We start from the raw sequence: 55,949 nt of genomic DNA on the forward strand, positions 1-55,949 counted from the left end.
GGCCACTTGTGCGGCCAATTCGCGTGTCGGGCACAAAACCAAGCTGCGCGGCATACGCGCACGTGCGCGACCACGGGCCAGTTGTGTGATGAGGGGCAGGGTGAAGCTGGCGGTTTTGCCGGTTCCCGTCTGGGCGATCCCCAGAACATCGCGCCCTTCAAGTGCGGGTGGAATCGCACCTTCCTGAATAGGCGTGGGGGTTTCGTAACCGGCCTCTTCTACAGCTTTGAGGACCTTGGGGCTAAGGTTGAGATCAGAAAATTTGGTCATGTATGTCCGTAAGTTGCGGACACTGACTTGGCCCGCTGCGTATCATGATGTCGACCCGAATGGCCCAGAGTGGAGGCACCTTGCCCCGACATGCTGAGCGTCCATAGCAAAGGCGGTCGCGCAGGTCAAACGGCATTGCTTTCAGAACGTTACGTCCGGGAAGTGCCGCACCATCGGACTTTCATAGTCCAAAGGCACAATGCGCAGCAGGTCATGCGCCGACAGGCGGGCGCGCAAATCGGGGCTGTCACCGATCACTTCATCGTAAAAGGCGCGCAAACCTGCCTCGCCCTCGTCAGTCTCGATCTCGCGGAACAGATCATGCAAGGACAGACCACCCCGTTCCGGTGGGGTCGCAGGCTTTAGGTCGGCTCTGTATGATCCTCGTTCATGGCGATACCGAAAGGACGCTTGCCAGTCTTCCCACGACTTTGCATGGCAATGGGCCAGATCGACTTGGCTGATCTCGGTTGCGTTTGGGAGCATCGCATCACCCTGAAAGGCGTTGTGAATTTTGAACGTAATGTCATCCAAGCCGCTGCGAACAAATAGTTTTCCGGCAACATGGCTTAGGAAGCCGCCTGTAAGATGGGCGCCAAATCGGGGATAGATTTGGGTGACCACGCTGCGGCGCTGTCCATTGGCTGGCACGAAGGCTTTGTACGCATTCACACTGCCACCCAGCACTTCCATCGGGCGCACCCGGGCCGAGGTGACATTGGAAGGCACGGTGTCCAAAACCTGCGCCACCGGTTGTTGTGCAACAAGGAATTCATCAACGTCGATATGGATCAGCCAATCGACCTCAGTCCGCCGCTGATAGGCGTGGGTTGCATTGAGGGTTTGGCGCACTTGATGCTTGTGTGGGCGCTTGCCCGCCAAACGCTTCCAATGGCCTTCATCACAGGTCTGCACCCGGATTTTCGAATGTGCTTTTAATGCCTCAAAAGCCGTTGGATTTTCGTCATCAAGATAGATGAACAGACGATGGGCACCCTGATCGAGATGATAGGCCGCAAAGCGCAGAATGTCGGCAGCAGGCGCTCGGATCGTGGCGGCAAGGCCCCAGGTGGTCACGGGCTAGCCCTCCAGCTTGCCAAAATAGCGCGCAACCTTGGTGTCCAGATCAAGTGTGCGCGTGATCAGCATGTCATGGGCGGCCAAGACGTCAAGCCGTTCGGGGGCCGCGCTGCACAGTTCCGTGTGAAACGCGCGCAGCGCATCCGGGTCCGGATCGTCCATCAGAACGCGGATCAGATTGCCCAACTTGTTCAGCTTTCCTTTGCGGTCGTGATAGCTTCCCTTTTCGAGGCGATAGGCCATATGTTTCTGAAATGTCTCGAAATCCGGTGCATGTGCATGGCCCAGATCAAGCCCATCGATCTGTGCGCCGCCGCCTACGATCTGCCCCTTGTAACGCAAGGCATGGATGCCGAGGCGGACGTCACTAAACCCGCAACGCGCGATCACTTTGGGGCTTTGTGTGCCGATGAAACCTCCGGACACATGTGCCCCATAAGTCGGATAAATCTGACGCTTGATTGTTTTGTGAGCAGGGCGTTTGAAATGATGGGGGTCGCCTGCGCTGTTTAGCATCTCGACGGGTTGCATCGCCACAAAGGGCCCATTGGGATCAACTTGCGCCAACAGGTCGCTCATGCGGGCAGGGGCCAGCACGAACTCATCCAAATCGATATGTGCAAGCCAGTCGAGTTGAGTGATGCGGTAGATGCGGGTGGCGTTATAGGTCTGCCGCATCTGATGCGTGCTGCGCGCGCGGCTTGGTTTGCCGTCCCAATAGGCGTCATCGCACTGTGTGAACCGCACTTTTGGATGTGAGAGACGTGTCGCAAGTTCCTGATCCGGGACGTCCAGATGGAGATGGACCCGGTTGGCTCCCAGATCGAGGTGAAAGGCGATGAAACGCGCGATCTGGCGCATGGATCCCTTGACCGTCGACACAATCCCCCAACGCAACTTGTCCGGATCGGTCTGGACAGGTTGCGGTACGGGAAGGGTCACATGGGCCAATGGTTCAGACCATCATTTCCTTGGTCGCTGTCAACGTCACGTCCGGGTAGTCGCGCGCCACGCGGTCGATGTCCCATTGCAAACGGGTGAGATAAACGATGTCTCCGTCGTGATCATAGCTGATGTGTTGTTTGTTGCTTTCCACAAATTTATCAATGGCTTGCTGTGCGCCATTCACCCAGCGGGCCGATGTGAATTGCGAGGCTTCAAACCGCACAGGCAGTCCGTATTCCAGTTCGATCCGGCTGGCCAATACCTCGAATTGCAAGGCCCCTACGACACCGACGATAAAGCCTGACCCGATGGATGGCTTGAACACCTTGGCGGCTCCTTCTTCTGCAAACTGCATGAGAGCTTTTTCGAGGTGTTTCGATTTCAGCGGATCGCCTGCGCGCACGCCCTGCAGCAGTTCAGGGGCGAAGGAAGGGATGCCCGTGACCCGCAACGCTTCGCCTTCGGTCAGCGTGTCACCAATGCGCAATTGTCCGTGGTTCGGAATGCCCATGATGTCGCCGGCCCACGCCTCTTCGGCCAGTTCGCGGTCAGAGGCCAGAAACATCACCGGGTTGCTGATGGCCATCGGCTTTTTGGTACGTACATGGGTCAGCTTCATGCCGCGTTTGAAATGCCCGGAGGCCATCCGCACAAAGGCGACGCGGTCGCGGTGCTTGGGGTCCATATTGGCCTGCACTTTGAAGACAAACCCAGAAACCTTTGTTTCTTCGGGTAAAATGTGGCGGGGTTCAGCCGATTGAATCTGTGGCTGTGGGCCATAGGTGGCGATGCCGTCCATCAGTTCCTTGACGCCAAAAGAGTTAATGGCGGAACCGAACCAGATCGGAGTGAGCGACCCTTCAAGCATGGCAGCCGGATCAAGCGGTGGTAGCAATTCACGCGCCATTTCAAGCTCTTCCCGCAGAGTATTCAACTGATCCTCGGGCACGTACTCAGCCAGCTTGGGATCGTCGAGCCCGTTGATCTCAACGCTTTCGGCAACCTTGTTCCGATCGGCCCGGTCCATCAATTCGAGGCGGTCGCGCAGGATGTCGTAACAGCCGATAAAGTCGCGTCCGACCCCGATGGGCCAGCTGGCAGGCGTCACGTCAATCGCCAGATTTTCTTGAATTTCGTCAATGATCTCAAAGGTGTCACGGCTTTCCCGATCCATCTTGTTACAGAAGGTCAGGATCGGCAGGTCGCGCATGCGGCAGACCTCGAACAGCTTTTGCGTCTGTGACTCGACCCCTTTGGCACCGTCAATCACCATGATGGCCGCATCTACTGCAGTGAGGGTTCGATAGGTGTCCTCGGAAAAGTCGGAGTGGCCGGGTGTGTCCACCAGATTGAAGCGGAAGGTATTGTGCTTGTTGGTGAAATCAAAAGACATGGCGGAGGCTGAGACCGAGATCCCCCGGTCCTTTTCCATCGCCATAAAGTCAGATCGCGTGCGCCGCGCCTCGCCCTTGGCGCGCACCTGTCCAGCCATCTGGATGGCACCCCCAAAGAGCAGGAATTTTTCCGTCAGCGTCGTCTTACCCGCATCCGGGTGCGAGATGATCGCGAAGGTCCGGCGACGGGCAATTTCGGGGGGGAGGTCTGGGCGATTATCGAGCATGCGCGGTCTATATCGGCGGTGTGATGGGGGGGCAAGCGGGCGTTGAAACCGCAGTGCACCAAACGTGCGCCGAGAGTGCACAACTTTGGTGCACGTTCGCGGAGACTGCTGCCAGAAACTGACAGGACTGCCTGACACAACTGCGCCATCAACCCGAAAGGAAAACGATCATGACACTGAATGAAATTGCAAACGCACTTGTCGCTGGTTGCCGCAGCGGAGACACCAAACCGAACCTTGACCGTTTGTATTCTGCGGATGCGGTTTCGGTCGAGCCCGTGGATTATGGCGATGGCCGTGCCGCACAAGGTCTGGACGCGATCAAGGGCAAGCACGATTGGTGGGATAGTACATTTGAGGTGCTGGGTGGTTCGATTTCAGGTCCGATGCCACACGGCGACGACCGTTTTGCTGTGATCTTTGAGTTGCAGACCAAGAACAAGGAAACGGGTGCCGTCGAAGACATGAAAGAGGTTGGGGTGTACCACGTCGCCGATGGCAAGATCACGCGGGAAGAGTTTTTCTATGCATCCTGAGCGCGAAAGCGGGTCGGGGGCTTGACTAACGTAGAGAGGCCCGGCGCAGCAATTCTGCTGCGTCGGGTCGATCAAGCAGCGCCTCTGTTACATCCAGCCCCGAAAGCCCGGCGCTTGAATGAGTGCTTAATTGCGCGCTCACGTCATCGGGAACGGATGATTTGGTGCGCGTATTGATCAGCATGGATTCGGCGGCGATCCCCTCGGCATAGATGATCTGATGGCTGTCAAAGAGCAGTTCGAAATAGTCGACAAAGCCGCCATCCTGCACAATCACCGACTCGCCGTTCACCAAATGTCGTGCTTTGACCAGCAGTTCTGAGCGGCCCGCGCCCAAGCGATCCTTGCGCTGGTAGATGAACAGGCGGTGGTCAGGGGAGACGATCAGATCGCGTTCATTGTTCAGCGCGCCTGCCCGAATACAGACCGGGGCAAAATCACCGACTGCCCGCACTGTGCTTTGCCCCACCCATCGCACGGGTTGCGCCCCGTCATTGCGGGTCAGGACGCGGTCGCCGACAACAAGCGCTTCGATCGGTTTCTGAGCGCCAGATGCCAGCGTGATATGCGTGCCACGGGTAAAGCGTGCGCATGTCATTTGGGCAAATTTGGTCACCGCGTCGCTACGATCCATACCCACGAGGGCGTAAGGTGCGCGCGGGCTGAGCCGTGCCAGTGGCAAAAGGTAGACTTGGGCGATGTCACCCTCTGGGTCTGTTTCCACCAATACGATGGCGTCCGTGATTTGTCCGTCCGGTGACATCAGCGTTATCGTGCAGTCCAGATGCACTTCGGCGCCCGTCTGGCCTAGGTCACTATGGGCTGCCACGTTCAGGTGGGCAGCGGTTGTGGCTTGCAGCGTCAATCGCTGGGGAATAGCGTCAGCGCCCAGCACATATACGTCGTCGAGCATCAGGTCGTCCGCATGGGACAGGGGATCGCCCAGATTGGCACCCTGGCGGACGCGAAAACCCTCGGCCTGAAAGACGGGCAGGTTTTGCGTTGGGCCGATCGCTGGTCCACTTTTCGGGGCGGTCATCATGCTTGGGTCTTGTTGGTTGTTTTGGACAGCGTACACTAGAATTGTGGCGTGCCTTGGTCAACGCAGCGGTGTTTTACTGGCGCATCTGTGAGCGCCGCGTTACCAGTTGGCCGGACACATATGGGGAGACGACTTGTGGATTTAGGAATTTCGGGCAAACGGGCGGTGGTATGCGCATCGTCAAAAGGTCTTGGTTTGGGTTGTGCAGAAGCGTTGGCGCAGGCGGGTGTGAACCTTGTTATGAACGCGCGCGGTGTCGATGCGCTGGAGGCATCGGCAGAGGCGATTTCGGCGGCCTATGGCGTTAAGGTGACCACGGTGGCCGCAGACGTGACCACGGCAAACGGGCAGGCGGCCCTGATTGAGGCCGCGGGCGATGCCGACATCTTGGTCAACAATGCAGGTGGTCCGCCCCCGGGCATGTGGACCGACTGGGACCGCGACGATTTTATTGCGGCACTGGATGCCAATATGCTGGCCCCCATCGCGCTCATCAAAGCGCTGGTGCCGGGCATGATGGATCGTGGTTGGGGCCGGGTGGTCAACATCACCTCGCAATCGGTAAAAGCGCCGATCCCAGTGCTGGGCCTGTCGAATGCAGCGCGCACCGGGTTGACCGGTTATGTGGCTGGCACCTCTCGTCAGGTGGCCGGGTCTGGTGTGACCATCAACAACCTGCTGCCGGGCATTCACGCCACGGCGCGTGCAGATGCTTTGGATGGCGGAGTGGTCGCCGCACAAGGTATCACGCTGGAAGAGGCGCGCGCAAACCGTGCAGCCACCATCCCGGCGGGTCGCTATGGCACACGCGAAGAATTCGGGGCAGCCTGTGCTTTCCTGTGTTCAAAACACGCTGGCTTCATTGTTGGTCAGAACCTGTTGCTGGACGGTGGGGCGACGGTGGCAACCATCTGATGGCCAAGGCGCCACCTACGTTTTCATTGAAGGATCAGTTGTTTAACGCGGGGTCTTTAGGTGATCTGGCGGATGAGTTCGCCACCGGAGTGCCGGGGTTTGATCGCGATGCCTTTCTTGCGGCCGCCCTGTCTGGGATCGCTGAACGGTCTTTGCTGGAGTGTCTGGACTGGTTTGCGGATTGTGCGGAGCCATATCTGGCTACGGATTTTCCGGCCATGGCAGAGCAACTGGAGGCGGCGATGCCGCCCCCACTTGATCCATCCCTGCGCGATGACGACTTTGGTCGTTTCATTCACGCGGTGCCGGGCATTCTTGCGGTCCGCCATGGGCTGGAGGCGCATCGTGACCGTGCCCTTGATCTCCTGTGGGCGGCCACGCAGCGGTTTTCGATGGAATTCTATATCCGCGCGTTCCTTAACCGCCGGCCTGACGAGACCCTCGCGCGCCTGAAGCAATGGGCCGAGGACGACAATTACCATGTGCGCCGTCTGGTCAGTGAGGGCACACGCCCCAAACTGCCCTGGGCGCGCAAGGTAGATGTGACACCGGCACAGGCCTTGCCCTTGCTGGATCGGTTGCAGAGAGATCCGACACGGTTTGTTACCCGTTCCGTCGCCAATCACCTCAACGATCTGGCCAAGAGTGATCCTGACGCTGTTCTGGCCCGTCTTGAGGCGTGGGAGGTGGAGGCGACGCAAGCCCCCGATGAACGCGCGTGGATGCGTCGCCATGCCTTGCGCACCTTGATCAAGGATGGCCATCCGGGCGCGATGGCGATGCTGGGCTATGCGCAGGATGCACCGGTTGAGGTGTCTTTGGATATGCGCACCCCTCAGGTCACGTTGGGGGAGGCGTTGGCGTTCGACGTGACCTTGCACGCGGATCAGGACGTGCCAGCGCTTGTGGATTATCGCATCCGCTTTGCTCGGCCCGGTGGGAAGAGCGCGGAAAAGGTGTTTAAGCTGAAGGTCGGGCAGGTGCGCAGGGGCAAGCCGTTGGTTTTGAAGAAGCTGCATAAGCTGAAGGCCAATGCGACCACATTTGAACTGCATCGCGGCGTGCATGGGGTGGTTGTGCAGGTGAACGGGGTGGACCGGGCAGAAGGCACTTTTGAGATTGTGTGAAGTCACCGTGCTGGTCTGTTTGCCATTGGCAAATGCGCCCACCCGCCGACCCATCCAAATCCATCTTGGGCTCACTCAGACAAAGGGCAACCTGAGATCAGGTGCTTGCGGCAGGTGCGGCACCCTGATACCTCCCGACTGTTTTTATCGGGAATGGACATCCACACGTGACTGACACTGCCCCTCCACGGCTTGAAATCCGCGACATGGTGCGCAGTTTTAGTGGCCGCCGCGTGGTGGACGGGGTCAGCCTGTCCATTCAGCCGGGGCAGGTGACGTGCCTGTTGGGGCCGTCAGGCTGCGGCAAGTCGACGACGTTGCGCATGATTGCCGGTGTCGAGATGCAGGATTCGGGCGAGATCTATGTAGATGGAGCCCTGATTTGCGACACGAAGTTTCGTGTTCCGCCAGAACGGCGGGCCATTGGCCTGATGTTTCAGGATTTTGCCTTGTTTCCGCATCTGAGCGTCGCGGGCAACGTGGCTTATGGATTGAGTGGGTCCAAGGCCGAAAAGCGTGTCCGTGTTGAAGAGATGCTCAAACGGGTCCGCATGGAGCGCTTTATTGATATGTATCCCCACCAGTTGTCAGGGGGGGAGCAGCAGCGCATTGCGCTGGCCCGTGCACTGGCACCGCGCCCGCGTATCATGCTGATGGATGAACCGTTTTCAGGTCTCGACAACCGGTTGCGCGATGGCATTCGCGATGAGACGCTCGCGATCCTCAAGGAAGAGGACACGGCCGTCTTGCTGGTCACGCACGAGCCGGATGAAGCGATGCGCATGGCGGATGAGATCGCGTTGATGCGCGACGGACGCATCGTTCAGCAGGGTGCACCTTACAACGTTTACACTCGACCTGTGGATCGCGCATCCGTTGCATTCTTCAGTGATGCCAATCGGTTGCGCGCCACAGTTGAAGGCGCGTTGGCAATGACCCCCTTTGGCCGATTTCTCGCCCCCGGTGTGCCGGATGGAACGGATGTGGATATCGTGTTTCGCCCGCAGCACGTGAAAATCGACTTTGATCGTGCCGGCGTCGGCCCCGGGCCAACGGCCACCGATGGAACGGCGGCGCGTGCCACAGTACAGCGCGCGCGGTTTATGGGCAACGAGAGCCTTGTGGAGTTTCGGCTGGATCACGACGGTGCGATCATCAAGGTCACCGTACCCGGCGTGTTCCTGCCACAGGCAGACACCGTGATGTGGCTGCGCATTCGGCGCGACAAGTGTTTTGTCTTTCAATCCGAGGAGGGGGGCTGATGGGACCCATGATCGTGGAATTTGGCCTTGGCACATCCCTGCGCCGTGGCGACTACACGCAGGCGGCGGAACGCGCGGTGCGCGCTGCCCTGTGGCGCAACTCGATCAATCTGGCCGAGTATATTGGCGTCGCCAAAGAGGACATGGTGATTGAGGTGCGTATTGGCTGCGCGCAGCCTGATGCGGTGGATGTCGATGTTCTGGCTTCTGCGTTTCCCTATGGGCAGACCTCGTTCGTCGTGGAAAAGGGCGGCTTGGATGTGGTGCGACCAGAAGGCACCGGGAACCCTACGGTTATGGCGCAGGCAGCGCTGATCGTGTCGGTGGATGCCTCTGAGCGCCCCTTGGGGGCGACATGAGCGAGCAGCGTTTAATTATCGAAATGGCCCAAGGGGTCGACCTGCACGGACGCGATGACACCAAGGCGGCGCGGCGCGCGGTCGAGCAGGCCTTGCAGGGCGCATCCTTGCCGATTTTCGGCACTTTGGCTGTGGATCGCGAGACAATGCGCGTTGTGGTGCATATCGGGGTGCCGCGACCTGAGAGTGTCGATGTGGATGTGATCGCGGGCTTGTTGCCTTACGGGACGGTCGAGGTGGTCGTTGAGGCCGGTGGTCTGGATGTGCCCGTTGCGGGTGAGGTGCATGTGATGGCGGTGGCTGCGCTTGAGGTGTTCTTACCGGTTTCTTGAACGGCCGCTCTTAGCTCAGTGTCGGGTGCCACTGGGCAGGTCACAAGTGCAAAGCAAAACGTGGAATGCTGGGTTTTGCTAAATCAACCAAGGTTATTTAAAGGCCCCGCGACACGCGGGGCCTTTTCATCATTTTGGTTCGGCCAGTTAACCAGAAGCGAAGCTGGAGCCGCGTTCGACGCTCGTCATCTTCATTGGAAGCTCTTCTGAGGCTTGATCACGGATCTCATCGATGCGTGATTGAGCGGCCTGTCCAGCAGCCGCGTCCGCGTATTTCGTTACAACAACAAAACTCAAATCACCTGTTCTAATCATATCTACACTTTGTGCGCCCAGTGCCTTTACCATCGGTACATATTTGTCGCGGGCCAAAGCTTCCATTTCGTCGGTCCATTCGGTCGCAGCCCAGTGCGAGACGGAGTAGTAAGACATTTGTAGATCCTCCCAGTTTAGAAGCCTCACTTTGAAACTTCAGGGCCTATTTGTCGCACAGTTTCAATATTCGCCCTAGAATAATGACTCTTTGGGAAAGTCAGCCTGTTCCGCGTCGCCGGTATTGGAGCCAGTTTACCGCAGGTCTATGTCTTCTCCGTTTGGTGTGTTGCTCGTGACCAGTCACGTCCTTGAAACTTTGGTATCGAAAGCCCTATGCATTGATTTGAGATACCTCACAGGTTCGGATCATAGTCACTCAGCCGCTTGCCGGGCTCGTCAACGAACATTTCTGGCAATGCCTCGGCCGACTGGATCAGGTCCACGCGGAACACACGGAAATCATTGCGTAATTCGCACCACGCCGTCAGCGTCCAGACCCGTCCCCAATACTCCATATGCAGCGGGCGGATGGTGCGTGTACTGATCCGGTCGCCTTTGGAATGGTAGGTCAGTCGCAGTTTTTGCCGGGCCCGGATGGCAGCGCGCAGGGTCGGCATTTGGGAGAACCCACGCACCGCGTCCGCAAACGGATAGACTGCGAATTTCCACTTGTCTGCATCTGTGATCGTGCGTTCCGGCAGCACGGCGTCGATCTTGTCTGCGAGGCTTTGGGCGGCAGACTTTAGCGTCTCATCGGCGGCTTCGGCCACAATGGCCATGCCGAGATTGAGCGCCTCCAGTTCTTCGGTTGTGAGGGTGAGGGGGGGCAGGCTGATCGCTTCGGTGATCATGTAGCCCACACCCCGTTCCCCCTGCACAGGCACGCCGGAGGCCACCAGCGTGTCCATGTCGCGGTAGATGGTGCGCACCGACACCTCACAGACCTCAGCGATACCCTGCGCGGTGTGCAATTTGCCGTCGCGCAGGATCTGGATGATGTCAAAGAGGCGGTCGGTGCGGCGCATGTTACTCCTGTTTCAGTTGGATGGGCGCGTGGCGCATGTCCATGCCGTCGGGCGAGATCATGGACATGAAAGGCTGCGCCTCCGGTTGTTCAAACTTCTGGGCGGCAGCGGTCTTGGCAGCCCCGAACGACGCCCAGGTGATGTGGTCCGTCCACAGACCTGTCTCATCGACGGACAGGGTGCGTTTGATCATGGCGCCGGTGCTGCGCAGGAACGGGCCCATATCATCTGCGGCAGCGATAAAAGCGGCGGGGTCTGTGCCTTCGACCAGGCGGAATGTCACGACTTCTGCGACAGGGTTTATAGTACCTGATCCTTCGCCTGCTGCGGCTTGGGCAATGGTGGCGGCGAAGAGGGTGGTCATTATGGTGCGCATCGATGTCTCCTGTCGTTCGAGCGGTGATACGCTGGGGTTAGACCTGTCCAACTGACATTAACCTGTCAGTTGAGTTCAGGCCAGACGGATTTTTTGCGATTTTGCCGCGCACATCACCGCCAAAGCCGCTGTGATGACTGGTCGTTGTCGCGCGTCGCCCATATCAAGCTGGGCAACAGGCGACGTGTGTCGCGCGAACAGGGAGACTTTGAAATGCTGAACAATATTGGTTTGCCGGGCATCCTGCTGATTGCAGTTGTGGTTCTGGTTCTTTTTGGCCGGGGCAAGATTTCGAGCCTGATGGGCGAAGTGGGCAAAGGCATCACCAGCTTCAAGAAGGGCATCAATGATGGCCAGAAAGAACTGGAAGAGGAAGCTGCGGCAGAGGCCAAGGACATCACACCTGAGGCGGAAGACGTCGCGGTGAAGTCCGAAAAAGACAAGGCCTAAGCCATGTTCGACCTCGGCTGGACCGAGATGCTGGTGGTCGGGATCGTCGCGTTGATCGTGATCGGCCCCAAGGATCTGCCCGTGCTGTTTCGCAATGTCGGCCGTTGGGTTGGCAAGGCCAAGGGTATGGCGCGTGAGTTTTCCTCTGCCATGAATCAGGCAGCGGACGAGGCGGGCGTGAAAGACATCCAAAAGTCGATCAAGACGGCGAGTAACCCAATGGGTGCTGCGATGGACGGGGTGAAAGATGCGGCCAAGGACGTGACCTCGGCCCTGAACAACCTCGATCCAGAGAGCGAGACCGGCAAGATGGCTGCCGACAAGGCAGAGCGCGCTGAAAACGCACGAAAAATTCAAGCGGCAACCGCGCGTGCCCAAGCCGAGCGCAAGGCAAAAGAAGCTGCCGACGCCCTACAGAAGGCGGAAGAGTTGGAGGCTGCGGCACCCAGCGAGGCGAAAGAAGAGAGCAAAGATGGCTGACACGTCCGACGTTGATGACAGCACCGCGCCGCTGATCGAGCATCTGGCCGAACTGCGCACGCGCCTGATCCGTTCGGTCATCGCGTTTTTGATCGGTATCATTCTGGCCTTTGCTGTGGCCGAACCGATCCTGCAATTCCTGCTTGGGCCAATTGAAGAGACCTTGCGCGACCTCGGCGATCCGTCTCCGACGATGCAGTATACCTCGCCTCAAGAGTACCTGTTCACGCTGTTCCGCATCTCGATGGTGTTCGGATTTGCACTCGCGTTTCCTGTGATTGGCTTTCAGATGTGGCGCTTTGTGGCGCCGGGCCTGTATCGGCAGGAAAAGAACGCGTTTCTACCGTTTCTGATTGCCTCGCCACTGATGTTTTTCCTTGGCGCATCGTTCGCACATTTCGTTGTGACTCCACTGGCTATGGCCTTTTTCCTTGGCTTTGCTGATGTGCCGTCGATCATTGCCGGGCTCATGAACGGATTTGTCAGCCCCGACGTTGTGCCGGATGTGGCCGTGCCGGTGGCCCCAGAGACGAGCGAAGGCATTCGTATCACTTTCTTTGGGAAGGTGAACGAAAGCCTTGATATCACGTTGAAATTCATCATGGCCTTTGGCCTGTGCTTTCAGCTGCCCGTCCTTTTGACCCTGATGGGCAAGGCGGGTCTTGTCAGTGCCGAAGGCCTTGGGAATGTGCGCAAGTACGCAATGGTCGGCATTCTGGTGTTGGCCGCGCTTGTGACGCCCCCAGACGTGATCACCCAAGGCATTTTGTTCACGGTGGTCTACGGCCTTTATGAAATCTCCATCTTCCTCGTTGCCCGCGTTGAGAAAAAGCGCGAGGCCAAGCTGCGCGCCGAGGGTTACTATGACGACGAGGATGACGAGGACGATGTGACTGAGGACGACGCGAAGCCATGATTGACGATCCTATGGACCGCATCGCGGCGGCGCTTGAGAGGATGTCTCCTGCGCCGATGGCAGCACCCGACTTTGAGGCCAGCAGTGCATTTGTCTGGGGTACGGAGCCGGACCGCCTGGAGCCTGTGGCACAGGTGTCCCGGATCCCGCTGGAGCTGCTGCTGGGGGTTGAGAGGTCACGAGATACGCTGCTGGCCAACACCCGCCAGTTTGCCAAAGGTCTGCCAGCGAACAATGCTCTTTTGTGGGGTGCGCGCGGTATGGGAAAATCCAGCCTTGTCAAAGCGATACATGGCGCCCTTGAAGCAGAATTTCCGCAATTGAAGATTGTAGAACTGCACCGCGAAGACCTGCCGTCCGTGGGCCGTTTGCTGGCCGTGATGCGGCAGGCAGAGCAGGCGCGCTTTGTGCTTTATTGCGACGACCTCAGCTTTTCCCACGACGATCAGCACTATAAATCCCTCAAGGCGGTGCTGGACGGCGGGATCGAAGGCCGTCCGGATAACGTGATCCTTTATGCCACGTCAAACCGCCGCCACCTGATGCCACGCGACATGATCGAGAACGAGCGCGGAAGTGCGATCAACCCGTCCGAGGCCGTTGAAGAAAAGGTGTCTCTGTCGGACCGCTTTGGGCTTTGGTTGGGCTTCCATGCCTGTGATCAGGACCAGTACCTTGCAATGATCCGTGGGTACTGCGCGGCCTATGGCGTCGAGATTGACGACGACACCCTGTGGGCCGAAGCGATCGAGTGGCAGGCCACACGCGGGTCGCGGTCGGGCAGGGTCGCATGGCAGTTTTTCTGTGATCTGGCTGGGCGACGAGGTGTAAGCCTTTTGGCCTGATCAACGGTCAACGCGGTGTCGCGATGCCGTGTTTTACAGTCCAGGCGGCTTTCAGCTTGAAATCTACCCAGAAAAGAAAGATCCCCGCAAAATTGCGGGGTTCAACTCTGTGGCTCCAAACGAATTGCAAAGCCCTTCGCTTATACAGCTGATCCAGCCTTAGGCACGTGCAACATCCGTGCACGAGAACGGCAGATCAGTGCTGCCCGCCACTTTAGGTTTAGCCTGAAATGCCGTCATTGCACTTGCGTGCTTCTTCAACAGCTGCGCTAACACCTGACAAATCGACCTTGATGGGTTGCTTTGACTTTTTCGGGAATGCAGTCAGTGTGCCTTCCTGCATGATGGCGTTGACCATGTTGTCGTCTTTGATTTTGAAGTAAGCGCCCTTGTAGTCGCCACGCAGTTCTTTGCTCTTCATACCGCGCGCGCGGCCGTCGAAAACAAAACCGTTCACGTCGATTTCGACTTTTTGGCGGTTTTTGATATCAACATCAGCCAATGTGAACACACCGATGTAGGCATGCTTCTTGTTTTTTGTCAGGCCGATCTGGATCGCATGTCCAAAGTCGTCAGTACGCTCAATCAGGCATGCTTCACGCTCGGCGTCGACAAAGATGTTCCATCCTTCAACGGGTGATCCGTAGACTGCGAATCCATCTGCCGCGCCCGGAATTGGATCTGCGGCTTGTGCTGGTACTGCAAAGCTCAGAGCTGCAATACATGCGCTGGCGGTGATTTTCATAAAGTTCATTTTGGTCTCTCTTTCAATTTTTAGTTAGAGAACGGCGCAGGCTGGCTCTCAAGGCTTTGACTCTTGACCGCCTAGCGAAGCCCCACGGCGCCATAAATAGTAAGGTTGCGGCAGGATCACCTGCCGATTGAAAGCGTGTTCGCCGTCGTGCATCCGGTTCAAAACATACGTTATAATGTCAAAACGTATCGAATTCCGGTGATTTTGGTTTGCGGCCATTTGCTTATGGCGTCGCTGTTCTGAGTCTTGCATGGTAGCGCGGCGGAGTTTTTCGCTGTCCGTGCATGTGACAATTTGTTCGCAAAGCAGACATGAAAAGTGCTTATGATTAAGGGCTGAAATGAACCGATTGCGCGCGACGCGTGGGCAGGTTTCACAAATTGCGGCACACCAGAAGACCTGAGGGTGGCCTAGACGCGGGGTCACAGGTGGGCGCTGTTTCACAACTGAAGACCAGCCCGTTTTTGGGGCTGCCCTGATCGGTTCGAGCGTTCCGTGATGGGCACGATCAGTTGAATCATGCGCGAAATAGCGCTCAACATCTGCGACGGAGGGCCCTATCAGGGCAAGTAATTCGACGGATCGACGCTATCAAACCCGTCGCGCACCTCAAAATGCACAAAGGCCTGATCGGCGCTGTCGCGCAGTTGGGCTATTGCCTCTCCACGTTTGACCGCATCCCCCTTGGTCACTTTAACCCCGGCCACATTGGCATAGACCGTCAACAGGTTGTCTGGGTGGCGCACGACGATGATCGGAACACCCTCAGCGCTTTTGGTGATGGCGGCCACGGTGCCACTGGCAGCGGCGTTCACGGGTGTGCCGGGTGCGGCCTTGATGTCGATCCCGTCATTGCGACCTTTGGAATATCCACGGATGATGCTGCCCTGCACAGGGACCTGCATCGCAGCGTTGCTCTTTGACGGACTGGTCTCTCCTACGTCGGCGACGGATTCGGTCGTGGCGGCGGCGGCCGCTGCAGCGGCACTTGCGGTGTCGTCTGCGGGCAGGGGTTTCGTCGCGCTTGGAGGGGTTGGTGTGTCCGAGCCTGTGCCAGGCAGCGGTGTTGTGTTTGACGGCGGGGCGACGCGGGCCACGGGGATGAGCAGGTACTGACCTTCGCGCACAGCGAAATCTGTGTTCAGACCATTCCATTCGGCAAGCGATTTGACGGGCACACCATAGAGGCGCGCAATGGTAAAGGCGGTCTCACCGCGTTCGACCTGATGGCGGATCGGTTCCTGACCGGTCTCAGGCAGCGCGGTGGTCGCCACTCGCGGAGCGGCGGGTGTGGGTTCTGCGCGATCAATGGCCGAACTTGCCAATGTGCTCACATCCACGCTGCTTGGCGCGCCGATCGCACCTGTTGGTTCAGACACCCGGCGGGGCAGGGCGATGATTTCGTCCTGTCGCAGGGGGACGTCTACTGCGATCCCGTTGAACCGTGCCAACTCATCCGCGGGCAGGCCGACACGCAGAGCCACCTCTGCGACCGTATCACCGCGCCGTGCGACGGCCACCTGATAGTTAGGGTAAGAGATCACCCCGCGTGCATCCGGTTCGGGCCGGTCAACGGTGGCATTTCGTGCCGCCTCGCGGGTGTTGAACCCGCCTTCGGGCCCGCGCAGGTCAAAGTCGAGCGGTTCGTCGCATGCCACAAGCACACCCAAGCTGAGCGTGGCAATCATGATGCGCCCAAAACGCGCTGGGGGATTGGTCGGTGTCATCTGCATCGTCCTCTGCCGGACCCCTCTGTTTGGGGGTATTGCCGGATCATGGCACCACGTTTGGTACCGCCTCGCCGATGTTTTACACCAGTTTTACTCTTTGCCCAAGCCCTCGAGCAGTGGCACGAAACGCACGTCGCGTAATTCGTGATACTCAAGGCCAGTCTCCGTCTTGTTGACCCGGATCAGACTTTGCACGGCATCGGATTGGCCGACGGGCAACACCATGATCCCACCGACTTTCAGTTGAGCCAGCAAGGGGCCGGGCGGATCTTCGGCGGCCGCTGTCAGGATGATCCGGTCAAAGGGGGCCTGATCGGCCAGCCCGTGGCTGCCGTCACCTGTGATGGCTGTGATCGTATGCAAATCAAGCTGGGCAAAGATTTCGCGGGCCTCGTGCACGAGGCGGCGGTGTCGGTCGATGGTGTAGACCCGGCGTGCCAGTTTCGCGAGAATGGCGGCCTGATAGCCAGACCCGGTGCCGATTTCGAGCACCTTGTCGCGTGGACTGACATTGAGCGCCTGCGTCATCAACCCCACGACCGACGGCTGGCTGATCGTCTGCCCACATGGGATGGGCAGGGGCATATCCTCGTATGCCCGCTCGGCAAATAGCCCACGCACAAAGGGGCCGCGGTCAATCGCTTCCATTGCCTCAAGCACCCGCTTGTCCGTCACGCCGCGCGACCGCAGGGCGTAAAGGAACTGCATTTTGCGGGTTGCGAGGTCGTCTTCACTCATGTGGCGATGGCCCCCAAAGTGTCGAACATGTCGTGGGCGGTAAAGTCAGCGCGCATTGGCGTGACCGAGATGTAGCCATCCAGATTGACTGCAGCATCCGTGCCAGGTGCGCTTTGCACCTGTTGGTTGCCGCCCTTGATCCAAAGGAACTGCCGACCCGAAGGAGATGTGGTCGCCTCGGTGTGAAAACCAACCCCAGGGCGCAGCCCTTGTGGGACCAGCGCAATCCCTTTGACATCTTTGGCCGCAACGGGTGGCACATTGACGTTGTAAAAGAGTTGATAATCCGGTTGGTTCTTCGGAGTGTTGGCGACAATCCGCTCAATCACGTCTTTGCCATGGGCCAGTGACGCCTCGAACGGGTCATCGAGGTCGCGATTTCCGGGTCCGAAATACTGAGAAAACGCGATGGACAGCACGCCTTGCAAGGCCCCTTCGATCGCCCCGCCGAGCGTGCCAGAGTAAAGCGCGTTTTCAGCCGAGTTGTTGCCGCGGTTCACGCCAGACAGGATCAGGTCGGGGCGTTCGTTCATGACTTCAAATAGCCCTGCCAGCACGCAATCTGCGGGGCTGCCTTCGACTGCGACGCGGGTGGGTCCGATTTTTTGGATCATGAAGGGGCGCGCATAGCTGATGCAGTGCCCGACGCCTGATTGTTCAAAGGCAGGCGCAACGGTCCAGACTTCTCCGCCCGGTCCGGCCAAGTCATGCGCGATGGTTTCGAGAACGGCGAGGCCGGGTGCCGAAATGCCGTCGTCATTGGTGATGAGAATGCGCATGGGTTGCCCTTTTCTTTCTTTACTATGGGGCGGGTGCGTGTGGGGCAACTGCGGGAGCCTCCGGCGGGGATTTTTTTAAGTCAGAGAATGAGGACCGTTGCCCGTGGGTTACGGACGGCGCGCGATGTACCCATGAGAGACGCGCGAGGGTGGGCCTTTGGCGAAAGGATAGGCGCCAATATCGCAAAAGCCTGCGCGCGCGAGCATGCTTTGAACCTTTTGGGGCGGGTAGGCGGCGTTGCCCCAGCGCCAGCGGACGAACGCCGTACACCAGTGCGGTTTCGAGAGCGCCATCACAAGGTGCCCGCCCGGGGTCAAGCGGTCAAAGAGCCAACTCAGCGCCGCGATCGGATCATCAAGGTGTTCGATCACATGGGCGCAAAGGACCACGTTCTGGGGCGGTACATCCGGCATCGCGGTGCCGAGGCCCGCGTGGATTGCCCGTGCCCCCGGCAGGCGGGACGCGGCCGATGCCAGCATAGCCGAGGAAATATCAGTAAGCGTCAGTGCCGCCGGCGCGCCATGTGCGTTGATCCACGCGCTTGCAAAGGCCCCGGTGCCAGTGCCCACATCCATAACCTTTGGATGCTGTACAGATGTGTTGGGGCACTGCCCCATCAGATCGCTGTAAGCTTCCACAAAGCCGAGTTTGGAAATGCCGTCCTGCCAGCCTGTTTCAGCAGCATCATAGATGCGGGCAAGCGTGTTGCGACCAGAGGCGGGGCGGGGCCGGTCAAAGCGAGGTGAAATGCGCAGCATGGCCTTAGTCAGCCATGGCTGGTCTTTGACTTCAAGGGGCGAGTGCGGTCACGATCCGTTCGGCTTCGGCCATCGGGTCGGCAAGGGGGCTGCGGTCTTCGCCCGGGTGAAAGCGGGCGCGGGTGGCCGTTGGCATTGGGGCGGGTGTTGCGATGTGCACGCGCGGGCCGGTGCGCCCGGTTTCGGCCTGCCAAGAGCGTGCCAGTGCGATTTGTGCCGCCTTGGTTGCGCCGTAGCTGCCATAGAACGGCATGCCTGCCTGTGGGTCGTCAAAGAACAGGGCTGTTCCTTCTGTCCCAAGAAGAGGCGCGATGTAGGTGATCAGCGTCGCAGTGGCGGTGACATTGCCTGCTACTGATTTGCTCATGTCCTTGGCATCGATCATGGCAACTGGCGCCAGAGGTGCCGCATGGATTGCCGTGTGCGCCCATATGTCCAAGCCACTCCAACGATCATGGATGCCCCGGCACAGCGTTTGCATTGCCGCTTCAACCGTAATGTCCATGGGTGCAAGGGTTGCTGATCCGCCAAGCGCCTTGATTTGGTCATCCAGCTCTTCGAGCGCGCCGGTGGTCTTACCCACAGCAATAATGTGGTGCGTTGGCGCAAGGGTGAGGGCCAAGGCGTGGCCAAGGCCGCGCGAGGCACCGGTGATGAGTGCTGTTTTTGTCATGTCGGCGTCTTGCCCCGCGCGGTGCGGGGCGTCAAGCGGCAGCGCGCGGTTGCGGTGCGGTCGGAATGCGCAAAGTGTGTGTGCCGTTGGTGGTGTTCAGGATCACAATGCCTTCGTCGATGGCGACGACCGTGCCCTGGCGCAGCTTGTCCCCGACAGACACAGTCTTGATTTTGCGATCCGCCTGACGCAGCAGTGCCCGCCGGGTGTTTTCACTGGTAACCGTCCCGATCAGTTGCAAGCTGCGCAATGGCAGGACACCCGATTGGGTCGCCAGTTTGGCGGTGGTGGAGTTTGTCTTTTCGGACATGATGCCTCTTGTTGGTAAACTGCAAGAGGCGGGCGCTAACACGGTCTTTGACACTGCAAAATGGGTCAAATGTCGCATGGGCCAAGACTTGCCCATTGACGCAGCGGCATGGGTCAGCGGGACAATTTCTGCCGGTGATAGGTAAAGGTCAGGTGCGCCAGTTGCGCAATTGCGTCCTGAGGCAACGGTACGTCGAGATCGAAAGCAAGGCTGCGCCGTCCGTCATTTCCGAACTGTTGGGGAAAGCGGGTAGACATCTGGCTGGCGAGGTCGGTTTTGCAATCCACATAGGCCAGCAGTTGGCCGGGCCAGTCAGGCGACCAGTTAAGGCGCAGGGTGGACCCGGTGCGCGGGCGGCTTGGGCGCCATGCAGGTTGGCCCCATTTGAGGGACTCGCTCAGTGGACCGTTAGATGCGGTTTCCGCAGTTTCAAAAGCGATGGCGCGTGCACTTAGCAGATGCTGTTGTGCCGATGGTGGCCATGCGGCAATTGTATTGAGGATATCGGGGCCAATGGGGTGCATACCCAAGGATTGCACATCCTGTTGACGGTTTGTGTCAACAGATGGTGATCACTCTGCCGCCTTCATTTCGAACCCTTTTTCGATCATGTCGGCTGGCTTCACTGGGTATTCGCCAGAGAAACACGCATCGCAGTATTGCGGGCTGCTTGCATCCCGTCCATTAGCTTCGCCCACGGCGCGGTATAGCCCGTCCAGCGAGATGAATTTGAGGCTGTCCACACCCAGATGTTCGGTCATCTCGGCTTCGCTCATTGTAGCGGCAAGCAGTTTTTCCCGTTGCGGTGTGTCCACGCCATAAAAACAAGGCCAAGCGGTGGGGGGCGATGCGATGCGGAAGTGTACCTCTTTCGCACCAGCATCGAGGATCATTTCCTTGATCTTGCGCGAGGTCGTGCCGCGCACCACCGAGTCGTCCACGAGGATCACACGCTTGCCCTTGATCAGGGCGCGGTTGACGTTGAGTTTGAGACGCACACCCATGTTGCGGATCTGCTCTGTCGGTTCAATGAAGGTGCGGCCCATGTACTGGTTGCGAATGATGCCCATCGCATAGGGGATGCCGGATTCCAGCGAATACCCGATGGCCGCGGGCGTACCACTGTCAGGGACCGGGCAGACAAGATCCGCATCAACAGGGGCTTCTTTGGCCAGTTCACGCCCGATGTTTTCGCGGGTTTCATAGACGCTGCGCCCACCCAGAATGCTGTCGGGGCGCGAGAAATAGACGTGTTCAAAAATGCAAAAGCGCGATTTTTGACGGCGGAACGGATGATGGCTTTCGACACCGGCATCGGTGATGACAACCATCTCGCCCGGCTCAATCTCGCGCACGAACTCGGCGCCGATGATGTCGAGCGCGCAGGTTTCGGAACTGAGCACCCAGCCTGTCGGCAGTTGACCCAGCACGAGAGGGCGGACGCCCAAGGGGTCGCGCACGCCGATCAGCTTGGTGCGTGTCATCGCCACAACGGAAAAAGCGCCTTCGACCCGGCGCAAGGCGTCTTCCATGCGTTCGGGGATGTTGCGTTGCAAAGAGCGTGCCATCAGATGGATGATGCATTCGCTGTCTGAGGAAGATTGAAAGATCGATCCGCGCTCGATCAACTCACGTCTTAGCGCGTCGGCATTGGTGATATTGCCGTTGTGAGCAATTGCAGCCCCACCCATTGCAAATTCGCCAAAGAAAGGCTGGACGTCACGGATGGCGGTTTGACCCTTGGACCCTGCGGTGGAGTAGCGCACGTGACCGATAGACAGCGCACCGGGCAGTGTTTCCATAACTTTTTGCGATGTGAAGTTGTCACGTACATAACCAAAGCGGCGTGCAGAGTTAAAGCCGTGGTCGGGGTGGTAAGAAACTATACCGCCCGCTTCTTGTCCGCGATGTTGCAAGGCATGCAGGCCAAGCGCGACAAAGTTGGCGGCATCTACTGTGCCGAGAACTCCAAATATGCCGCACTCCTCCTTTAACTTGTCATCATCAAACGGATGGGCAGGGGGCATTAGCGCGTCGGCGTCTTGGTCGGACAAGGGGCAGCTCCGAATCCGTGAAAAGGGTTAGCCGGGGTGTAGCAAGCCCGGCCAGCCCTGTCACGAAAGGATCACACTTCAAACGACCTTTAAGCCGCTGCAGCGTCGGGTGCGGGCATTTTGCCATCCAACAGGGCCAAAAGGGCACGTGTGTCACCGTAATTGAGGGCCGGGTAAAAGCTGACGGCGCTTCCGTCAAACGCGTGGATCAAAAGGCCGGTCTGGGCATAGATCATTTCTTCTTCCTCGAAATGCAGGGTGGCTAGGTCGGGGCCCGCGAACAGGGTGGGCCGAATGCCGTTCCACCCGCTGAGCGCCTTGATCGGAACAGACACCACGGGGGCCTGCGACCATCGCGCCGGAGGTGTCAAAGCGATGTGGCCATCTGCCGGCAGTGCAACGTCAGAACACGTCGACAGCACGCCGCCCGGCACATGCACCAAAGGGGCGCGTTGTTTGGGATGGGCGATGGCTGTGATGGTGGCAAAACCGCCATCCATCGTCGCCACGCGGTCCCCCGCAATCAGGTCATCAACGCTGGCCCAGCCACGTGTTGTTTCCAGTCTGGTCTGGTCTGGGCGCTTAGCGTAGCGGTGTACTGGGGAAAGTTTGGGTGAACGGTTGGTGCAAACGTTGTGAAGGCGGCGTCATGATTGAGGAACATTTTGGCTCTCCGGTGTGGTTTGTGTGACTGTCTTCTGCCACCAAAAACGCATCACAAATCTGCCGCTTTTTCGTCACAAAGAGGGCGATAGGCGGGCTCTGTTTCACCTCAGATGCCAGAGGGGTTTACAGGGGGCTCACTTTGCACGTTTGGGCCACGCGATTAACCGGGTGTTTACTATGATCGCCTGAAGCCCAAGTCGCGACGGTTCTGGCTGCACGCGCAAATCGTGATTAAGCCGGATGATTCTGAGGTTAACTTCAGGCCACATTGGCCGACTGGCACCAAAGCGATGCCTTGCGCTTCAAGTGTTCGTCGCCGGTCTGCTCATTTTCGTAGTGACCGGAACGCGAGACGTGGTTTTTAAGGGCACCTTCTGGGCAAAACCGCATTGACCGCAGTGGCATCGCCAAGAAAATTGCAGATCAGCACAAGTGAGTTGACTGTCAGAGCATCACTCAGCTGTGCAATTTCCCACGAGGGCCTCGTATTGGGCCGTAATCCAGCCCAAAGCCTCTTCGGGATTTTGCTCTTCGATCTGGCCGGTGAAACGTCCGAACACGGCGGCTGACCGGCTTTCGTCGACGATGGTGTATTCCTGACCTGTTATCACGGTGTCGTAGACAAAAAAGGCGATTGCCACCAGCAAGACGCCACGCGCCACCCCAAAGAGAAAGCCCATGCCCTGATCGATCCCGCCAACTGCCGAACGTTGCACAAGGGATGAAAACAGCGGGGTAAAGAGAGAGACTACAATCAGCGCCACCGCAAAGACGAGCGCAAAAGCACCGATCATGCTCAATTCGCAACTGTCAGCGAGGAACTCGCCAACCACTGGAATTTCGCGCACCAAAGGTTCGACGCGCGGGGCAAACAAGAACGCCAGGACAGCCGCCGCGATCCACGCCGCAATAGCCATGACTTCACGCACGATACCGCGCCCATAGGCTAGCAGCGCCGACAGGATGATGACCACGGCCACAATGCCGTCAATGATGGTGAACCCTTCCATGGTCCTTTTCCTTCTTCTGCTCGACTTGGGCCATACGGCCGACGTCCCGTTCATCCGTTGGCATTATCCGGCGCCAAAGACCTCGCCCACAAACCCGGTCAAATCGCTCATCAGGTTGAGCGTCATTCCTTGCGATCCATATGCTTTGCCCCCTTTAGGGGCGATGGCAGATGCAAAACCAAGTTTTTGGGCTTCTTTCAACCTGTTTTCGGTCTGAGGGGCGGGTCTGAGCGCCCCAGATAGGCTGATTTCGCCAAAAACAACCGTATCAGCGGGTAGGGCGCTGTCTTCTCGAGCGGATAATAATGCAGCCGCCACAGCGAGGTCCGCAGCCGGTTCTGAGATTTTCATTCCCCCCGCCACGTTAAGATAGACGTCAAGTCCGGCAAAAGGGATGCCACAGCGCGCTTCGAGAACGGCGAGGATCATAGCAAGGCGACCGCCATCCCAACCCACCACCGTCCGTCGCGGTTGGCTGTGCGGCGTCGGGGCGACAAGCGCCTGTAATTCGCACAGGACAGGGCGTGTCCCTTCGATGCCCGCAAAGACAACCGAACCCGGTGAGGGCGTGCCACGTTCGGACAGGAATAACGCGGAAGGGTTGGTGACTTCGGCCAGCCCCGCGCCGGTCATTTCGAACACGCCGATTTCTTCGGCAGGACCAAAGCGGTTTTTGACGGCCCGCAAGATACGGAACTGGTGGCCGCGTTCCCCCTCAAAATAGAGTACGGTGTCGACCATGTGTTCGACGACGCGGGGGCCAGCGATCTGACCCTCCTTGGTCACGTGGCCGACAAGGACGACGCTGACCCCTTTGCGTTTGGCGAAGGTTGTGAGCTCATGAGCGGCGGCGCGCACCTGACTGACCGAGCCGGGGGCGCTATCGACGGTGTCGAGCCACATGGTCTGGATCGAATCTATGATAGCGAGGCCCGGAGCTTCGGCTTCCAGCGTTGTGAGGATGTTGCGCAGGTTGGTGTCTGCAGCCAATTGCACCGGCGCATCCCCAAGACCAAGGCGCTGGGCGCGCATACGCACTTGGGCGCTGGCTTCTTCTCCGCTCACGTAAATGGTTTTTAGGCCACCGCGCGCGAATTGCGCTGCGGCTTGGAGCAAGAGCGTGGATTTACCTATGCCGGGGTCCCCACCCACGAGGATCGCTGAGGCGGGAACAAGGCCACCGCCCAACACGCGGTCGAGTTCGGCCATCTTTGATGCCGTGCGGGGTGGCGGTGCCTCTTCGGTGCGCAGATCGCTCAGGGCGATGCCGGTGCCCCGTTTGGCCCCGAGAGATTTGGCGCCCGGACCAACGGACAGGCCGGTATCCTCTGAAATGGTGTTCCATTCCCCACAACTGTCACAGCGTCCGGACCATTTGGTGAAAGACGCGCCGCACGCTGAGCAGGAAAAGGAGGGTGATTTGGCCATGGGGCAAGGAGTGCCAGCGCGCTGCTGTGGGGTAAAGCCCTATTCCGCGCGCTCGGCCTTTGCGCCGCGTTCTGTCCGCCAGCTGACCCAGAGCGAAGCGAGGATGCAGGCCGTGAACAGGTAAAGGCCCCACGCGGTTTCGAGCCGTCCGACGCCAATCCCTTTGGCCAGAGTGATATAGAGGGCTATGAGGAAGATGTCGGCCATAGCGAGTTTGCCAAGGATCCCGAGCAGGGGGGTGATCCGTGGCGTCAGGACATCCCAATGGACCAATGCCAGAGCGAAAGTTTTCAAAATCGGGGCTATGAGCGCAAAGACCGCGACAACGATCGCAAGGAAGATGTCTGACCCCCACAGAGACTGCAGCCCGGTAATGACCGAGATTTCGCTAAGCCCAAAGAGGGGCAGGAGCCCCGCACGCATTAGTGGGGCAAACCACGCGATGGGAAATAAGATCAGCAGGGACAGATTAACGAATTTCGGCGCGGTCATGTTGGAGAAGTAGACGCTGCGCATCTCCGCCACAAGGGCGACGCACCCGAGAGGGCGACGGTTGGGTTGCCCTCACGAACCACGAACGAAGGGAGTTTGATGCCGCGTGCTTGCATGTTGGGTTTGCCGCTTGCGTAGGCGTGGAGTTGGCGTTGGATCAACGGTTAGACGCTGAGAACATCCTGTACGCAAGGGTATGGATATCCAGACTGCCTCATTGACGAAAAATCGCGCACGGTGGTTTCATCTAATTATTTTAATTAGAAAATTTTGAAGGAATATCCTCCATGAAAACCTATTTTCTCGCCGGTGCGGTCGCAGCGCTGCTTTCGGGGTGCGAAGTATTGATACTGGCGCCAATTGCGCTTGTCGCGGCACCCATCATCCTGCCGATAGACGCGGCGCAAACCAGCGCCTCAATCACACAACCGGTGGAGGTTTTGAACCGTTCTGGCAAGATACTCGCCGGTCCGGCGCAGGCTGGCGCGCCCGTCAAAGCGCGCTTTCAAACCGCAAGCCGGACAGTACGTTGTAGCGGCAAAAAAAGTGGCGCACTCAAAGGGGCCAACCAGGCGGTCGTTAAATTGACCTGTACCAACGGGATGCGTGGTGAAGGTGTCGTTAGGAGTAATTTGACAGTGGGCTATGGGTTCAAAACGGAGCTGACGGGTCGGCGCCCCGGGAACATTGCTTGCTCCGGAAATTTCCGTGCAAATGGTGAAACTCTTGGGCCGTTTCTCGCGTCTTGTCAGCTTTTTGAAGAGAGGTTCACGGATTTTACCAATACAAAGAAGGAATTGGTTGCCGTAGCAGACTTGCAAGCGGCTGTGTCAGCGGGGTCAACAGCGTCGGGTGACTATGCCATTACACTCTGGGTGCAAGTTCAGTGAGACGTGTGTTTCAAGGAACTGGCATCAAAGCATTTATGGTCGTTTCGCTTCTGAGCGTCATGTTGGCTGGATGTGTTGATCCACCCGGTCCGGTGGCGTCGGACCAAAGCTTTCGAGTGACCAGTGTGTCTGCGCAAGTTTTCAAAAAAGGCGATCGGCGAGTACCACTGTTGCAAACTGAATTTGAGCACATTCGTCTGTCCACCATCAGCGCCTACGGTCTAAACCAAAACCGTGTTCTGGCAGACCTCAAGGAGGTGATGGCAAACAGTCTCATCCCGGCGTCGCGCCAAGGTAAGCAAGAGGTTCGAGCGGAATTCGTGCTTTACACGATGCGACTGCGCACCGTGTCCGAGACGTTTACCACTCTTGTCGGGTGGTTGGATTTTTATGACGCCAAAAGCGGGGCGCGGTTGGCGAGTGCAGAGGTTTCGATATCGCCAATGACCGGTATGAAACACAGTGAAGTCAGACGGCTGTGGCGGACGACAGGCAATGTGGTTCAGGAATATGAGTCTCTGATGGATTTGGCGAAGGACACGATGCCCAAATATCTGCCGCGACCTTGAACCGCGCTAGCGCACAGCTTCGATCGGTCCTTCGGCACGGCCATGGATGAACTGATCTACGTAAGGATCGCCGGCGCTGTCCATCTCGGCGACAGGCCCGGTCCAGCGGATTTTACCAGCGTGCAGCATGGCCACGTGATCTGCGATGGTGCGCACTGAACTCATGTCGTGCGTGATCGTCATCGTCGTCGCCCCCATTTCGGTGACGATTTCCCGGATCAGGTCGTTGATGACCCCGGCCATGATCGGGTCAAGCCCGGTTGTGGGTTCGTCAAAGAAGATGATTTCGGGATCGGCCGCGATGGCGCGGGCCAATCCCACACGCTTTTGCATACCGCCAGATAGTTCTGCGGGAAGCCGGTCGGCCACATCCGCGGTCAGTCCGACCCGGCGTAGTTTTTCGACAGCGATGGCGCGGGCTTCTTCCTTTGGTTTGGCAAGTGATCCACGCAGCAGGCGGAAGGAGACGTTTTGCCAGACGGGCAAGCTGTCAAAGAGGGCGCCGCCTTGGAACAGCATCCCGAAGCGGGCCAGAAACGCATCTCGGTCGGCCTTGGTCACGTCTGTGCCGTCGACGGTTATGGTCCCGCTGTCCGGGGTGACAAGGCCGAGGATCGATTTGATCGCCACTGATTTTCCGGTTCCGGAGCCTCCGATGATGACCATCGATGTGCCTTTGGCGACGTGGAGATTGACGCCGCGCAAAACATCGTTTGACCCAAAGGATTTGTGAACGTCGTCAAGTGTGATCATAGCGCCGTGCCTATGACGTCTGGGCGGGTTGGATTGGGCAAGATGAAGATGTGCAAGTTTGTCATAACGAGAAAAACACCCCCGTAAGAACGAAGTTGGCGGCAAGGATCAGGACCGCTGCGGCCTCGACAGACCCCTTGGTGGCGCGCCCCACACCTTGGGCGCCGCGTCCGGTGTTCATTCCGAAATAACAGCCCATAAGAGCAGCGATGCAGCCAAAGACTGCTCCTTTGGCAAGGCTGGAGGTGATGTCACGCAGTTGCAGGAAATCGACCGTGTTCTGGATGTAGGCCGCCGCGTTGAAGCCAAGCGTACCTGTCGCAACGGCATATCCGCCAAAGATCCCGATAACGTCGCCGACAGCCACCAAAAGCGGGACAACAAGCGTTGCGGCCAATACGCGCGGCGCTGTGAGGTATTTCATCGGATGCGTTGACAGGGTGACTAGGGCGTCGATCTGCTCGGTCACTTTCATTGTCGCGATTTCAGCAGCAATTGAGGAGGTGACCCGCGCTGCGATCATCAACCCAACCAGAACGGGCCCCAATTCGCGCACCATACCGATCGCCACGATCTGAGGCACCACAGCTTCGGCGTTGAAACGTGCGCCGCCAGCGTAGATTTGCAAGGCCAGCGCGCCGCCCGTAAAGATGGCCGTCAGCCCCACTACAGGCAGCGACAGCCAGCCGATGTTCAACAGGGCCAACGCAAACTCGCGCGGGTAAAAGGGCGGACGCAACATGTGGGACAGGGTTTGGGCACCAAAGATGCTGACCCGTCCGATGGCGGCAAACAGGCCGAGGATCACCCGCCCGAGGGCTGCAAGAACGCTCATGCGAGTATGGTCCGCGCGTAACGTGCGCCCAGTTGCGTCAGGATTTCGTAACCGATGGTGCCCGCGGCATCCGCCACGGTGTCAACGGATTGATGTCGTCCCATCAGTTGTAGATGTGTGGGGTCGTTCCTTAGGGCGCTTACGTCTGCTGTGATCAGGTCCATGGACACGCGGCCCACGACAGGGCAGGCCACGTCACCCGCAAAAAGAACAGCGCGAGGGCCCATGGCCCGGATTAACCCGTCTGCATACCCACCTGAAACAGTTGCAATGCGTGCGTCTGTTTCGGCGGTCCAGCCATTGGCGTAGCCGACGGTTTCCCCTGCGGTCACATCACGTACCTGAATGACGGGCAGATCCAGTGTCACAACGGGTTCTGCATCCACAAAGGGCAGCCCGCCATAAAGCCCGACACCTGGTCGGGTCATGTCAAAGTGGTAGTCTGTCCCAAGCAGGGTCCCCCCCGTGGCCGCCAGAGAACGCGGCACATCCAGCCCATCCGTCATAGCGCGGAAAGCAGCAAGCTGTTGGCCGTTCATGCTATGATCGGGCGTGTCCGCGCAGGCCAGGTGGGACATGATCAACGTTGGGCGCTGTGCAACGGCGATGTCGCGCACGGCCGACCATTCAGCGGGTTCCATGCCCAACCGATTCATGCCGGTGTCGAGTTGAATGCCAAAAGGCGCACCGGGCAGGGCCTCGACGTGGCGCAACATTTGATCGACGGAGTTCAGCAAGGGTGTCAACGATCCCTCGAGTATCTGATGGGTGTCGCCATCCATATGGCCGGAAAACACGAAAATACGCGGCCCGTGTCCGATGGCGGTGCGCAAATCAGTGCCTTCGGCAGCGGTAGCGACGAAAAAGCTGCGCACCCCGGCGCCCAGCAACGCCTGACCAACCTGGCCCGCGCCCAGCCCGTAGCCGTTCGCTTTGACCACGGCTCCGGTTTCCCCTTCGCTCATCGCATCAAGGGCGCGCCAGTTGCGCACAACAGCGCCAAGATCGATGGTCAGGGTTGCGGACGTCATGCTTGTCTTGTTGGCAACATGCCGCGCAGCGTCAAGGGGCAAATGTGCTTTGTATCGGTCACTTGGTTCTTATGGGTAAGCAAACAGGCTGCGGTTCTTTTCCCAGATCTTTTCGCCAATGAGGCAATCGTACGTGGGCAGGCTTTGCGCGCGCCACAGACGTTCGGGAACCGAGCGAGGGGCAATTTCGAGAACCAGCTTGCGCCGGACGGCCTCTTCGAACTCGGCCCAGTCGGTGACAGGCAACACAAAGGCGCCGCGCCCGCCGGTCACGCAGGCGGTGTAGTAGGCATCAAGATCGTCGATATTGTAACGCGAGGTGATCGAATCGTCTTTGGTCATCAGGGGCAAGCCGTTGATCGTCATGCCGCGCGCCAGCACCCTGTCCCGAGCGGCGGTTACGGTATCACCCATGTTGTTGGGGCCATCGCCCGACACGTCGATAACCCGACGCAATCCATCAAATGCGTTGTTCTCGATGGACGTTGCAGCATAGTCCAGAGCTCCGGAGATTGAGGTGCGACGCAAGGCGTCGTCAAAGTTGGCAGTGATCTGGCGCGCGATCAGTTCCGCTTGCGCGCGGCTTTCCAGCAGGGTCCAGGGCACGATCACGCGCTGGCTGTCTACACCAGCCCATTCAACATAGGCGATGGCAACCCGCCCCAGCATTCCACCTCCAATGGCGGCCTGAACTTCATCGCTGGTCAGGGCGGCAGCATACCCCCGGCGCTGAATTTCCAGCTCAAAAGGCTGCATCGACCGGCTGACGTCTACGGCGAGGAACAGTTCCACATCCACCTCAACGCGGCCGTCTGCCTGCACAGGTTGAGAAATAAGCAAAAACAGCAAAACAAGAGCGCGCCACATAAGGCCAGTGGGGCAGAGCCGCGCAATTCTGTCCAGTCACAGTTCGGTCATGGCAAGAGATAGCGACCCAAGTGAGGCCAGAACGCCCAATCCCCGGTCATCTTCTCTGATTTAAAAAATCCCGGGGGAGCCCGCAGGGCGGGGGCAGAGCCCCCAATGCGCGCCGACCTCAGAAGCCGACGTCGTCACCACCACCTTGTTGCTGCCAAGGCTGCACAAGATTGCCAAAGCGGGTGAAACGACCCTCAAAGGACAGATCGACTGTGCCGATGGGTCCGTGCCGTTGCTTGCCGATGATAACCTCGGCGCGACCGTGCAGGCGTTCCATCTCTTCTTGCCACTTGCCCATGGCTTCCAGATCGTGATCGCCGGGTTTTTCGCGCTCTTTGTAGTATTCTTCGCGGAATACGAACATCACGACATCCGCATCCTGTTCGATTGATCCGGATTCACGCAAATCGCTGAGCTGTGGGCGTTTATCTTCGCGGTTTTCGACCTGTCGGCTGAGCTGTGACAGGGCAATGACGGGAATGGCCAATTCCTTGGCGATGGCCTTGAGCCCCATAGAGATTTCGGCAATTTCCTGCACCCGATTTTCTGCCCCACCACGCACCAGTTGCAGGTAGTCCACGATCAATACATCCAGCCCATGCATCCGTTTGAGGCGGCGAGAACGGGCGGCCAGTTGTGCGATCGGGATGGCGGGGGTGTCGTCGATGAACAACGGGCAGGCTTCAAGCTGTTTGGCTGCGTCGACAAAACGGCGGAATTCACCTTCTGTCATGTCGCCGCGCCGGATCTGTTCGCTGGGCACTTCTGATGCCTCTGACAAGATCCGGGCGGCGAGCTGCTCGGCGCTCATCTCCAAAGAAAAGAAACCCACGACACCGCCCTGAATGGAGCCTTCGGTGCCATCGGGTTTCAGGCCGCGTTTGTAGGATTTGGCGATGTTGAAAGCGATGTTGGTGGCCAGTGATGTCTTGCCCATCGACGGGCGGCCCGCAAGGATTAGCAAATCAGAGGAGTGCAATCCGCCGAGTTTCTTGTCCATATCTGTAAGACCGGTGGAGATACCGGCAAGGCCCCCTTCGCGCTGGTAAGCGGCGTTGGCGACATTAACAGCGTCAGTTACCGCTTTGAGAAAGCTTTGAAAACCACCCTCTGACGTGCCTTGTTCCGCCAGTTTGTAAAGCGCCTGCTCAGCCTCAACGATCTGCTCTTTGGGCTCCGAGGTTACTTCGACCTTGGCGGCTTTGGCGCTGATATCACGACCCAATTGGATCAGATCGCGGCGCACAGCCAGATCATAGATGATTTGGGCGTAGTCGCGCACGGCAAAGGCACTGATTGCAGCGCCGGCCAGCCTGGCGAGATAAGCGGGCCCACCAAGTTCCTTCAGACCCTCATCGTCTTCCATGAACGCTTTGAGAGTGACGGGACTCGCGAGGTTATTCTTGGCAATTCGCGCCGCCGAAATCTCAAAAATGCGGGCATGCACTGGGTCATAGAAATGATCAGGCTGAATGATCGCGGCAACCCGGTCAAAAATGTCATTGTTGGTCAGGATCGCGCCCAAAAGCTGTTGTTCAGCTTCGGTCGAGTGCGGCATTGTTTCGGCATCTTGTACCGCAACACCTGTTGGATTGATCGCCGCAATCTCGTTCATCTCACTCTGTCCTGCTCATTTTATTGTCCGCCCCACTGTGCGCACGGAGTGCCACAGCGCCCTCGAACCCGCTATCGGGAAATAGCTGGGGACAAGCCTGTGGGTATGTCTGTCCAGCCAGAAATGCCTTACAACATATAGTATAGTTTATTGGTGGTGTCACCACATCGCGCAAGGTCACTGTCGTCGAATCGTCTTATTCACAAAGCGCACACAGGGAGGTTATCCACAGATTCCTTGTAAGCGCTCACAGCCTGTCCACAGGGTGTCACGCAGCCCTGACAGAAACTGCAGGGATTGTGATCCCCTTCGTTTACGTACGTGCGGCTTGCCAGGCGCGCGGGTCTTTCAGGAACTCCTCGACACCTGCGAGCGTGTCAGCGTCAAAGCTGCCTTGGGCCTTTGCTTCGGCCAGAACATCCCACCACGTGCACAGGTGGTGCAGCGCGACGCCATGATCGCCGAGCGTTTTCTCTGTCTCAGGGAAGATGCCATAGTAAAAGATGACGGCCGTGTGCCCGCACGTCGCTCCGGTGTCCCGGATCGCATCCACAAAGCTGAGTTTTGACCCGCCATCGGTGGTCAGATCCTCAACCAGCAAGACGCGCTGACCCTCGCTCATGTCCCCTTCGATCCGGGCATTGCGCCCGTATCCTTTGGGTTTTTTGCGCACGTAGGTCATGGGCAGAGCCATCCGTTCGGCCACAAGGGCTGCAAACGGAATGCCTGCGGTTTCCCCACCCGCGATGTTGTCAAATGCCTCAAACCCAGCGTTGCGCATCACTGTGACCGTCAGGAAATCCATCAGCGTCGCGCGAATACGCGGGTGGCTGATCAGCTTGCGGCAATCGATATACGTGGGCGAGGGCAGGCCGGAGGCGAGCGTGAATGGTTCGGCTGCGTTGAAGTGCACGGCCTTGATCTCGAGCAGCATACGGGCGGTGAGGCGTGCCATTTCTTCGGGGCTTGGATAGCTGGTAGGGATCATATCGCTTGTCTTTCGAGCCGTTGGGCCGGTGGCGCGAGCAGGAGCCTCCGGCGGGGATTTTCTTGAAACAGAGACGTTACTGGACGGACCAATTCAATTCGAAACCAGGGTCAAAGACAGTGACGGGACCGTCTTCGGTGTCGACGTGGCCATGTTTCGGGGATGGAGTCCTGGTCAGAGTGAGCGTATCGGCATTCACTGGCAGGCCGTAAAAGGCAGGTCCGTTGCGTGACGCGAACCCTTCTAGCTTATCCATCGCGCTGTCCTCTTCGAACACGTGTGCAAGGATCGCCATCGTGTTGGGCGCGGTGAAACAGCCCGCACAACCGCACGGCAGCAACTTGTTGGCATCCGTGTGCGGTGCGCTGTCGGTGCCGAGGAAAAACCGTGTCTCACCGCCTGTTGCGGCGGCGCGCAAGGCAAGGCGGTGTGATTCCCGCTTTGCCACGGGCAAGCAATAGTAGTGCGGTTTGATACCGCCAGCGAGGATATGGTTGCGGTTGATCACCAGATGGTGCGTGGTGATCGTGGCCCCTAGGCTGTCGTCCTGTGCGCGGGCGTAGTCCACCGCGTTTGACGTTGTGATGTGTTCCATCACCACCTTCAGCCCCGGCGTGGCCCGTCGCAGTGGGTCCAGTACGCGGTCGATAAACACGGCCTCGCGGTCAAAGATGTCAATGTTGGCATCCGTTACTTCGCCATGAACGCACAGCGGAAGGCCAATTTGCGCCATTCGGTCGAGCGTGGCACGGATTTTCCCAAAATCCGCCACGCCAGACGCCGAATTCGTGGTCGCGCCAGCGGGGTACAGCTTCACCGCTTTGACAAGGCCGCTTGCATGGGCGGCGGCGACGTCATCGGGGTCAGTGTCCTCAGTCAAATAGAGCGTCATCAGGGGCTCAAATGACATCCCCTCTGGCAAAGCGGCCATGATCCGGTCGCGGTAGGCCATAGCTTGGGCGCCAGTGACCACAGGCGGCACCAGATTGGGCATGATGATCGCACGTGCAAAATGCTGGGCGGTGTGAGGCAGAACGGCACGCATCATTGCGCCATCGCGCAGATGCAGGTGCCAATCGTCGGGGCGGGCAATCGTAAGGGACGTCATGGCAAGCGCGTTAGCACGGGCGCGCGCGCAAGCGCTAGCCCTCCTGCGCGTCTGTGTCGTTCTTTTCGTCGGTTTGCTGCGCCGCTTCGCGCTGCGCCTCGATTTCGGCACGGCGGCGGACAAATCGCGGCGCATTGATGCGCTTGGCGACGTTGTACGCCAGCAGATACGTTAGCTCCGTGCGTTTGGCCCCATCGAGTGCAACCATCAGTCGCCGCAGGTATGGCAGGAATGTTCGCCGTGCGCGGTAAAGCTTGGCAAAAGAAGATTGGTCCAACGCGCCTGAGGCCGCTTGAATCAGCAACGGCGTCAAAATGCGCATCCGTACCAGATCGCCCTGCAATGCGTTGCCCATACGCGGCATACGAAGCGGCACGGCACCTGCGGTTGCAAATAGGGTTGCGTGCATTGCATCCAACTGCTCGAGCGGATCATAGACCACAAAGGCCTGCGCGCAGGCGTCCAGCATATCCGGAGCATATCCATACCGAGTTGCGAAATCAGTGCGGCGCATTTCGATAAACCGTGTGTCCCATTCCGTCAGGCGTGCATCCAGCGTGGCCTGAGGCTGGATCGTTACGACGCGTGCGCCGGGTGCTGCGACGGAAAAGGCGGCCGCGGCGTACCCACAGGGGCCTGCGCCGTAAAAAAGCACGGTTTCAAAATCGTCAAAGAAGCCGTCATCCACAAGCCGATCAAACAGCCCGATCACATCAGGGTCGCGAAACCACGTATCGCCATCCGCTGCGATGCACAGGCTTGACCAGTTCTCTTGGCGCACAAAGGTCCAGCCCAGTGGCTCGGCCCCAGAGGTGAGCGCCTGCATGCCTTGCACGGATTCAAAGCTAACGATCAACGTGTCGCCGCGCCGCACATGTGCAGCAAAGTGTTTCTTTCCAAGGGATTCGAAAAACCCGTGATCCTCAGAAACGGCCTGCAATTCAGCGCGCCATTTGCCTTGCGGCAATTCGGCAAGGTCGGGATCGAATTTGGTGTCTGCGTCCTGCATCGCAATACCTCATACTCCCGGCGTTCTAAGCCCGGGTTTGCCTTTAGCTAGATAAGTAATACGGCGAAAGTAAGAAGACTTTGAGCGACTTTTTTGCCGTATATCCGGCTCAGGACGTCCCTGAAGAGGCTTTACGCGCATAGCGCAACACGAATTGAGCCTCTTGAACCGAGAGGGGCTGTGCGGGTGGTGTCAGGAGCAGGCGTCCGAACAAGGCGCGATTGGGTTCTTGCTCCATCAGCGTTTCAAACCGCGCTTTGCGCCATGCCACGGCGTCGTCGTGCAGGGTGGCAATCGCCTGATCGGCGCGCAAAATTTTCAGTATCTCATCCCGTGCCCGGTCATAGCGTCGGATTGAGGTGTCTATGTCTGTGTTGAAGTTCCGTTCGATCCAGTAATCGGCGCCCAGTGTCGCGTCTGTCCGATTCACGCGGCCCCGGTCCACCTTGACGACATAGCTTTCTATTGCGCCAAGCGGGTAGTGGTTAAGCTGTACAAGTCCATAATTGCTTTGGGCGAAGTTCGAGAAGATGCGCTTGGTCTTGAATTGCGCGTCCAGTGCGCGGCCGTGCCCGTCAAACCAGCGCGCGGCGTCGACACGGCCCGCATCTGGCGCGCGCGGGCGGTGCACCCCGGGTTTTTTGTAGGTCCCGTCATTGGCATAGAGCGTTTTGAACATAGAGGCCCGCCACGGCCAGTGCAGGATGTCAGGCGCCGCCTTGTCAAAGGTTTCGGTCACCGGCTGGTCGCTGTATCGCACTTGCCCGTTGTTCCCAAAAAGCCGCCAGGTGAGGGTAATTGCAGAGGCTTCGGGCAGGGCGTCATGCAGCGCTGCAAACGTGCCATCGCCGGTATGGATGTTCACGAATTCATCCACGTCTATCGCCAAAATCCAATCTGCGGCGCGCACAACGTCCAATTTGGCCGCAAGGTTTAGCGCAGTGAACTGGATGCCAGCAGAGTCATATGGACCGTCGTTACGCACATGGGTGAGCCAGCCAAGTTCTGCCAACTTATCCAGCATATCATCGGTGCCATCGTCGCAATCATTTGAAAACACGACGAAATGATCCACGCCGACGGCCCTGTGATGGGCCAGCCATTCCAGCAAAAACGCGCCTTCGTTGCGCATTGTGGTAATGACAACATGGCTCACAGGTTGGCCCTTGGGGTTTTACGCCGCTGCGTTGTCACCCCGCACACGGCAGAAATTGGAAACATGTTATGCCGCCTCTTGTGGGTTTGGGTGCGCAATCGCCCATACCTCGTTTTCTCAGATCCACATGTTCTACACATGTACTGCGAAACCATGCCAGTTTGGCAAAAATCCGTCAACGCGCGCGCGCCGCGAGGGCTTGACCTCCGGGCGTCGTGATGCAGGTTGGGTGGGAGATAGAAGGACTTTCCATGCCCATCCCCCAATCGATCGACGCCGTACAGGCCATGCTGGACGCCCAAGGATATGTCTGTGACCGTGCCTTGGGCACTGTAGTGTTCCTAAGCCTTAAACTGGGCCGACCGCTGTTTCTGGAAGGGGAAGCTGGCGTAGGTAAAACCGAAATCGCCAAGGCCCTGAGTGCGGGGCTGGGACGGCGCTTGATCCGTCTGCAGTGCTATGAGGGGCTTGATGCGTCTTCCGCGGTGTATGAGTGGAATTTCCCGGCGCAAATGGTGGCCATCCGCACAGCCGAAGCAGCGGGCGGGTCGGATCGTCAGGCGCTACAAACGGAGCTGTTTTCAGACGATTACCTGATCAAACGCCCATTGCTGGAGGCGATGCAGCCAGATGAAGCCGGCGCGCCCGTGCTGTTGATTGACGAGTTGGATCGCACCGACGAACCGTTCGAGGCCTTTCTGCTCGAAGCGCTCAGTGATTTTCAGGTCACGATTCCTGAGTTGGGGACGATCAAGGCCCCTGAACCTCCCATCGTGATTTTGACCTCTAATCGCACCCGCGAAGTGCACGACGCCCTCAAACGCCGTTGTCTTTATCACTGGGTCGATTATCCCGACTTCCAGCGTGAGATGGACATATTGACGGCGCGCGCACCGGAAGCCGCGGCCAGTTTGAGCCGTGAAGTCGTCGCCTTTGTGCAGCGATTGCGCACAGAGGATCTGTTCAAGAAGCCGGGTGTGGCCGAGACCATCGACTGGGCCAAATGCCTGCTTGCGCTGGATGTTTTGACGCTCAGCCCAGAGGTGATTGCGGACACACTTGGCGCTGTCCTGAAGTATCAAGACGACATACAGAAACTGCAGGGGTCTGAGGCTAAGCGCATTTTGGACGAGGCCAAGGCGTCTCTCGAACCGGCATGACGTTTCTTATGGCCGTAAATACTACGGGTGTCTGGGGGCTGCCCGCTGGTCCAGCATATGCCTGAATACGTGCCTCTTGATCTGCCAGAGCATCCGAAACTGGCCGGTAACATCGCCCATTTTGCGCGGGCATTGCGCCGTGCCGGTGTGCCCATCGGTCCAGGGCGCCTGATCGATGCGATCGAAGCTGTTCAGGCAGCGGGCTTCACTGAAAAGCGTGACTTTTACTGGACGCTGCACGCCTGTTTCGTGTCGCGCCCCGAACACCGTGCCGTGTTTGGGCAAATCTTCCGTCTTTACTGGCGTGATCCGCGTTATTTGGAGCATATGATGGCGGCAATGCTGCCAGCGGTGCGCGGTGTGCAGGAAGATCGCGCAGCCCAAGCGGCAGAGAAGCGTGCGGCGGAAGCGCTGTTGGACGGGGCGACAGTCTCGGAAACTGAGCCTGACGAGGACGAGCAGGGCACCGAGATCGAAATCGATGCGTCGCTGACCACCTCTGCCGATGAGCAACTCAAGAGCCTTGATTTTGAGCAGATGAGTACGGATGAAATGGCGCGGGCCAAAGCCATGTTGGCGCGCATGACGCTGCCCGTCGATCCTATCCCGTCACGACGTGCGGCTCTTGCACATAGCGGGCGCATTGATCGGGCGCGGTCGTTGCGTGCCGCCATGCGTTTTGGTGGCGAGATGCGGGACTTGAAGTGGGTTCAGCCCAAACTGCGCTATCCCAACCTTGTGGTGCTGTGCGACATATCTGGCTCTATGAGCCAGTATTCCCGCGTGGTTCTCCATTTCTTGCACAGTGTGGCCAATGCCAAAGGCGCAGGCTGGGCCCGCGTTCATGCCTTCACCTTTGGGACGCGATTGACCAATATCACCCGCCATCTGGGCACGCGCGATGTGGATGCCGCCCTGCGCGCCGCCGGGGCAGAGGCGCAGGATTGGGAAGGTGGGACTCGCATTGGCAGTTGCCTTGAGGCCTTTAACCGCGACTGGTCGCGCCGCGTGCTGGGGCAGGGGGCGGTGGTGTTGTTGATCACCGATGGTCTTGATCGCGGAGAGGCGGACGACCTGGCCCGTCAGATGCAGCGCCTGCACTTGTCTGCGCGCCGTCTGATCTGGATCAACCCGCTGCTACGTTGGGATGAATTTGCCCCCAAGGCCCGTGGGATTGCGGCGATGCTACCCCATGTGGACAGCTTTCGCGCCGGGCACTCGATTGCATCGCTGGAGGAGTTGGCGGCCGTCATTTCACGCCGGGATGATGTGGGCGAGCGCGATCGCCTGATCAGGATGTTATCAAATTGAGCGCCTTGCGGCGCATTACATTTTTGATTTGGCGCTTCGGAACTCTCCTTCCCAAAGGATCGGAACCGCCCTTGATTGATCTCGCATCTGACAGAGATGTCTGCCCTTCCCAAGTCAAATAGCCGTATCCCCTAAAGGGGCCCCTCGGCGATTTCACTTGGCAAAACCAGCCCTCCCTGTCCGAAGCAGCTCAAGCAAGGGCGGCTCCGACCCAAAGGTCAGGCGAAGGTGGCCGCGAAGGTCGTCTGGTACGTCTCGGAAAGGTCCGCGAGAGGCGCGCTGGAGTTGCCCATCCACACTGTATCCCCGCTGAATTTGCCAACCGTCTGGATCGGCACACCCGCTTGACCTGCTGCAATCATCAAGGCTTCGGCCTTGTCAAAGCTACAGGCCACCAGATAGCGCCCCTGATCCTCGCCAAAGAGCGTGCTGGTATCGCTGCTGTCCAACACCATGCCGACGCCTGACCCATGGGCCATTTCGAAGGCGGCAAGCGCGAGCCCGCCATCGCTGAGATCGGTGCAGGCGTTGATCAGTGCCCGGTTGTCGCGGATGAAATCGCCGTTGCGTTTTTCTACGGCCAGATCGACGGATGGGGCGTCCCCTTCGGCGCGGTTGAAGACTTCGAGCAGAAGGGCGGATTGCCCAAGATGTCCTGTTCCCTCGCCGATCAATACGGCCAAGTGACCCTCACGCACATCGCACCCGATGATGTCATCGGGGGTCGCAATCAGCCCAACAGCCCCGATGGTGGGCGTTGGCAGGATCGCGGTGCCGTCCGTTTCGTTATAAAGCGAGACGTTGCCTGACACGATGGGCATGTCCAACGCGTCAACGGCCACACCGATCCCTTTGATCGCACCGACAAGCTGGCCCATGATTTCAGGCTTTTCAGGATTGCCAAAGTTGAGGTTGTCTGTTGTTGCCAACGGCGTGGCCCCTGTCGCTGTCAGGTTGCGGTAGGCTTCTGCCACGGCCTGTTTGCCGCCCATTTCCGGATTCGCCTGCACGTAGCGGGGTGTAACATCCGAGGTGAAGGCCAGTGCCTTGTCCGTTCCGTGTACCCGGACGATCCCGGCGCCCAGGCCGGGGGTGCGGGCGCTGTCGGCCATCACCATGGTGTCGTATTGTTCAAACACCCACGCTTTGGACGCGTAGTTGGGGCTTGCCAGCAGTGCCTTCAGCCCATCGATGGGATCGACATTTACGACGTCTGCCAGCGGCTCAGGCGCTGGTGTGGGCACCCAGGGGCGGTCATATTCGGGAGCTGTCGAGGCAAGTTTGGACAGAGGCAGATCGGCCTTTGTCTCGCCGTTGAGCTGGATCAGGAAACGGTCTTCGGCAATAGTTTCACCCACGATTGCAAAATCGAGATCCCACTTGTCGAACACGGCCTTGGCCTCGGCCTCAAGTTCGGGGCGCAGGACCATCAGCATGCGTTCCTGAGATTCCGACAGCATCATCTCGTAGGCGGTCATTGCCGTTTCGCGCACAGGTACTTTTTCAAGGTCGAGACGCACGCCCAGACCGCCTTTGTCACCCATTTCCACGGCGGAGCAGGTAAGGCCCGCCGCGCCCATGTCCTGAATGGAGATCACAGCCCCGGTGGCCATGAGTTCCAGCGTGGCTTCCATCAGCCGCTTTTCGGTAAAGGGGTCGCCGACCTGTACGGTGGGGCGCTTTTCTTCGATCGTATCGTCAAATTCTGCGGATGCCATCGTGGCACCGCCGACGCCGTCGCGCCCCGTTTTAGCGCCGAGATAGACCACCGGCATGCCCACGCCCGAGGCGGCGGAGTAGAAGATCTTGTCCGCATCCGCGAGGCCAGCGGCAAAGGCGTTTACAAGGCAGTTGCCGTTGTAGGCCGGGTCAAAGCGGACTTCACCGCCGACGCAAGGCACGCCAAACGCGTTGCCGTACCCGCCAACGCCTGCCACGACACCGTGCACAAGCTGGCGGGTTTTAGGGTGGTCTGGTTCCCCGAAGGATAGCGCATTCATCGCAGCGATTGGGCGGGCGCCCATGGTGAACACGTCGCGCAGGATGCCGCCCACGCCTGTGGCTGCACCCTGATAGGGTTCAATGTAGGACGGGTGGTTGTGAGACTCCATTTTGAAGACCACGGCTTGCCCATCTCCGATATCGACCACGCCAGCGTTCTCGCCGGGGCCGCAGATCACCTGTGGGCCTTCAGTGGGGAGGGTGCGCAGCCATTTCTTGGATGATTTGTAAGAACAGTGTTCGTTCCACATCGCCGAAAAGATGCCGAGTTCGGTGAAGGTGGGGGTCCGACCGATAATCTCGAGAATGCTGTCGTATTCATCCGCGCTGAGGCCATGGGCCGCGATCAGGTCTTGTGTGATGGCTGGATCGGTCATGCGCTCTTGTCCCCTGACTGCACTTCTTGCGTTGCGGCTCCTCTTACAAGGCAGAACAGTCGGGGGGAAGGGGGCGTAAAGCTCAGCGTCGGCTTAGAAGAACTACGTCCCTTGGGCCGTCATCATCGGCGAAAAATCTAGGCGGAATTGCATTGCGGAACAGCTGTTTGGATTCATCCAAAATCAAGTCGGATCCGTTAAACGTCACCTTGTCTGTGAAGGTGGTTACATTCAGGTCGTCGCTAAGGGGGCGAAAACTCGACCCGGCCTTGTTCAACACGAATAGTCGAACGCGGTCGTCTCGAATGAAATACAGCCCATTGGTCACGCCAATAAAGGCGCCATCCGATGTGAAGACGCGCAAACCGATTTTTCCTGCAATCTGGTCTTTGTCAGAGTCCGACAGTTCTGCCTGTGCAATGCCGGCGGTCAAGATGAAGGCAAGTGCGATCGTGTGTAGTGCTTTGAACAACTGTGACATGATTTGTCTCCTTTTTGATACATGGACTACACGTGAGGTCGGGCTTTTATTCACGACGGAAACCCGGGCTCGCGCGCTTGTGCGGTTTGCGTGAACAAAAGAGGACTGGTTAGTCGCCGGGTTTGTCGCCTGCGGGTGCCGCCGCCTCTTGCTCTTGTGCGGCTTGTGCTGCCGCACCTGCAATGGCCCGCTTTTCGGTGTCCGTCAACTTTCCTTCGCCTTCCGAATGGGGCAAAGCAACCCGCACTTCACGACGTGCAAACTCAATGCCGTTCTCTGCAAACGCGGCATTCACCCGGTTGTAGATTTCCTTGCGGATGGTGAACTGTGTGCCGGGTTTGGCCATGAACTTGCCCCGGATCACGATGCCCACATCGTCGAACTGGAACACACCCTGCGACTTGAAAGGCTGGAGGAAATCATCGCCGTAAATTTCATGTTGCAGCAGGTCCTGCCCGATCTTCTTGAACAGCTTGCGCACCTTTTCCGGGTCGGTGCCAAAGGGCACGGTAAAGATCAGTTTCATGATCACCCAATCGCGTGAAAAGTTCGTGATCTTGGGGATTTCACCATAGGGCAGGGTGTGAACCGGGCCTTTATGGTGGCGCAGTTGCATGGAGCGGATCGAGATTTTTTCGACAGTTCCCATGGTGCCGTTTACATCGACATACTCGCCTGTGCGGAACGCATCGTCGATCAGAAAGAAGATACCGGACACAACATCGGAAACCAGCTTTTGGGCGCCGAAACCGATAGCAAGGCCGACGATACCAGCACCGGCCAGAAGCGGGGTTGTGTCCACGCCCACGTTGCTCAGGGCGAGCAGAACAAAGAGAATTACAATTGCCGCCTGCGATACGCCAAGGATCAGGGGCAGGACAGTTGAAAGCCGCGATCCACCAGCGCCGCCGCCGTCACCTGTGTCTTCAGTCTCCGGATCAAAACCAGCAGATGTTTGTTCCTGTGCGAGCTTGCGGTTGATGTAGAGGGAGACCAGTTCGTAGACGATGTAGCCGACCGAGATGATCATCAGGAATTCGATCATGTTGGCGGCCAGCCGCTCGCCCACACCGGCCGAGGCCAATCCGCCGGGCGTCATGCCCCAGAACCGGCCAATGATCATCAGAACAAGTCCAAACACGATGACCCGGCCGATACGGATATAGGAGCGTTTCGCCGCATAATATGCCCGCGCCGCAATGGGGCCTTCTCCAGTCATGGGCGGGGACAAATGATGCACCATTCCACGGATCAACGTGTCCATCGCAGGCGTAAACAACAACAGGATCATGGTCTTGTAGTGCGGCAGGGTCAGCAACAATGCGAAATTGCCGTAGCTCGACACGATGTTGACAACCCACCACGTCCCGAATGTGACGGCGAGTCCAAAGATCGGGAATGCCAGTGCGATGCGTTCTTCGACTGGGCTCACATCAGGTTCTGAGCCGCGCATCATCATGATCAAACCTTCGCGGTTTCTCCAGATGATAAGGGCGAGATAAACATGAACACTCAGGTTCAGCCAGAACCCAATCCGGGTTTCCCCAGCCGGGACACCATTGGCTGTGTTGAAGGCAAGAATAAAGAATGTGAACCCGATCAGGAAGGTGAGCCAGAACATGTGGAACGCGATGGTCTTGGCGGTCCGATCGTCCGTGTGGACGAAGCGATAGGCGGGGTTGTCCGGGGCCATGACGAACCGCGAGATGGCGCCTGCCATCCGCGGCAGCACGATCAACATGGGAACCGCCAATGCAATGAATGGTCGGTAAAGTTCGGGGATGACATTGTGTGTCATGATGCCCGCAACAACAAAAAAGACGAGCACCGCACCAACCTGGCCCATAAGCCGTTTGAACAAGAGTGAGACGGTTTCACGAATTGAGGCATCCGCGTTCATTTGCGCAGGCAGCTTCAACCAGGGACGTGCGACCTGACGAAACAGCAATTCCGCAACAACCGCGACCGCAATGACAGCGCCCAAGGCCACAAAAAGGTAAAGCAGCCCAGTCCCACCAAAAAAGTTTACAAAATTGGCAAATGCTTCGCCTTGTTTGATGAACGCGACCGGAAGCCGTCTGACCGCCTCGAGCACGTTGTCACCGGCGCCGCTTGTGGCATGATATATGAACTCGCTCAGACCAGCAGCGCTGGCTACTTCATCGACAGTCTGCGTATTGAGTTGATCCAACAGCAGGGCGCGCACTTCGCTGTCACTCAGGCGAGAGATCAATGCGTTGGCAGCTTCGGGGGTCAGTGGATCAGGGAGTTCGGCAACCGTCGGCTCTGAGGAACCACCACCCGTCGAAGGCATGAGCGATTGTGCAAAAGCGCTTGTTCCGATCAAGACAGACAGTATGACCGCGACCGTCTGAATCGCCACTTTATTTAAACGCATACCATCCCCGTTTGACATTGCCCTTGCATCACAATGCGTCTTGCACGGGCGCAGTTGCAAGCAATTTGAGGGGCGGCCTGTTTCAGTGGCGGTAAAAAAAAGGCCGAGCACGAAGCTCGGCCAAGTCCAACAGGGAGGTATGAAGATGGCGCGGGAGCGCATCGTCTTCATGATGATGAATTAAGTGCCGAAATGCTGCTGTTCAAGGCGCTTTGCAAATGTTCTTAGGAATGGCCGCTATGCATTGAGTGCATACCTTAGGCGTTTTCACGTGCTCTCAGCGCCTTGCGGTAGGCTGTGATTTCTTCCTGAACGAAGTCTCTGAACGCCGCTATCCTCTTGGATTGGCGCAGTTCTTCAGGATAGGCTAAAAACACGGGCACGTCTGCGGACTCAACGTCAGGCAACACTTTGACCAGCCGCGTGTCTTCGGCGCTGACGTAGTCAGGCAGAACGCCTATCCCGAGGTCTTGCAACACAGCCTGAAGCACGCCGAAGTAGTTGTTTACCGTCAGCAGGCTGCGCACGTCATAGGTGAGCATTTGTTTCACCAGAGTCGAGCTGGCGCCAACTTGCGTGGCGTTCACGCTTTGGCAGATCAGTCGGTGTTCGACCAAGGCGTCGAGATTGTCTGGAACACCGTTTTCGTCCAGGTAAGCCTGTGTGGCGAACAATTGCATCTTGACCGTCATCAGCCGCTTGCGGATCAGGTCGGCTTGACTGGGTTCCTTCATTCGGATGGCCACATCGGCCTCGCGCATGGGCAGGTCCAGCACCCGCTCTTCCAGCATCAGGTCAACGCGCAGATCAGGGTATTTTGCATAAAGCTTGACCAGTCGTGGGGCCAGCCACAAGGTGCCAAAGCCGATTGTCGAGGTGACGCGCAAATCGCCAAACACTTCTTCTTCGCTGTCGCGGATGCGTGCACTGGCCGTGTCGAGGCGCTTGTTCATTGCTGTGGTCGCATCGAACAGCAACTCACCCTGTTCTGTCAGGATCAAGCCTCGGGCGTGACGGTGAAAAAGGGTCGCGTTTAGCGATTCCTCAAGGCCGCGCACCTGACGGGACACCGCAGACTGGCTGAGGTTCAGCTTGTCGCCAGCGTGCGTCAGACTGCCCGCGTCAGCGACCGCGTGAAAAATGCGTAACTTGTCCCAGTCCATTAGCGTACAATCCGTAACCCTAACCCCACATACCGTGACTTGACCCCATTTCACACACCTGACGCGAGTGGAACCGTCTCTTTTTCAAATTAATTTGTGTACAGGTCATATATTGTGACCTATATTTGGGCAAAACTTATGTAAGACTGATCGCGGCAGGGGAGGCCACGCATGAGCACGCAGAAGATTTCCTTGAATGATCGGTATGACCTCGAAAAAAGCCCCGTTCTGCTGAACGGCACCCAAGCGCTGGTCCGTCTGGTGATGATGCAAAAGGCACGGGACACGGCCGCCGGATTGAATACAGCCGGTCTGGTCACGGGCTATCGCGGCTCGCCCCTAGGGGCGGTGGATATGCACATGACGCGTGCGCTGAAACCACTTGCAGCTCATGACGTGACCTTTCAACCGGGCCTCAACGAAGACCTTGCCGCAACAGCCCTATGGGGCGCGCAGCAGGCTGAACTGCGCGGTGAAGGCAAATTCGACGGCGTCTTTGGCCTTTGGTACGGCAAGGGTCCGGGTGTGGACAGATCGGGGGATGTGTTCAAGCACGCCAATATGGCCGGTACTTCGCCAAATGGTGGCGTTGTCGTTGCGATGGGGGATGATCACACCGGAGAATCCTCAACCGTGCTGCACCAGTCCGAATGGGCGTTGGTGGATGCCTATATGCCGGTTGTGTCGCCCGCAGGCGTTCAAGAGATCATGGACTACGGCCTTTATGCTTGGGCACTCAGCCGCTTTTCCGGCACATGGGTTGGCCTCAAGACGATGAAAGACACGGTCGAGGCCACAAGCGTTGTGGATGGCGACCCGCATCGTCTGAATTTTGTGCAACCACAGTTTGACATGCCTGAGGGTGAGCTGAACATCCGGCTGGTGGATGACCCCACTGCGATGGAAGCGCGGGTGATTGACCAGAAACGGTTCGCAGCGGAGGCGTTTTCCCGCGCCAACAAGATGGACAAACGCGTTTGGGGCAAGCCGGGGGCAAAGATTGGATTCGTCGCGGCGGGCAAGAACTGGCTGGATTTGATCCATGCGATGTCCTTGCTGAACATTGATGAGGGTGAGGCTGAACGTCTTGGCATCACAACATACAAAGTCGGCCAGACTTTTCCGCTGGACATGCAAGGGTTCAATGAATGGGCCGAAGGCCTCGATCTGATCGTTGTGGTCGAAGAGAAACGCAAATTGATCGAAGTGCAGATCAAAGAGGCGATTTTCGACGACCGTCGCGGGCGGCGTGTCTATGGCTGGTACAAGGGCGGTGCCGGTGCCTTGCACCGCGAAGAATTATTCCCGACGCGCGGCGCGCTTGACCCGATCTGGATTGCTGAAAAGTTGGGCGAAATCATGATTGAGGAAGGGCGCGAGACTGACGGGATCAAGGCAGGCATGGCCACGCTGGATGAAGCCCGCCGTTCAGACAACGCCGAAGATATCGCAGCGCGGCTCCCGTATTTCTGTTCGGGCTGCCCGCACAATTCATCGACCAAAGTGCCCGAAGGCAGCCGTGCTTACGCAGGCATCGGGTGCCACTACATGGTGCAGTGGATGGACCGCGAGACCATCGGCTACACGCATATGGGTGGCGAAGGTGCCAACTGGATCGGTGAGGCGCCGTTTTCTGAGCGCGGCCATGTGTTCCAGAATATCGGGGACGGGACGTACAACCACTCCGGTGTGCAGGCAATCCGCGCAGCGCTCGCCGCTGGCACCACGATGACTTACAAGATTCTCTACAACGATGCCGTGGCCATGACAGGCGGGCAGGGCAACGATGGTGGCTTAGATCCTTACCGGATCGTCAACGAAGTCCGCGCGATGGGCTGCGAGAATGTGGCTGTTGTCTATGATGACAAAGAAGACGTGGACGTTTCCCGCTTTCCTTCAGCCGTGCCAACACACGAACGCGCCGAACTGCAACTTGTACAGGAGCGCTTTGCCAAAACAGAAGGTGTCAGCGTTATCGTCTATGTGCAAACCTGTGCCGCTGAAAAGCGCCGTCGGCGCAAACGTGGGACGTTTCCGGATATCGACAAGCGCGTGTTCATCAACACCGACGTCTGTGAAGGATGTGGCGACTGCGGGGTGCAATCCAATTGCGTGTCCATCGTCCCGGCCGAGACCGAATTGGGCCGTAAGCGGGCGATCGATCAGTCCAGCTGCAACAAGGATTTTTCCTGTGTCAAAGGGTTCTGTCCCTCATTTGTGACCCTTGAGGGCGCGCAAGTGAAGAAACAGGCGACCGCAACGCTGGATCTACCGGATTTGCCCATGCCAGACCTGCCGACCATCAAGGGCACATGGAATGTGGTCATCACCGGGGTGGGTGGAACGGGCGTCGTGACCATCGGTGCTGTGCTTGCGCAGGCGGCCCATATCGACGGTAAGGGCGCGGGCATGATGGAGATGGCCGGATTGGCCCAAAAGGGCGGGGCGGTGCACATCCATTGCCGTCTGGCGAATGACCCTGCTGACATCAGCGCCATCCGTGTGGCAACGGGGGAGGCGGACGCCCTCATTGGGGGCGATCTGGTCGTGAGTGCAGGGGCTAAGACGTTGGGCCTGACCGCGACGGGGCGCACGGGTGCAGTGATCAACAGCCATGAGATCATTACCGGCGACTTTACCCGCGATACAGAGTTTGCGTTGCCAACAGACCGCTTGACGCTTTCGGTTGAGGCGCGTCTGCAAGGGCGGGTCGATATGTTTGATGCCTCTGATCTGGCGCGCGCCACGATGGGGGATTCGATCTTTTCCAACATGATGATCTTTGGGGCCGCGTGGCAACGCGGGCTGGTGCCGCTGTCTCTGGATGCGATTATGCAGGCGATTGATCTCAATGGTGCTGCCGTCGACAAGAACAAACGTGCTTTCGAAATCGGGCGCTGGGCGGTGCTGCACGGTGAAGAAGCTGCACGCGTGGCTGAACCCAAAGTGGTGCAGATGCCCAAGACGCTTGAAGACAAGATCACCTTCCGCGCTGACCATCTGACCAAATACCAAAGCAAGCGGCTGGCGAAACGCTATCGCAAATTGGTGGACGGGATCAGCGATGTGGCTGTGAAAGAAGCAGTCGCCAAGGGGTATCACAAGCTGCTGGCCTACAAGGACGAATACGAAGTCGCACGCCTGCATCTGGACACCGAATCCAAGGCGCGCGAGCAGTTTGACGGAGAGTTCACCATGAATTTCCACCTTGCCCCGCCAATGCTCTCCAAGACAGGCCCGGACGGGCGCCCGATGAAAAAGGAATACGGGCCGTCCATGATGCGCAATTTCCGCATTCTGGCGCGAATGAAGGGACTGCGCGGTACACCGTTGGACCCCTTTGGCCGCACCGAAGAGCGGCGTATGGAACGCGCACTGATCCGCCAATACGAGGCAGACATGGCAGAGGTTTTGGCCAAGCTCAGCGATAGCACGCGCGATGTAATCGTAGCACTTGCTGCGCTCCCGTTGGACATTCGTGGCTTTGGTCCTGTCAAACATGCAAACGCGGCCAAAGCGGAAAAACGGCGCGAAGAACTGCTATCGGTGATCCGTTCAGGCGGGACCACGCAGGCACAGGCGGCGGAGTAAAGCCGTCATGCGCACGTCATAAAAGCTTTGCAGACTGGGTCACCGACAGTACATAGAGCGCATGTAAGACAGAGGCCGAACCCCAAAACCATGCCCAGCAGTAACCGCCAAATTGCCCGCGAAATCTCGTATGCCCATTCGGCAGAGACAAAAGGTGGGCGCGCGCTGATCCGGTTGATCGAGAACACGACGGGGCGCATGCGGTTGATCAAACGCGCTGAGGGCTATGAGGACGAGGTCGCGGCGGGCCGTGATTTCTGGGCTGTCATGGTCGAGCGGTATGGGCTGAGCCTTGATATCGTCGGGGGCAGTCTCGACAACATCCCGCGTGACAAGCCGCTGATCCTGATTGCCAATCACCCGTACGGCATACTGGACGGGCTTATGATGGGCCATATCCTGTCGATGGTGCGTGGGGATTTTCGGCTGATGGCAAATTCGGTCTTCAAAAAGGCCGAAGAGCTAAACCGAGTGCTACTGCCCATCAGCTTTGACGACAGCCGCGAAGCGATGGCGATGAACATCGCCACCCGCAAAGAAGCGCTGCGCTATCTGGGAGAGCGTGGCGCCATTGGAATCTTCCCCGGTGGTACGGTCAGTACCGCAGTCAAACCCTTTGCAAAACCAATGGATCCCGGTTGGCGCAGCTTTACAGCGCGGATGGTCGCCAAGTCGGAAGCGACCGTTGTGCCGCTGTACTATGATGGCCACACCAGCCGTTTGTTCCAGATCGCGAGCCATACGCACAACACATTGCGCCTTGGCCTGTTGATCAAGGAGTTCAAAAAGCGCGTCGATACGCCGGTCAAGGTTGTGATCGGAGAACCCATTGACCGCGCGGTTCTGGACCCGATGGCGGGTGATCCCAAACAGATGATGGAATTCCTTCGAAAAGCCACGTATGAGCTGAACCCGAACCCGGTGAAAATGTTTGATCTGGGGTATGAGTTCGAAGAGCGGCACCGCACCTGAACCGCAGCAAGGCCCATGTGATGGCGATAGGTATTTTTGATTCCGGATTGGGCGGTTTGACCGTCATGGACGCTGTGCGGACACGGCTGCCTGATGTGCCGTTCGTGTATCTGGCCGACAGCGCCAATGCCCCTTACGGCGTGCGCACTGCGGACGACATCTATGATCTGACATGCAAAGCTGTGCAGCGCCTGTTCGATGCGGGGTGTGATCTGGTGATTCTGGCCTGCAATACGGCCTCGGCCGCCGCCTTGCGGCGGATGCAGGAATCCTGGGTGCCGCAGGACAAGCGCGTGCTGGGTGTGTTCGTCCCGATGATTGAAGCCCTGACCGAACGGCAGTGGGGCGACAACTCCCCCCCAAGGGAAGTGGCTGTGCAGCATGTCGCCCTGTTTGCAACGCCCGCCACTGTGGCAAGCCGTGCTTTCCAGCGCGAGCTGGCGTTTCGCGCCATCGGTGTGGACGTTGAGGCGCAGGCCTGTGGTGGCGTCGTGGACGCTATCGAGGACGGGGACATGATCCTTGCGGATGCGCTGGTGCGCAGCCACGTCGATGCGCTGAAACGCAAGATGCCCCAACCGCAGGCGGCCATTCTGGGGTGCACGCACTATCCGCTCATGCAGGCGGAATTTCAGGATGCGCTGGGCGCGGATGTCTCTGTCTACAGTCAGGCAAACCTCGTGGGTGAAAGCCTTGCGGACTACCTTGAACGCCATCCCGACAAGATCGGCACGGGCGAGGCCGCATATCTGACCACTGGCGATCCGGTCCGTGTGAGCCAACGCGCCACGCAGTTTTTGCGACGACAGATCACGTTTGAAGCCGCCTGATCTGACACCTTCTTCGAAAGACACGATATGAGCTATTCCATCGCAATCTTGGGCGCATCCGGGTATACGGGCGCCGAATTGATCCGGCTGATTGCCCGGCATCCATCCATTGAAATCAAAGCCTTGGGCGCCTTTTCTAAGGCCGGACAGACGGTCGCACAGGTCTACCCGCATCTGCGTCATCTGGATCTGCCCGCTATGGTGCCCTTCGATCAGATCGACTGGAGTGGGATTGATCTGTGCTTTTGCGCGCTTCCGCACAAGACAAGCCAAGAAGTCATCCGTGATCTCCCCAAGAGCTTGAAAATTGTGGACTTGTCGGCAGATTTCCGGCTGCGCGATCCCGAGGCCTATCAAAAATGGTATGGCAACCCACATTCCGCCGTCGAGATGCAGGGCGAGGCCGTCTATGGCCTGACCGAATTTTATCGTGATGAGATTGCCGGTGCCCGGTTGGTTGCAGGCACAGGGTGCAATGCCGCCACCGGGCAGTTTGCACTGCGTCCACTGATTGCCGCGGGTGTCATTGATCTGGACGAGATCATCTTGGACCTCAAGGCGGCAGTGTCGGGTGCTGGCCGTGCGCTAAAGGAAAACCTTTTGCACGCTGAACTGAGCGAAGGATATCATGCCTACGCCCTTGGCAGCACACATCGGCATTTGGGCGAGTTCGACCAGGAGTTTTCGAAGGTGGCGGGTCGGGATGTTCATATCCAGTTCCAGCCCCATCTGATCCCCGCCAACCGTGGCATTTTGGGGACAGCCTATGTGCGTGGTGATGCGCAGGCCGTGCATGACACGCTGGCTGCTGCCTACGATGACGAGGTGTTTGTCGAAGTGCTGCCCATGGGAGAGGCCCCCAGTACGCGGCACATTCGCGGGTCGAACTTTTGCCATATCGGGGTCGTTCCAGATCGCAGGCCAGGCCGGGCGATTGTCATTGCTGCCCTTGATAACCTGACAAAAGGTTCTTCCGGCCAAGCGTTGCAAAATGCCAATCTGATGTTAGATATTTCTGAGACAGAGGGGCTGATGATGGCTCCGCTATTCCCGTGAGACCATGAAAAGCCTCAAGAAACAGCGCCGTATTCAGATTATCGCCTTGGCTGCGGTTGCTTTGACGCTGTCGACGGTGTTGATCGGCTATGCAATGCGCGATGGAATTAATTTCTTTCGCGCGCCCAGTCAGGTCATTGCTGAACCTCCGGGTCCAAATGAGGTGTTTCGCATCGGTGGTTTGGTCGAGGAAGGCTCGCTTGTTGTCGGTCAGGGGGAATCGATTCAGTTTGCGGTAACCGACGGAGGTGCGTCAGTTCCCGTCGTCTATACTGGCATCCGCCCGGATCTGTTTGGCGAAAACGAGGGCATGGTTGCGACAGGTCGATACATCAATGGTGTCTTTGAAGCCACTGAAATACTTGCGAAACATGATGAACAATACATGCCCTCAGAAGTCGTGGATGCCCTAAAAGAACAAGGCGTCTATGTGGACCCCAACGGCTAGCGTACGCAGGGCTTAAGGCCCGTTAACCCACAAATTGCAGTGTTTTCCGCGAAACGGACTTCGTGTCCAAGGGAGAACTGTGCATGCAAAGCGTCAGAGACATTGCCAAAGAAATCGTAGACCGCGAGGGCGGGTACGTGAACGACCCGGACGATCCGGGCGGAGCCACCAATTTCGGAGTGACGATCCACACGATGCGCCGGCTCGGCATTGATTTGGATGGGGACGGAGATATTGATGCAGCGGACGTGCGCCAGCTGACTCGGGCACAGGCAACCGACATCTTTGTCACGCATTACTTTGAACGACCACTGATCGAAGAGCTTCCGTCGACGCTACATGCCACCGTGTTTGACATGTACGTCAATGCGGGCGGCAACGCGATCAAGATACTGCAGCGACTGTTGAATGAGATGGGTCATCCTTGCGTCATCGACGGCGCGCTTGGGCCGAACTCGATTGGGGCTGCACGGGCGGCTTATGCAGACGCCCCGCAACACCTTGTGGATGCCTACGGCATCGCGCGGCGTAACTACTATTTCCGCATCGCAGATCGCCGCCCGGCAAGCCGTAAATACGCCCGCACCCGTGCCGGTGGTAAAGGCGGTTGGATCAAACGCGCCGAAGAATTTATCGCGCCGCGCTTTCATTTGAGCCCGGCGCAGTTTCAGGAAAGGGTCGAGTCATGGGGTTGATGGAACGGACGTTTGGGCTGCTTTTTGGCAATGGTGGCAATGTGATAAAAGACACCGTTGAGGTGTTTCGTGAAAACGCTGAAGCCGGTTCAGCGCGCTCTCACTCTGTGCAGATGGAGGCAATGCGCGGCCACAGCGAAGAGTTTCTGGTGTCGCGTCAGGGGGCGTTTGATCGGGTGATGGACGGAATCAATCGCTTGCCGCGCCCGGCGTTGGCTTTGGGCACGCTGGGCTTGTTCGTATCAGCGATGGTTGAACCGCTGTGGTTTGCAGAACGTATGCAAGGCATTGCCTTGGTGCCAGAGCCGCTTTGGTGGCTGTTGGGTGTGATTGTATCGTTCTATTTTGGAGCGCGACATCAGGTGAAGGCGCAGCAGTTTCAGCGCGAAATCGTCAGCACAATGGCGCATGTGCCGCAGGTCATGCAGAACGTGGCCGCCTTGCGCAAAATGCGCGCTAGCAGTGTAGGGGCCGCAGCGACGGGGCAGGACGTGCGCCTTGCGGCAGCGGCGGTCGCGCCAGATCAAAACCCCGCATTGGATGAGTGGCGTCGCCCGGCATGAAGTTGGAACGCGGCGGAAAATGACAAATTTTGCGTCAGGGGGCTCTGCCCCCATCCCGTTCCGGGACTCCCCCGGGATTTTTTAAATCAGAGAAGGGGCGGGATGGCAAAGCTGTGATCCCGTGTTCGCGTTTGTCGCATTGGCGCGGGGATGCGCCTAATCTATAAGCGCAACATGCTTACAGAACTCGGTCATTTCTCTCTCGTCCTCGCTTTTCTGGTCGCAATCTTGCAGGCTACGCTTCCCCTTTATGGCGCGTGGCGGCGAGATAGTCGGCTGATGGCCATGGCTGAACCCGCAGCCAACGCACAGTTCCTGCTGATCGCGTTTTCTTTTGCGGCGTTGATGTACGCGTTTATCGTGTCAGACTTTTCGCTGCGGTTGGTGGTGCTGAATAGCCATTCTGCCAAGCCGATGCTGTACAAGATTTCCGGCACTTGGGGGAACCACGAGGGGTCCATGCTTTTGTGGGTTCTTATTGTGGCGTTGTTTGGCGCGACTGCGGCCTGGTTTGGCGGCAATTTGCCGCCCTCGCTGCGCGCCCGTGTGCTGGCGGTCCAGGGCGCAATTGGCGTCGCTTTTCTGGCCTTTATCCTGTTTACGTCCAACCCGTTTGTGCGTCTTGCGGTGCCGCCCTTTGATGGGCAGGACCTGAACCCGTTGTTGCAAGACCCCGGTTTGGCCTTTCATCCGCCGTTTCTTTACCTCGGCTACGTGGGTTTGAGCATGGCGTTTTCTTTTGCCGTCGCGGCCCTCATCGAAGGGCGCGTGGACGCCGCCTGGGGCCGCTGGGTGCGTCCTTGGACACTGGCGGCATGGGTGTTCCTGACCATTGGGATCGCGCTTGGATCGTGGTGGGCGTATTATGAGTTGGGTTGGGGCGGCTTCTGGTTCTGGGATCCGGTCGAAAACGCGTCCTTCATGCCGTGGCTTCTGGCAGCAGCCCTCGTGCATTCGGCCATCGTTGTTGAAAAGCGTGAGAGCCTGAAGGCGTGGACCATTCTGCTCGCGATCCTTGCTTTTGGCTTTTCGCTGATCGGGACGTTCATCGTCCGCTCGGGCTTGCTGACATCGGTGCATGCATTCGCCAATGATCCGGAGCGGGGCGTATTTATTCTGATGATCATGGGCTTTTTCATGGGCGGCGCGTTGATCCTGTTTGCGCTGCGGGCCGGTGCGATGGAGGCGCGTGGCGTCTTTGGCATGGTCAGCCGCGAAAGCGCGCTGGTGGCCAACAATGTGCTGTTGGCGGTATCCTGTTTTGTGGTTTTTGTCGGGACGATGTGGCCGCTTGTGGCCGAGATGTTCTTTGATCGCAAACTCAGCGTGGGCCCGCCCTTTTTCAACATGGCCTTTACGCCGTTCATGGTGGTCCTTGGGTTGATCTTGCCTGTCGGTGCGATGATGCCGTGGAAGCGGGGGCAGGTGGTGCGTGCGATGCGTCCCTTGCGCTACGTGTTCGTTCTTGCGCTGGCCCTTGGCGGGCTGGCCTGGGCCTTGCAAACTGGGCGTAGTCTGGTCGGACCCATGGGCGCCTTCCTTGGTGCATGGCTGGTGATGGGCGCGATAGTCGATCTGGCCAGCCGGACGGGTCAAAAATTCAACGCAGGCCGATTGCTTCGGCTGCCACGCTCTGATTGGGGCAAGGCGGTGGCGCATGGTGGGCTTGGGATCACCATGTTGGGGGTTGCGGGGCTGACATCCTGGCAGTCCGAAGACATCCGCGTCGCCCAGATCGGAGCGCCGTTCGAGGTTGGCGGGTACACTTTGACCCTCGATAACGTCGAACAGTTGGAGGGGCCCAATTACCTCTCGACCATGGGCTTTGTGACATTGGCCAAAGACGGAAGTGAAATCGCTCAACTGCGCCCCGAAAAGCGCATTTACCCCGTGGCGCAGATGCCGACGACAGAGGCTGCCATCGATTACAATCTGGCGCGCGATGTCTATGTCGTCATTGGCGATGCACAACAAAATGGGGGATGGGCCGTGCGCACCTATATCAAGCCGCTGACCAACTGGATCTGGATCGGATGCGGGTTGATGGCGCTTGGAGGCCTCTTGTCACTGAGCGACAGAAGGTTCCGTGTGGCGGTGGGTGCGCGCAAAGTGCAAAAGCAGGTACCTGCGGAATGAAGCGCTTGGTTCTCGCCTTCTGGTTTGTACTGAGCTCGGCAGCTTTGGCGCTGGACCCAAGCGAAATGTTGGATGATGCGGTCCTTGAGGCGCGTGCGCGTGGTCTTGATCATGCGTTGCGCTGCGTGGTGTGTCAGTCGGAATCCGTTGCCTCCTCAAACGCGCAATGGGCGGTTGATACGCGCCGCGTGATCCGCGAACAGGTGGCAGCCGGGCAGAGCGATGTTCAAATCGTCGACTTCTTTGTTGAACGCTATGGCGAGTTTGTTCTGATGAACCCTCGGCCGTCGGGGTCCAACTGGCTGCTCTGGGCGGCAGGGCCGCTAATGTTCCTCCTCGCGGCTGGCATTGGGTTTGGCTATTTGCGCTCTCGCGCCAGTGCGCCCGTCGCTTCCGATGCGGCCCTGAGTGCGGATGAGGCCAAGCGCTTGCGCGAAATACTCGAAGAGTAACGGTGCGTCGGGGCTTTTCTAAACTGATCGGTTTGATATGGATGGGCGCAGACCCAAAAGGGAAGGCTGATCCATGAAGTACGACACCCTGACATATGCGCTGGAAGACGGCATTGCGTTGATCACGCTGAACCGTCCCGACGTGATGAACGCG

58 protein-coding genes (2 of these 58 cut by a window edge) are annotated in these 55,949 nt (G+C 58.4%); 24 read left to right on the forward strand and 34 right to left on the reverse strand.

Going from position 1 to position 55,949, the window contains the following annotated elements:
* From DHN60_RS12255 to DHN60_RS12270, 4 genes are all read right to left on the reverse strand, one after another.
* Positions 1-270 carry the 5' end (the start) of a DEAD/DEAH box helicase gene (locus tag DHN60_RS12255; RefSeq protein WP_108837612.1) on the reverse strand. Its footprint begins 1,224 nt before the window's first position, so only the first 270 of its 1,494 coding nucleotides appear in the window; its start codon is at positions 268-270; the stop codon falls past the left edge of the window.
* A 141-nt stretch (positions 271-411) separates the two neighbouring features.
* Positions 412-1,347, reverse strand: coding sequence for a glycosyltransferase family 2 protein (locus DHN60_RS12260; RefSeq protein ID WP_108837613.1), 936 nt, complete (start codon positions 1,345-1,347; stop codon positions 412-414).
* A 3-nt stretch (positions 1,348-1,350) separates the two neighbouring features.
* Positions 1,351-2,292, reverse strand: coding sequence for a glycosyltransferase family 2 protein (locus DHN60_RS12265; protein WP_159089203.1), 942 nt, complete (start codon positions 2,290-2,292; stop codon positions 1,351-1,353).
* A 13-nt stretch (positions 2,293-2,305) separates the two neighbouring features.
* On the reverse strand, positions 2,306-3,916 hold the full coding sequence (locus DHN60_RS12270; protein WP_108837615.1) for a peptide chain release factor 3: 1,611 nt from the start codon (positions 3,914-3,916) through the stop codon (positions 2,306-2,308).
* A 170-nt stretch (positions 3,917-4,086) separates the two neighbouring features.
* On the opposite strand from DHN60_RS12270, the gene DHN60_RS12275 reads away from it, so the two are divergent.
* Positions 4,087-4,452, forward strand: a complete 366-nt coding sequence (locus DHN60_RS12275) for a nuclear transport factor 2 family protein (RefSeq protein ID WP_108837616.1) — start codon at positions 4,087-4,089, stop codon at positions 4,450-4,452.
* 25 nt (positions 4,453-4,477) lie between these two features.
* Here the strand turns inward: DHN60_RS12275 and DHN60_RS12280 are convergent, their stop codons facing one another.
* Positions 4,478-5,491 (reverse strand): Hint domain-containing protein, encoded by a 1,014-nt coding sequence (locus DHN60_RS12280; RefSeq protein ID WP_108837802.1) that lies wholly within the window; start codon positions 5,489-5,491, stop codon positions 4,478-4,480.
* Between the two features lie 138 nt (positions 5,492-5,629).
* Between DHN60_RS12280 and DHN60_RS12285 the strand changes: the two genes are divergently transcribed.
* The 5 genes from DHN60_RS12285 to DHN60_RS12305 all read left to right on the forward strand — a co-directional run bounded on the left by DHN60_RS12285 (position 5,630) and on the right by DHN60_RS12305 (position 9,489).
* On the forward strand, positions 5,630-6,409 hold the full coding sequence (locus DHN60_RS12285) for an SDR family oxidoreductase (protein ID WP_108837617.1): 780 nt from the start codon (positions 5,630-5,632) through the stop codon (positions 6,407-6,409).
* Entirely contained in the window at positions 6,409-7,536 is a 1,128-nt protein-coding gene (locus tag DHN60_RS12290; protein ID WP_108837618.1) for a DNA alkylation repair protein, read from the forward strand. The genes DHN60_RS12285 and DHN60_RS12290 overlap by 1 nt, the downstream gene beginning before the upstream one ends.
* A gap of 206 nt (positions 7,537-7,742) precedes the next feature.
* Positions 7,743-8,798, forward strand: a complete 1,056-nt coding sequence (locus DHN60_RS12295; protein WP_108837803.1) for an ABC transporter ATP-binding protein — start codon at positions 7,743-7,745, stop codon at positions 8,796-8,798.
* Complete coding sequence (locus DHN60_RS12300; RefSeq protein ID WP_108837619.1) at positions 8,798-9,157, forward strand: Lin0512 family protein; 360 nt, start codon at positions 8,798-8,800, stop codon at positions 9,155-9,157. Before DHN60_RS12295 ends, DHN60_RS12300 begins: the two co-directional genes overlap by 1 nt.
* Positions 9,154-9,489: a Lin0512 family protein gene (locus tag DHN60_RS12305; RefSeq protein WP_108837620.1), complete on the forward strand. Its 336-nt coding sequence runs from the start codon at positions 9,154-9,156 to the stop codon at positions 9,487-9,489. The genes DHN60_RS12300 and DHN60_RS12305 overlap by 4 nt, the downstream gene beginning before the upstream one ends.
* A 147-nt stretch (positions 9,490-9,636) precedes the next feature.
* Here the strand turns inward: DHN60_RS12305 and DHN60_RS12310 are convergent, their stop codons facing one another.
* From DHN60_RS12310 to DHN60_RS12320, 3 genes are all read right to left on the reverse strand, one after another.
* The gene (locus DHN60_RS12310; protein WP_108837621.1) at positions 9,637-9,921 is read right to left on the reverse strand and encodes a hypothetical protein; all 285 of its coding nucleotides are present in this window, start codon (positions 9,919-9,921) and stop codon (positions 9,637-9,639) included.
* A gap of 236 nt (positions 9,922-10,157) precedes the next feature.
* A complete protein-coding gene (locus DHN60_RS12315) occupies positions 10,158-10,829 on the reverse strand; it encodes a YafY family protein (protein ID WP_108837622.1) in 672 nt (223 codons plus the stop codon).
* Position 10,830: 1 nt separating this feature from the next.
* Complete coding sequence (locus DHN60_RS12320) at positions 10,831-11,205, reverse strand: hypothetical protein (RefSeq protein WP_234423628.1); 375 nt, start codon at positions 11,203-11,205, stop codon at positions 10,831-10,833.
* Positions 11,206-11,418: 213 nt separating this feature from the next.
* Between DHN60_RS12320 and DHN60_RS12325 the strand changes: the two genes are divergently transcribed.
* From DHN60_RS12325 to DHN60_RS12340, 4 genes are read left to right on the forward strand one after another with little or no spacing between them, the layout of a single operon-like run.
* A complete protein-coding gene (locus DHN60_RS12325; protein ID WP_108837805.1) occupies positions 11,419-11,655 on the forward strand; it encodes a twin-arginine translocase TatA/TatE family subunit in 237 nt (78 codons plus the stop codon).
* 3 nt (positions 11,656-11,658) lie between these two features.
* Positions 11,659-12,135 (forward strand): Sec-independent protein translocase protein TatB, encoded by a 477-nt coding sequence (gene tatB / locus DHN60_RS12330; protein ID WP_108837623.1) that lies wholly within the window; start codon positions 11,659-11,661, stop codon positions 12,133-12,135.
* A complete protein-coding gene (locus DHN60_RS12335; RefSeq protein ID WP_108837624.1) occupies positions 12,128-13,051 on the forward strand; it encodes a twin-arginine translocase subunit TatC in 924 nt (307 codons plus the stop codon). The genes tatB and DHN60_RS12335 overlap by 8 nt, the downstream gene beginning before the upstream one ends.
* Positions 13,048-13,896 carry an ATP-binding protein gene (locus DHN60_RS12340; protein WP_108837625.1) on the forward strand — a complete coding sequence of 283 codons (849 nt, stop codon included), beginning with the start codon at positions 13,048-13,050 and terminating at the stop codon, positions 13,894-13,896. The genes DHN60_RS12335 and DHN60_RS12340 overlap by 4 nt, the downstream gene beginning before the upstream one ends.
* A gap of 220 nt (positions 13,897-14,116) precedes the next feature.
* Here DHN60_RS12340 and DHN60_RS12345 read toward each other — a convergent pair whose 3' ends face one another.
* The 13 genes from DHN60_RS12345 to DHN60_RS12405 all read right to left on the reverse strand — a co-directional run bounded on the left by DHN60_RS12345 (position 14,117) and on the right by DHN60_RS12405 (position 25,289).
* Complete coding sequence (locus tag DHN60_RS12345) at positions 14,117-14,650, reverse strand: hypothetical protein (protein WP_108837626.1); 534 nt, start codon at positions 14,648-14,650, stop codon at positions 14,117-14,119.
* Positions 14,651-15,210: 560 nt separating this feature from the next.
* Positions 15,211-16,377, reverse strand: a complete 1,167-nt coding sequence (locus DHN60_RS12350; RefSeq protein ID WP_108837627.1) for a peptidoglycan DD-metalloendopeptidase family protein — start codon at positions 16,375-16,377, stop codon at positions 15,211-15,213.
* 93 nt (positions 16,378-16,470) lie between these two features.
* Positions 16,471-17,118, reverse strand: a complete 648-nt coding sequence (locus tag DHN60_RS12355) for a protein-L-isoaspartate(D-aspartate) O-methyltransferase (protein WP_108837628.1) — start codon at positions 17,116-17,118, stop codon at positions 16,471-16,473.
* Complete coding sequence (surE, locus tag DHN60_RS12360) at positions 17,115-17,897, reverse strand: 5'/3'-nucleotidase SurE (RefSeq protein WP_108837629.1); 783 nt, start codon at positions 17,895-17,897, stop codon at positions 17,115-17,117. The genes DHN60_RS12355 and surE overlap by 4 nt, the downstream gene beginning before the upstream one ends.
* Positions 17,898-18,005: 108 nt before the next feature.
* Positions 18,006-18,656 (reverse strand): methyltransferase domain-containing protein, encoded by a 651-nt coding sequence (locus tag DHN60_RS12365; RefSeq protein WP_108837630.1) that lies wholly within the window; start codon positions 18,654-18,656, stop codon positions 18,006-18,008.
* Positions 18,657-18,687: 31 nt separating this feature from the next.
* Entirely contained in the window at positions 18,688-19,329 is a 642-nt protein-coding gene (locus tag DHN60_RS12370; protein WP_108837631.1) for an SDR family oxidoreductase, read from the reverse strand.
* A gap of 31 nt (positions 19,330-19,360) precedes the next feature.
* Positions 19,361-19,639, reverse strand: coding sequence for a pilus assembly protein PilP (locus tag DHN60_RS12375; protein ID WP_159089204.1), 279 nt, complete (start codon positions 19,637-19,639; stop codon positions 19,361-19,363).
* Between the two features lie 113 nt (positions 19,640-19,752).
* A complete protein-coding gene (locus tag DHN60_RS12380) occupies positions 19,753-20,163 on the reverse strand; it encodes a hypothetical protein (protein WP_108837633.1) in 411 nt (136 codons plus the stop codon).
* A gap of 48 nt (positions 20,164-20,211) precedes the next feature.
* Positions 20,212-21,666, reverse strand: coding sequence for an amidophosphoribosyltransferase (gene purF / locus DHN60_RS12385; protein WP_108837634.1), 1,455 nt, complete (start codon positions 21,664-21,666; stop codon positions 20,212-20,214).
* A 116-nt stretch (positions 21,667-21,782) separates the two neighbouring features.
* Positions 21,783-22,202, reverse strand: a complete 420-nt coding sequence (locus DHN60_RS12390; RefSeq protein WP_159089205.1) for a hypothetical protein — start codon at positions 22,200-22,202, stop codon at positions 21,783-21,785.
* Between the two features lie 609 nt (positions 22,203-22,811).
* Positions 22,812-23,369 carry a CvpA family protein gene (locus DHN60_RS12395; protein WP_108837636.1) on the reverse strand — a complete coding sequence of 186 codons (558 nt, stop codon included), beginning with the start codon at positions 23,367-23,369 and terminating at the stop codon, positions 22,812-22,814.
* A gap of 63 nt (positions 23,370-23,432) precedes the next feature.
* Positions 23,433-24,797, reverse strand: coding sequence for a DNA repair protein RadA (gene radA / locus DHN60_RS12400; protein ID WP_108837637.1), 1,365 nt, complete (start codon positions 24,795-24,797; stop codon positions 23,433-23,435).
* A 39-nt stretch (positions 24,798-24,836) separates the two neighbouring features.
* Complete coding sequence (locus tag DHN60_RS12405; protein ID WP_108837806.1) at positions 24,837-25,289, reverse strand: paraquat-inducible protein A; 453 nt, start codon at positions 25,287-25,289, stop codon at positions 24,837-24,839.
* 287 nt (positions 25,290-25,576) lie between these two features.
* On the opposite strand from DHN60_RS12405, the gene DHN60_RS12410 reads away from it, so the two are divergent.
* Both DHN60_RS12410 and DHN60_RS12415 read left to right on the forward strand, forming a co-directional pair.
* A complete protein-coding gene (locus DHN60_RS12410) occupies positions 25,577-26,179 on the forward strand; it encodes a hypothetical protein (RefSeq protein ID WP_108837638.1) in 603 nt (200 codons plus the stop codon).
* 35 nt (positions 26,180-26,214) lie between these two features.
* On the forward strand, positions 26,215-26,748 hold the full coding sequence (locus DHN60_RS12415; protein ID WP_159089206.1) for a hypothetical protein: 534 nt from the start codon (positions 26,215-26,217) through the stop codon (positions 26,746-26,748).
* A gap of 6 nt (positions 26,749-26,754) precedes the next feature.
* Here the strand turns inward: DHN60_RS12415 and DHN60_RS12420 are convergent, their stop codons facing one another.
* From DHN60_RS12420 to DHN60_RS12460, 9 genes are all read right to left on the reverse strand, one after another.
* Positions 26,755-27,501: an ABC transporter ATP-binding protein gene (locus DHN60_RS12420; RefSeq protein ID WP_108837640.1), complete on the reverse strand. Its 747-nt coding sequence runs from the start codon at positions 27,499-27,501 to the stop codon at positions 26,755-26,757.
* Positions 27,502-27,562: 61 nt separating this feature from the next.
* Complete coding sequence (locus tag DHN60_RS12425; RefSeq protein ID WP_108837641.1) at positions 27,563-28,336, reverse strand: ABC transporter permease; 774 nt, start codon at positions 28,334-28,336, stop codon at positions 27,563-27,565.
* Positions 28,333-29,367 carry an alanine racemase gene (alr, locus tag DHN60_RS12430; RefSeq protein ID WP_108837642.1) on the reverse strand — a complete coding sequence of 345 codons (1,035 nt, stop codon included), beginning with the start codon at positions 29,365-29,367 and terminating at the stop codon, positions 28,333-28,335. The genes DHN60_RS12425 and alr overlap by 4 nt, the downstream gene beginning before the upstream one ends.
* Before the next feature lie 69 nt (positions 29,368-29,436).
* Positions 29,437-30,234, reverse strand: a complete 798-nt coding sequence (locus DHN60_RS12435; protein ID WP_108837643.1) for a DUF1194 domain-containing protein — start codon at positions 30,232-30,234, stop codon at positions 29,437-29,439.
* Between the two features lie 169 nt (positions 30,235-30,403).
* Entirely contained in the window at positions 30,404-31,900 is a 1,497-nt protein-coding gene (locus tag DHN60_RS12440; RefSeq protein WP_108837644.1) for a replicative DNA helicase, read from the reverse strand.
* A gap of 313 nt (positions 31,901-32,213) precedes the next feature.
* Positions 32,214-32,888: an orotate phosphoribosyltransferase gene (locus DHN60_RS12445; protein ID WP_108837645.1), complete on the reverse strand. Its 675-nt coding sequence runs from the start codon at positions 32,886-32,888 to the stop codon at positions 32,214-32,216.
* Between the two features lie 76 nt (positions 32,889-32,964).
* On the reverse strand, positions 32,965-33,996 hold the full coding sequence (pyrC, locus tag DHN60_RS12450; protein WP_108837646.1) for a dihydroorotase: 1,032 nt from the start codon (positions 33,994-33,996) through the stop codon (positions 32,965-32,967).
* Positions 33,997-34,030: 34 nt separating this feature from the next.
* Positions 34,031-35,005 carry a phosphoadenosine phosphosulfate reductase gene (locus DHN60_RS12455; RefSeq protein ID WP_108837647.1) on the reverse strand — a complete coding sequence of 325 codons (975 nt, stop codon included), beginning with the start codon at positions 35,003-35,005 and terminating at the stop codon, positions 34,031-34,033.
* Between the two features lie 109 nt (positions 35,006-35,114).
* Positions 35,115-36,161 (reverse strand): glycosyltransferase family 2 protein, encoded by a 1,047-nt coding sequence (locus DHN60_RS12460; RefSeq protein ID WP_108837648.1) that lies wholly within the window; start codon positions 36,159-36,161, stop codon positions 35,115-35,117.
* A 251-nt stretch (positions 36,162-36,412) separates the two neighbouring features.
* On the opposite strand from DHN60_RS12460, the gene DHN60_RS12465 reads away from it, so the two are divergent.
* Positions 36,413-37,321 carry a MoxR family ATPase gene (locus DHN60_RS12465; RefSeq protein ID WP_108837807.1) on the forward strand — a complete coding sequence of 303 codons (909 nt, stop codon included), beginning with the start codon at positions 36,413-36,415 and terminating at the stop codon, positions 37,319-37,321.
* A gap of 57 nt (positions 37,322-37,378) precedes the next feature.
* Complete coding sequence (locus DHN60_RS12470) at positions 37,379-38,632, forward strand: VWA domain-containing protein (protein ID WP_108837649.1); 1,254 nt, start codon at positions 37,379-37,381, stop codon at positions 38,630-38,632.
* A gap of 218 nt (positions 38,633-38,850) precedes the next feature.
* Here DHN60_RS12470 and purL read toward each other — a convergent pair whose 3' ends face one another.
* The 4 genes from purL to DHN60_RS12490 form a co-directional block, all read right to left on the reverse strand.
* Entirely contained in the window at positions 38,851-41,010 is a 2,160-nt protein-coding gene (gene purL, locus DHN60_RS12475; protein WP_108837650.1) for a phosphoribosylformylglycinamidine synthase subunit PurL, read from the reverse strand.
* Between the two features lie 82 nt (positions 41,011-41,092).
* Complete coding sequence (locus DHN60_RS12480) at positions 41,093-41,491, reverse strand: hypothetical protein (RefSeq protein WP_108837651.1); 399 nt, start codon at positions 41,489-41,491, stop codon at positions 41,093-41,095.
* Between the two features lie 109 nt (positions 41,492-41,600).
* The gene (locus DHN60_RS12485; RefSeq protein WP_108837808.1) at positions 41,601-43,889 is read right to left on the reverse strand and encodes a mechanosensitive ion channel family protein; all 2,289 of its coding nucleotides are present in this window, start codon (positions 43,887-43,889) and stop codon (positions 41,601-41,603) included.
* A gap of 257 nt (positions 43,890-44,146) precedes the next feature.
* Entirely contained in the window at positions 44,147-45,052 is a 906-nt protein-coding gene (locus tag DHN60_RS12490; protein WP_108837652.1) for a LysR family transcriptional regulator, read from the reverse strand.
* 171 nt (positions 45,053-45,223) lie between these two features.
* On the opposite strand from DHN60_RS12490, the gene DHN60_RS12495 reads away from it, so the two are divergent.
* The 10 genes from DHN60_RS12495 to DHN60_RS12540 form a co-directional block, all read left to right on the forward strand.
* The gene (locus tag DHN60_RS12495) at positions 45,224-48,643 is read left to right on the forward strand and encodes an indolepyruvate ferredoxin oxidoreductase family protein (RefSeq protein ID WP_108837653.1); all 3,420 of its coding nucleotides are present in this window, start codon (positions 45,224-45,226) and stop codon (positions 48,641-48,643) included.
* A gap of 90 nt (positions 48,644-48,733) precedes the next feature.
* Positions 48,734-49,615: a lysophospholipid acyltransferase family protein gene (locus tag DHN60_RS12500; RefSeq protein WP_108837654.1), complete on the forward strand. Its 882-nt coding sequence runs from the start codon at positions 48,734-48,736 to the stop codon at positions 49,613-49,615.
* A gap of 20 nt (positions 49,616-49,635) precedes the next feature.
* Entirely contained in the window at positions 49,636-50,445 is an 810-nt protein-coding gene (locus DHN60_RS12505; protein WP_108837655.1) for a glutamate racemase, read from the forward strand.
* 27 nt (positions 50,446-50,472) lie between these two features.
* On the forward strand, positions 50,473-51,501 hold the full coding sequence (argC, locus tag DHN60_RS12510) for an N-acetyl-gamma-glutamyl-phosphate reductase (protein ID WP_108837656.1): 1,029 nt from the start codon (positions 50,473-50,475) through the stop codon (positions 51,499-51,501).
* Positions 51,502-51,505: 4 nt separating this feature from the next.
* Positions 51,506-51,949 carry a cytochrome c maturation protein CcmE gene (ccmE, locus tag DHN60_RS12515; RefSeq protein ID WP_108837657.1) on the forward strand — a complete coding sequence of 148 codons (444 nt, stop codon included), beginning with the start codon at positions 51,506-51,508 and terminating at the stop codon, positions 51,947-51,949.
* Between the two features lie 83 nt (positions 51,950-52,032).
* Complete coding sequence (locus tag DHN60_RS12520; RefSeq protein WP_108837658.1) at positions 52,033-52,644, forward strand: holin-associated N-acetylmuramidase; 612 nt, start codon at positions 52,033-52,035, stop codon at positions 52,642-52,644.
* Positions 52,635-53,207 (forward strand): holin family protein, encoded by a 573-nt coding sequence (locus DHN60_RS12525; RefSeq protein ID WP_108837659.1) that lies wholly within the window; start codon positions 52,635-52,637, stop codon positions 53,205-53,207. The genes DHN60_RS12520 and DHN60_RS12525 overlap by 10 nt, the downstream gene beginning before the upstream one ends.
* 174 nt (positions 53,208-53,381) lie before the next feature.
* Positions 53,382-55,343 carry a heme lyase CcmF/NrfE family subunit gene (locus tag DHN60_RS12530; RefSeq protein ID WP_108837809.1) on the forward strand — a complete coding sequence of 654 codons (1,962 nt, stop codon included), beginning with the start codon at positions 53,382-53,384 and terminating at the stop codon, positions 55,341-55,343.
* Positions 55,340-55,795 carry a cytochrome c-type biogenesis protein gene (locus tag DHN60_RS12535; protein ID WP_108837660.1) on the forward strand — a complete coding sequence of 152 codons (456 nt, stop codon included), beginning with the start codon at positions 55,340-55,342 and terminating at the stop codon, positions 55,793-55,795. Before DHN60_RS12530 ends, DHN60_RS12535 begins: the two co-directional genes overlap by 4 nt.
* 73 nt (positions 55,796-55,868) lie before the next feature.
* A protein-coding gene (locus DHN60_RS12540; RefSeq protein WP_108837661.1) for an enoyl-CoA hydratase-related protein crosses the window boundary here: on the forward strand, positions 55,869-55,949 show its 5' end (the start). 696 nt of this gene lie beyond the right edge of the window; 81 of the gene's 777 nt are visible here — the first part of the coding sequence; the start codon lies at positions 55,869-55,871; its stop codon lies off the right edge, out of view.

Origin of the sequence: Tateyamaria sp. Alg231-49 (assembly GCF_900143535.1) — a bacterium.
In the GTDB taxonomy this organism is placed as follows: domain Bacteria; phylum Pseudomonadota; class Alphaproteobacteria; order Rhodobacterales; family Rhodobacteraceae; genus Tateyamaria.

What these genes read in the sequence shown, in the direction of transcription:
- DHN60_RS12280 (WP_108837802.1), bottom strand. Translation starts at nt 5,491, where the DNA reads ATGACCGCCCCGAAAAGTGGACCAGCGATCGGCCCAACGCAAAACCTG.
- DHN60_RS12455 (WP_108837647.1), bottom strand. Translation starts at nt 35,005, where the DNA reads ATGCAGGACGCAGACACCAAATTCGATCCCGACCTTGCCGAATTGCCG.
- DHN60_RS12300 (WP_108837619.1), top strand. Translation starts at nt 8,798, where the DNA reads ATGGGACCCATGATCGTGGAATTTGGCCTTGGCACATCCCTGCGCCGT.
- DHN60_RS12465 (WP_108837807.1), top strand. Translation starts at nt 36,413, where the DNA reads ATGCCCATCCCCCAATCGATCGACGCCGTACAGGCCATGCTGGACGCC.
- DHN60_RS12335 (WP_108837624.1), top strand. Translation starts at nt 12,128, where the DNA reads ATGGCTGACACGTCCGACGTTGATGACAGCACCGCGCCGCTGATCGAG.
- DHN60_RS12365 (WP_108837630.1), bottom strand. Translation starts at nt 18,656, where the DNA reads ATGCTGCGCATTTCACCTCGCTTTGACCGGCCCCGCCCCGCCTCTGGT.
- DHN60_RS12325 (WP_108837805.1), top strand. Translation starts at nt 11,419, where the DNA reads ATGCTGAACAATATTGGTTTGCCGGGCATCCTGCTGATTGCAGTTGTG.
- DHN60_RS12490 (WP_108837652.1), bottom strand. Translation starts at nt 45,052, where the DNA reads ATGGACTGGGACAAGTTACGCATTTTTCACGCGGTCGCTGACGCGGGC.
- surE (WP_108837629.1), bottom strand. Translation starts at nt 17,897, where the DNA reads ATGCGCATTCTCATCACCAATGACGACGGCATTTCGGCACCCGGCCTC.
- DHN60_RS12295 (WP_108837803.1), top strand. Translation starts at nt 7,743, where the DNA reads ATGGTGCGCAGTTTTAGTGGCCGCCGCGTGGTGGACGGGGTCAGCCTG.
- alr (WP_108837642.1), bottom strand. Translation starts at nt 29,367, where the DNA reads ATGACGTCCGCAACCCTGACCATCGATCTTGGCGCTGTTGTGCGCAAC.
- DHN60_RS12420 (WP_108837640.1), bottom strand. Translation starts at nt 27,501, where the DNA reads ATGATCACACTTGACGACGTTCACAAATCCTTTGGGTCAAACGATGTT.
- DHN60_RS12375 (WP_159089204.1), bottom strand. Translation starts at nt 19,639, where the DNA reads ATGTCCGAAAAGACAAACTCCACCACCGCCAAACTGGCGACCCAATCG.
- ccmE (WP_108837657.1), top strand. Translation starts at nt 51,506, where the DNA reads ATGAAAAGCCTCAAGAAACAGCGCCGTATTCAGATTATCGCCTTGGCT.
- DHN60_RS12480 (WP_108837651.1), bottom strand. Translation starts at nt 41,491, where the DNA reads ATGTCACAGTTGTTCAAAGCACTACACACGATCGCACTTGCCTTCATC.
- DHN60_RS12370 (WP_108837631.1), bottom strand. Translation starts at nt 19,329, where the DNA reads ATGACAAAAACAGCACTCATCACCGGTGCCTCGCGCGGCCTTGGCCAC.
- DHN60_RS12445 (WP_108837645.1), bottom strand. Translation starts at nt 32,888, where the DNA reads ATGATCCCTACCAGCTATCCAAGCCCCGAAGAAATGGCACGCCTCACC.
- pyrC (WP_108837646.1), bottom strand. Translation starts at nt 33,996, where the DNA reads ATGACGTCCCTTACGATTGCCCGCCCCGACGATTGGCACCTGCATCTG.
- DHN60_RS12320 (WP_234423628.1), bottom strand. Translation starts at nt 11,205, where the DNA reads ATGCGCACCATAATGACCACCCTCTTCGCCGCCACCATTGCCCAAGCC.
- DHN60_RS12520 (WP_108837658.1), top strand. Translation starts at nt 52,033, where the DNA reads ATGCAAAGCGTCAGAGACATTGCCAAAGAAATCGTAGACCGCGAGGGC.
- DHN60_RS12410 (WP_108837638.1), top strand. Translation starts at nt 25,577, where the DNA reads ATGAAAACCTATTTTCTCGCCGGTGCGGTCGCAGCGCTGCTTTCGGGG.
- DHN60_RS12470 (WP_108837649.1), top strand. Translation starts at nt 37,379, where the DNA reads ATGCCTGAATACGTGCCTCTTGATCTGCCAGAGCATCCGAAACTGGCC.
- DHN60_RS12290 (WP_108837618.1), top strand. Translation starts at nt 6,409, where the DNA reads ATGGCCAAGGCGCCACCTACGTTTTCATTGAAGGATCAGTTGTTTAAC.
- purL (WP_108837650.1), bottom strand. Translation starts at nt 41,010, where the DNA reads ATGACCGATCCAGCCATCACACAAGACCTGATCGCGGCCCATGGCCTC.
- DHN60_RS12440 (WP_108837644.1), bottom strand. Translation starts at nt 31,900, where the DNA reads ATGAACGAGATTGCGGCGATCAATCCAACAGGTGTTGCGGTACAAGAT.
- DHN60_RS12305 (WP_108837620.1), top strand. Translation starts at nt 9,154, where the DNA reads ATGAGCGAGCAGCGTTTAATTATCGAAATGGCCCAAGGGGTCGACCTG.
- DHN60_RS12415 (WP_159089206.1), top strand. Translation starts at nt 26,215, where the DNA reads ATGGTCGTTTCGCTTCTGAGCGTCATGTTGGCTGGATGTGTTGATCCA.
- DHN60_RS12275 (WP_108837616.1), top strand. Translation starts at nt 4,087, where the DNA reads ATGACACTGAATGAAATTGCAAACGCACTTGTCGCTGGTTGCCGCAGC.
- DHN60_RS12535 (WP_108837660.1), top strand. Translation starts at nt 55,340, where the DNA reads ATGAAGCGCTTGGTTCTCGCCTTCTGGTTTGTACTGAGCTCGGCAGCT.
- purF (WP_108837634.1), bottom strand. Translation starts at nt 21,666, where the DNA reads ATGCCCCCTGCCCATCCGTTTGATGATGACAAGTTAAAGGAGGAGTGC.
- DHN60_RS12495 (WP_108837653.1), top strand. Translation starts at nt 45,224, where the DNA reads ATGAGCACGCAGAAGATTTCCTTGAATGATCGGTATGACCTCGAAAAA.
- DHN60_RS12310 (WP_108837621.1), bottom strand. Translation starts at nt 9,921, where the DNA reads ATGTCTTACTACTCCGTCTCGCACTGGGCTGCGACCGAATGGACCGAC.
- DHN60_RS12270 (WP_108837615.1), bottom strand. Translation starts at nt 3,916, where the DNA reads ATGCTCGATAATCGCCCAGACCTCCCCCCCGAAATTGCCCGTCGCCGG.
- DHN60_RS12345 (WP_108837626.1), bottom strand. Translation starts at nt 14,650, where the DNA reads ATGAACTTTATGAAAATCACCGCCAGCGCATGTATTGCAGCTCTGAGC.
- DHN60_RS12500 (WP_108837654.1), top strand. Translation starts at nt 48,734, where the DNA reads ATGCCCAGCAGTAACCGCCAAATTGCCCGCGAAATCTCGTATGCCCAT.
- DHN60_RS12340 (WP_108837625.1), top strand. Translation starts at nt 13,048, where the DNA reads ATGATTGACGATCCTATGGACCGCATCGCGGCGGCGCTTGAGAGGATG.
- DHN60_RS12405 (WP_108837806.1), bottom strand. Translation starts at nt 25,289, where the DNA reads ATGACCGCGCCGAAATTCGTTAATCTGTCCCTGCTGATCTTATTTCCC.
- DHN60_RS12530 (WP_108837809.1), top strand. Translation starts at nt 53,382, where the DNA reads ATGCTTACAGAACTCGGTCATTTCTCTCTCGTCCTCGCTTTTCTGGTC.
- DHN60_RS12355 (WP_108837628.1), bottom strand. Translation starts at nt 17,118, where the DNA reads ATGAGTGAAGACGACCTCGCAACCCGCAAAATGCAGTTCCTTTACGCC.
- DHN60_RS12435 (WP_108837643.1), bottom strand. Translation starts at nt 30,234, where the DNA reads ATGTGGCGCGCTCTTGTTTTGCTGTTTTTGCTTATTTCTCAACCTGTG.
- DHN60_RS12350 (WP_108837627.1), bottom strand. Translation starts at nt 16,377, where the DNA reads ATGACACCGACCAATCCCCCAGCGCGTTTTGGGCGCATCATGATTGCC.
- radA (WP_108837637.1), bottom strand. Translation starts at nt 24,797, where the DNA reads ATGGCCAAATCACCCTCCTTTTCCTGCTCAGCGTGCGGCGCGTCTTTC.
- DHN60_RS12505 (WP_108837655.1), top strand. Translation starts at nt 49,636, where the DNA reads ATGGCGATAGGTATTTTTGATTCCGGATTGGGCGGTTTGACCGTCATG.
- DHN60_RS12425 (WP_108837641.1), bottom strand. Translation starts at nt 28,336, where the DNA reads ATGAGCGTTCTTGCAGCCCTCGGGCGGGTGATCCTCGGCCTGTTTGCC.
- argC (WP_108837656.1), top strand. Translation starts at nt 50,473, where the DNA reads ATGAGCTATTCCATCGCAATCTTGGGCGCATCCGGGTATACGGGCGCC.
- DHN60_RS12315 (WP_108837622.1), bottom strand. Translation starts at nt 10,829, where the DNA reads ATGCGCCGCACCGACCGCCTCTTTGACATCATCCAGATCCTGCGCGAC.
- DHN60_RS12380 (WP_108837633.1), bottom strand. Translation starts at nt 20,163, where the DNA reads ATGCACCCCATTGGCCCCGATATCCTCAATACAATTGCCGCATGGCCA.
- tatB (WP_108837623.1), top strand. Translation starts at nt 11,659, where the DNA reads ATGTTCGACCTCGGCTGGACCGAGATGCTGGTGGTCGGGATCGTCGCG.
- DHN60_RS12395 (WP_108837636.1), bottom strand. Translation starts at nt 23,369, where the DNA reads ATGGAAGGGTTCACCATCATTGACGGCATTGTGGCCGTGGTCATCATC.
- DHN60_RS12485 (WP_108837808.1), bottom strand. Translation starts at nt 43,889, where the DNA reads ATGCGTTTAAATAAAGTGGCGATTCAGACGGTCGCGGTCATACTGTCT.
- DHN60_RS12525 (WP_108837659.1), top strand. Translation starts at nt 52,635, where the DNA reads ATGGGGTTGATGGAACGGACGTTTGGGCTGCTTTTTGGCAATGGTGGC.